The 55,611-nt window shown below is 71.2% G+C and carries 53 protein-coding genes (2 of these 53 running past the window's edge); 31 read left to right on the forward strand and 22 right to left on the reverse strand.

Going from position 1 to position 55,611, the window contains the following annotated elements; translation table 11 throughout:
* Window positions 1-53, forward strand: partial view of a DMT family transporter gene (locus ACFVRO_RS15425; RefSeq protein WP_386953833.1) — the 3' portion only. It extends 271 nt beyond the left edge of the window; only the last 53 of its 324 coding nucleotides appear in the window; its start codon lies beyond the left edge, outside the window; its stop codon occupies window positions 51-53.
* Between the two features lie 74 nt (window positions 54-127).
* A complete protein-coding gene (locus tag ACFVRO_RS15430) occupies window positions 128-508 on the forward strand; it encodes a DUF4259 domain-containing protein (protein WP_105676099.1) in 381 nt (126 codons plus the stop codon).
* Between the two features lie 7 nt (window positions 509-515).
* Here the strand turns inward: ACFVRO_RS15430 and ACFVRO_RS15435 are convergent, their stop codons facing one another.
* Complete coding sequence (locus ACFVRO_RS15435; RefSeq protein ID WP_386953836.1) at window positions 516-1,478, reverse strand: aldo/keto reductase; 963 nt, start codon at window positions 1,476-1,478, stop codon at window positions 516-518.
* 99 nt (window positions 1,479-1,577) lie between these two features.
* Here ACFVRO_RS15435 and ACFVRO_RS15440 point away from each other — a divergent pair, with 99 nt between their 5' ends.
* The 6 genes from ACFVRO_RS15440 (at window position 1,578) to ACFVRO_RS15465 (ending at window position 7,719) form a co-directional block, all read left to right on the forward strand.
* Complete coding sequence (locus tag ACFVRO_RS15440; RefSeq protein ID WP_386953839.1) at window positions 1,578-2,315, forward strand: SDR family NAD(P)-dependent oxidoreductase; 738 nt, start codon at window positions 1,578-1,580, stop codon at window positions 2,313-2,315.
* Between the two features lie 10 nt (window positions 2,316-2,325).
* Window positions 2,326-3,426, forward strand: a complete 1,101-nt coding sequence (locus ACFVRO_RS15445; RefSeq protein WP_386953841.1) for a zinc-binding dehydrogenase — start codon at window positions 2,326-2,328, stop codon at window positions 3,424-3,426.
* Between the two features lie 7 nt (window positions 3,427-3,433).
* The gene (locus tag ACFVRO_RS15450; RefSeq protein WP_386953843.1) at window positions 3,434-4,393 is read left to right on the forward strand and encodes an aldo/keto reductase; all 960 of its coding nucleotides are present in this window, start codon (window positions 3,434-3,436) and stop codon (window positions 4,391-4,393) included.
* A gap of 157 nt (window positions 4,394-4,550) precedes the next feature.
* The gene (locus tag ACFVRO_RS15455; RefSeq protein ID WP_386953846.1) at window positions 4,551-5,549 is read left to right on the forward strand and encodes an alpha/beta hydrolase; all 999 of its coding nucleotides are present in this window, start codon (window positions 4,551-4,553) and stop codon (window positions 5,547-5,549) included.
* The gene (locus ACFVRO_RS15460; RefSeq protein WP_386953848.1) at window positions 5,546-6,523 is read left to right on the forward strand and encodes an alpha/beta hydrolase; all 978 of its coding nucleotides are present in this window, start codon (window positions 5,546-5,548) and stop codon (window positions 6,521-6,523) included. The genes ACFVRO_RS15455 and ACFVRO_RS15460 overlap by 4 nt, the downstream gene beginning before the upstream one ends.
* Complete coding sequence (locus tag ACFVRO_RS15465) at window positions 6,520-7,719, forward strand: multidrug effflux MFS transporter (protein ID WP_386953850.1); 1,200 nt, start codon at window positions 6,520-6,522, stop codon at window positions 7,717-7,719. Before ACFVRO_RS15460 ends, ACFVRO_RS15465 begins: the two co-directional genes overlap by 4 nt.
* A 9-nt stretch (window positions 7,720-7,728) precedes the next feature.
* On the opposite strand, the gene ACFVRO_RS15470 is transcribed toward ACFVRO_RS15465, so the two are convergent.
* Window positions 7,729-8,394, reverse strand: coding sequence for an SDR family oxidoreductase (locus ACFVRO_RS15470; protein WP_344011696.1), 666 nt, complete (start codon window positions 8,392-8,394; stop codon window positions 7,729-7,731).
* Window positions 8,395-8,450: 56 nt separating this feature from the next.
* Window positions 8,451-8,987 carry a hypothetical protein gene (locus tag ACFVRO_RS15475; protein ID WP_386953852.1) on the reverse strand — a complete coding sequence of 179 codons (537 nt, stop codon included), beginning with the start codon at window positions 8,985-8,987 and terminating at the stop codon, window positions 8,451-8,453.
* A 66-nt stretch (window positions 8,988-9,053) separates the two neighbouring features.
* Here ACFVRO_RS15475 and ACFVRO_RS15480 point away from each other — a divergent pair, with 66 nt between their 5' ends.
* Together ACFVRO_RS15480 and ACFVRO_RS15485 are read left to right on the forward strand one after the other, a co-directional pair.
* Window positions 9,054-9,638, forward strand: a complete 585-nt coding sequence (locus tag ACFVRO_RS15480; protein WP_223586827.1) for a TetR/AcrR family transcriptional regulator — start codon at window positions 9,054-9,056, stop codon at window positions 9,636-9,638.
* 325 nt (window positions 9,639-9,963) lie between these two features.
* A complete protein-coding gene (locus ACFVRO_RS15485; protein ID WP_386953855.1) occupies window positions 9,964-11,940 on the forward strand; it encodes a primary-amine oxidase in 1,977 nt (658 codons plus the stop codon).
* 28 nt (window positions 11,941-11,968) lie between these two features.
* Here the strand turns inward: ACFVRO_RS15485 and murQ are convergent, their stop codons facing one another.
* Both murQ and ACFVRO_RS15495 read right to left on the reverse strand, forming a co-directional pair.
* On the reverse strand, window positions 11,969-12,901 hold the full coding sequence (murQ, locus tag ACFVRO_RS15490) for an N-acetylmuramic acid 6-phosphate etherase (protein ID WP_386953857.1): 933 nt from the start codon (window positions 12,899-12,901) through the stop codon (window positions 11,969-11,971).
* Window positions 12,891-13,790 carry an N-acetylglucosamine kinase gene (locus tag ACFVRO_RS15495; RefSeq protein ID WP_386953860.1) on the reverse strand — a complete coding sequence of 300 codons (900 nt, stop codon included), beginning with the start codon at window positions 13,788-13,790 and terminating at the stop codon, window positions 12,891-12,893. Before ACFVRO_RS15495 ends, murQ begins: the two co-directional genes overlap by 11 nt.
* Before the next feature lie 79 nt (window positions 13,791-13,869).
* On the opposite strand from ACFVRO_RS15495, the gene ACFVRO_RS15500 reads away from it, so the two are divergent.
* Together ACFVRO_RS15500 and ACFVRO_RS15505 are read left to right on the forward strand one after the other, a co-directional pair.
* Window positions 13,870-14,730 (forward strand): MurR/RpiR family transcriptional regulator, encoded by an 861-nt coding sequence (locus ACFVRO_RS15500; RefSeq protein ID WP_386953863.1) that lies wholly within the window; start codon window positions 13,870-13,872, stop codon window positions 14,728-14,730.
* A gap of 113 nt (window positions 14,731-14,843) precedes the next feature.
* Complete coding sequence (locus ACFVRO_RS15505) at window positions 14,844-16,244, forward strand: MFS transporter (RefSeq protein WP_386953866.1); 1,401 nt, start codon at window positions 14,844-14,846, stop codon at window positions 16,242-16,244.
* Between the two features lie 37 nt (window positions 16,245-16,281).
* Here ACFVRO_RS15505 and ACFVRO_RS15510 read toward each other — a convergent pair whose 3' ends face one another.
* On the reverse strand, window positions 16,282-17,400 hold the full coding sequence (locus ACFVRO_RS15510; protein ID WP_223586832.1) for a DUF998 domain-containing protein: 1,119 nt from the start codon (window positions 17,398-17,400) through the stop codon (window positions 16,282-16,284).
* A 114-nt stretch (window positions 17,401-17,514) separates the two neighbouring features.
* Here ACFVRO_RS15510 and ACFVRO_RS15515 point away from each other — a divergent pair, with 114 nt between their 5' ends.
* From ACFVRO_RS15515 to ACFVRO_RS15545, 7 genes are all read left to right on the forward strand, one after another.
* On the forward strand, window positions 17,515-18,471 hold the full coding sequence (locus ACFVRO_RS15515) for a helix-turn-helix domain-containing protein (RefSeq protein WP_105676999.1): 957 nt from the start codon (window positions 17,515-17,517) through the stop codon (window positions 18,469-18,471).
* A 284-nt stretch (window positions 18,472-18,755) separates the two neighbouring features.
* Window positions 18,756-19,544 carry a MoaF C-terminal domain-containing protein gene (locus ACFVRO_RS15520; protein WP_386953868.1) on the forward strand — a complete coding sequence of 263 codons (789 nt, stop codon included), beginning with the start codon at window positions 18,756-18,758 and terminating at the stop codon, window positions 19,542-19,544.
* A gap of 15 nt (window positions 19,545-19,559) precedes the next feature.
* Window positions 19,560-19,949, forward strand: coding sequence for a nuclear transport factor 2 family protein (locus tag ACFVRO_RS15525; RefSeq protein WP_344011710.1), 390 nt, complete (start codon window positions 19,560-19,562; stop codon window positions 19,947-19,949).
* A gap of 44 nt (window positions 19,950-19,993) precedes the next feature.
* Window positions 19,994-21,163, forward strand: a complete 1,170-nt coding sequence (locus ACFVRO_RS15530; protein WP_386953870.1) for an ABC transporter substrate-binding protein — start codon at window positions 19,994-19,996, stop codon at window positions 21,161-21,163.
* A gap of 70 nt (window positions 21,164-21,233) precedes the next feature.
* A complete protein-coding gene (locus tag ACFVRO_RS15535) occupies window positions 21,234-22,094 on the forward strand; it encodes a branched-chain amino acid ABC transporter permease (RefSeq protein ID WP_386953873.1) in 861 nt (286 codons plus the stop codon).
* Window positions 22,081-23,871: an ATP-binding cassette domain-containing protein gene (locus ACFVRO_RS15540; protein ID WP_386953876.1), complete on the forward strand. Its 1,791-nt coding sequence runs from the start codon at window positions 22,081-22,083 to the stop codon at window positions 23,869-23,871. The genes ACFVRO_RS15535 and ACFVRO_RS15540 overlap by 14 nt, the downstream gene beginning before the upstream one ends.
* Entirely contained in the window at window positions 23,868-24,560 is a 693-nt protein-coding gene (locus ACFVRO_RS15545; RefSeq protein WP_386953879.1) for an ABC transporter ATP-binding protein, read from the forward strand. Before ACFVRO_RS15540 ends, ACFVRO_RS15545 begins: the two co-directional genes overlap by 4 nt.
* A gap of 7 nt (window positions 24,561-24,567) precedes the next feature.
* Here the strand turns inward: ACFVRO_RS15545 and ACFVRO_RS15550 are convergent, their stop codons facing one another.
* Window positions 24,568-24,795, reverse strand: coding sequence for a hypothetical protein (locus ACFVRO_RS15550; RefSeq protein WP_386953882.1), 228 nt, complete (start codon window positions 24,793-24,795; stop codon window positions 24,568-24,570).
* Window positions 24,796-24,878: 83 nt separating this feature from the next.
* Between ACFVRO_RS15550 and ACFVRO_RS15555 the strand changes: the two genes are divergently transcribed.
* A complete protein-coding gene (locus tag ACFVRO_RS15555; RefSeq protein ID WP_386953884.1) occupies window positions 24,879-25,529 on the forward strand; it encodes an HAD-IA family hydrolase in 651 nt (216 codons plus the stop codon).
* A 399-nt stretch (window positions 25,530-25,928) separates the two neighbouring features.
* Here ACFVRO_RS15555 and ACFVRO_RS15560 read toward each other — a convergent pair whose 3' ends face one another.
* The 3 genes from ACFVRO_RS15560 to ACFVRO_RS15570 form a co-directional block, all read right to left on the reverse strand.
* Window positions 25,929-27,347 (reverse strand): DUF222 domain-containing protein, encoded by a 1,419-nt coding sequence (locus ACFVRO_RS15560; protein ID WP_386953886.1) that lies wholly within the window; start codon window positions 27,345-27,347, stop codon window positions 25,929-25,931.
* A 506-nt stretch (window positions 27,348-27,853) separates the two neighbouring features.
* Entirely contained in the window at window positions 27,854-28,669 is an 816-nt protein-coding gene (locus tag ACFVRO_RS15565) for an SDR family NAD(P)-dependent oxidoreductase (RefSeq protein ID WP_105677011.1), read from the reverse strand.
* A 32-nt stretch (window positions 28,670-28,701) separates the two neighbouring features.
* The gene (locus tag ACFVRO_RS15570) at window positions 28,702-29,436 is read right to left on the reverse strand and encodes an SDR family NAD(P)-dependent oxidoreductase (protein ID WP_386953888.1); all 735 of its coding nucleotides are present in this window, start codon (window positions 29,434-29,436) and stop codon (window positions 28,702-28,704) included.
* A gap of 243 nt (window positions 29,437-29,679) precedes the next feature.
* On the opposite strand from ACFVRO_RS15570, the gene ACFVRO_RS15575 reads away from it, so the two are divergent.
* Genes ACFVRO_RS15575 through ACFVRO_RS15600 form a run of 6 tightly spaced genes read left to right on the forward strand, consistent with a single transcriptional unit; the run spans window position 29,680 to window position 35,255 of the window.
* Window positions 29,680-31,128, forward strand: coding sequence for an APC family permease (locus ACFVRO_RS15575; protein ID WP_386953891.1), 1,449 nt, complete (start codon window positions 29,680-29,682; stop codon window positions 31,126-31,128).
* Window positions 31,129-31,153: 25 nt separating this feature from the next.
* A complete protein-coding gene (locus tag ACFVRO_RS15580; RefSeq protein WP_223586838.1) occupies window positions 31,154-31,993 on the forward strand; it encodes a molybdenum cofactor biosynthesis F family protein in 840 nt (279 codons plus the stop codon).
* A 1-nt stretch (window position 31,994) separates the two neighbouring features.
* The gene (locus tag ACFVRO_RS15585) at window positions 31,995-33,641 is read left to right on the forward strand and encodes an amidohydrolase (protein ID WP_386953894.1); all 1,647 of its coding nucleotides are present in this window, start codon (window positions 31,995-31,997) and stop codon (window positions 33,639-33,641) included.
* 23 nt (window positions 33,642-33,664) lie between these two features.
* Window positions 33,665-34,021, forward strand: coding sequence for a YidH family protein (locus ACFVRO_RS15590; RefSeq protein WP_386953897.1), 357 nt, complete (start codon window positions 33,665-33,667; stop codon window positions 34,019-34,021).
* Window positions 34,018-34,371: a DUF202 domain-containing protein gene (locus tag ACFVRO_RS15595; RefSeq protein ID WP_386953900.1), complete on the forward strand. Its 354-nt coding sequence runs from the start codon at window positions 34,018-34,020 to the stop codon at window positions 34,369-34,371. Before ACFVRO_RS15590 ends, ACFVRO_RS15595 begins: the two co-directional genes overlap by 4 nt.
* A gap of 8 nt (window positions 34,372-34,379) precedes the next feature.
* The gene (locus ACFVRO_RS15600; protein WP_386954494.1) at window positions 34,380-35,255 is read left to right on the forward strand and encodes a formylglycine-generating enzyme family protein; all 876 of its coding nucleotides are present in this window, start codon (window positions 34,380-34,382) and stop codon (window positions 35,253-35,255) included.
* 19 nt (window positions 35,256-35,274) lie between these two features.
* Here the strand turns inward: ACFVRO_RS15600 and ACFVRO_RS15605 are convergent, their stop codons facing one another.
* Genes ACFVRO_RS15605 through ACFVRO_RS15625 form a run of 5 tightly spaced genes read right to left on the reverse strand, consistent with a single transcriptional unit; the run spans window position 35,275 to window position 41,004 of the window.
* On the reverse strand, window positions 35,275-37,587 hold the full coding sequence (locus ACFVRO_RS15605) for an arylsulfatase (protein ID WP_386953902.1): 2,313 nt from the start codon (window positions 37,585-37,587) through the stop codon (window positions 35,275-35,277).
* Entirely contained in the window at window positions 37,588-38,376 is a 789-nt protein-coding gene (locus ACFVRO_RS15610) for an ABC transporter ATP-binding protein (RefSeq protein ID WP_386953904.1), read from the reverse strand. It abuts the gene before it with no gap.
* A complete protein-coding gene (locus tag ACFVRO_RS15615) occupies window positions 38,373-39,209 on the reverse strand; it encodes an ABC transporter permease (RefSeq protein ID WP_386953907.1) in 837 nt (278 codons plus the stop codon). The genes ACFVRO_RS15610 and ACFVRO_RS15615 overlap by 4 nt, the downstream gene beginning before the upstream one ends.
* Complete coding sequence (locus ACFVRO_RS15620) at window positions 39,206-39,988, reverse strand: ABC transporter permease subunit (protein ID WP_341939896.1); 783 nt, start codon at window positions 39,986-39,988, stop codon at window positions 39,206-39,208. Before ACFVRO_RS15620 ends, ACFVRO_RS15615 begins: the two co-directional genes overlap by 4 nt.
* Before the next feature lie 8 nt (window positions 39,989-39,996).
* Window positions 39,997-41,004 (reverse strand): ABC transporter substrate-binding protein, encoded by a 1,008-nt coding sequence (locus tag ACFVRO_RS15625; protein WP_386953909.1) that lies wholly within the window; start codon window positions 41,002-41,004, stop codon window positions 39,997-39,999.
* Window positions 41,005-41,154: 150 nt separating this feature from the next.
* Between ACFVRO_RS15625 and ACFVRO_RS15630 the strand changes: the two genes are divergently transcribed.
* Window positions 41,155-41,766: a TetR/AcrR family transcriptional regulator gene (locus ACFVRO_RS15630; protein ID WP_386953912.1), complete on the forward strand. Its 612-nt coding sequence runs from the start codon at window positions 41,155-41,157 to the stop codon at window positions 41,764-41,766.
* Between the two features lie 51 nt (window positions 41,767-41,817).
* Here the strand turns inward: ACFVRO_RS15630 and ACFVRO_RS15635 are convergent, their stop codons facing one another.
* The 3 genes from ACFVRO_RS15635 to ACFVRO_RS15645 all read right to left on the reverse strand — a co-directional run bounded on the left by ACFVRO_RS15635 (window position 41,818) and on the right by ACFVRO_RS15645 (window position 45,312).
* Window positions 41,818-43,281, reverse strand: coding sequence for a GMC family oxidoreductase (locus ACFVRO_RS15635; RefSeq protein WP_386953915.1), 1,464 nt, complete (start codon window positions 43,279-43,281; stop codon window positions 41,818-41,820).
* Between the two features lie 3 nt (window positions 43,282-43,284).
* Entirely contained in the window at window positions 43,285-44,724 is a 1,440-nt protein-coding gene (locus ACFVRO_RS15640; protein WP_386953918.1) for an aldehyde dehydrogenase family protein, read from the reverse strand.
* A 150-nt stretch (window positions 44,725-44,874) separates the two neighbouring features.
* Window positions 44,875-45,312: an Lrp/AsnC family transcriptional regulator gene (locus tag ACFVRO_RS15645; protein ID WP_105676682.1), complete on the reverse strand. Its 438-nt coding sequence runs from the start codon at window positions 45,310-45,312 to the stop codon at window positions 44,875-44,877.
* 151 nt (window positions 45,313-45,463) lie between these two features.
* Between ACFVRO_RS15645 and pdhA the strand changes: the two genes are divergently transcribed.
* From pdhA to ACFVRO_RS15660, 3 genes are read left to right on the forward strand one after another with little or no spacing between them, the layout of a single operon-like run.
* Window positions 45,464-46,567 carry a pyruvate dehydrogenase (acetyl-transferring) E1 component subunit alpha gene (gene pdhA / locus ACFVRO_RS15650; protein ID WP_386953921.1) on the forward strand — a complete coding sequence of 368 codons (1,104 nt, stop codon included), beginning with the start codon at window positions 45,464-45,466 and terminating at the stop codon, window positions 46,565-46,567.
* On the forward strand, window positions 46,564-47,592 hold the full coding sequence (locus ACFVRO_RS15655; protein WP_341939901.1) for a transketolase C-terminal domain-containing protein: 1,029 nt from the start codon (window positions 46,564-46,566) through the stop codon (window positions 47,590-47,592). The genes pdhA and ACFVRO_RS15655 overlap by 4 nt, the downstream gene beginning before the upstream one ends.
* The gene (locus ACFVRO_RS15660; protein WP_386953923.1) at window positions 47,589-49,043 is read left to right on the forward strand and encodes a dihydrolipoamide acetyltransferase family protein; all 1,455 of its coding nucleotides are present in this window, start codon (window positions 47,589-47,591) and stop codon (window positions 49,041-49,043) included. Before ACFVRO_RS15655 ends, ACFVRO_RS15660 begins: the two co-directional genes overlap by 4 nt.
* An 11-nt stretch (window positions 49,044-49,054) precedes the next feature.
* Here ACFVRO_RS15660 and ptsP read toward each other — a convergent pair whose 3' ends face one another.
* Genes ptsP through dhaK form a run of 3 tightly spaced genes read right to left on the reverse strand, consistent with a single transcriptional unit; the run spans window position 49,055 to window position 53,135 of the window.
* Window positions 49,055-51,502: a phosphoenolpyruvate--protein phosphotransferase gene (ptsP, locus tag ACFVRO_RS15665; protein WP_386953926.1), complete on the reverse strand. Its 2,448-nt coding sequence runs from the start codon at window positions 51,500-51,502 to the stop codon at window positions 49,055-49,057.
* Window positions 51,502-52,143 (reverse strand): dihydroxyacetone kinase subunit DhaL, encoded by a 642-nt coding sequence (gene dhaL / locus ACFVRO_RS15670; RefSeq protein ID WP_105676688.1) that lies wholly within the window; start codon window positions 52,141-52,143, stop codon window positions 51,502-51,504. Before dhaL ends, ptsP begins: the two co-directional genes overlap by 1 nt.
* Window positions 52,143-53,135, reverse strand: a complete 993-nt coding sequence (gene dhaK / locus ACFVRO_RS15675) for a dihydroxyacetone kinase subunit DhaK (protein ID WP_386953929.1) — start codon at window positions 53,133-53,135, stop codon at window positions 52,143-52,145. The genes dhaL and dhaK overlap by 1 nt, the downstream gene beginning before the upstream one ends.
* 149 nt (window positions 53,136-53,284) lie before the next feature.
* Between dhaK and ACFVRO_RS15680 the strand changes: the two genes are divergently transcribed.
* The gene (locus tag ACFVRO_RS15680; protein WP_386953932.1) at window positions 53,285-54,052 is read left to right on the forward strand and encodes an IclR family transcriptional regulator; all 768 of its coding nucleotides are present in this window, start codon (window positions 53,285-53,287) and stop codon (window positions 54,050-54,052) included.
* 158 nt (window positions 54,053-54,210) lie between these two features.
* Here ACFVRO_RS15680 and ACFVRO_RS15685 read toward each other — a convergent pair whose 3' ends face one another.
* Window positions 54,211-55,611 carry the 3' portion of a GMC family oxidoreductase gene (locus ACFVRO_RS15685; RefSeq protein WP_386953934.1) on the reverse strand. The gene runs 132 nt beyond the window's last position, so only the last 1,401 of its 1,533 coding nucleotides appear in the window; the start codon falls outside the window, past its right edge — the gene reads right to left on this strand; it ends in the stop codon at window positions 54,211-54,213.

The raw sequence follows: 55,611 nt of genomic DNA on the forward strand, positions 1-55,611 counted from the left end.
TCGCCCTGATCGCGATCGGCGTGGGGCTGATCGAGTTCGGCGGAGGACACTGACGTCTCGGAGGGCGAATCCGACGTTCTCCTGATTGAATGAACCTGATCGCAACCGGCAGGAGAGGAGCCACGACGTGGGCACGTGGGGACCAGGGAACTTCGAAGACGACACGGCCGCCGATGGACTGGGCGAGATCACCGACGACCTCATCGCGAAGATCTCGGAGCAGTTCGCCGATGAGGACGATGACACCGCACTGGAGCCGGACGAGTGGGGAGGGAGCATGGTGCCCGCCTGGCTGGAGCTCCTGACGGACCTGGGCTCCGCCGGACGCGTGGGGGCCACGTTCCCCGCCAGCACGACGATCGAGACCTGGCGCGACCGCTACCTGCGCGTCTGGGACGAGTACATCGACGAACTGGATCCCGACGAGGACTACCGGGTCGACAGGCTGCGCGTCCTCACCTCCACATTCGAGCGCGCACTCGCCCTCGCCCACAAGCGCGAAGCGTAGCCCCCTCTCACCAGGCCCCGTCTGCGCGCACCTCGCGATCGACCCAGCAGTCCGCGAGCGCCGCACGCACCTCGGGTCCGTGGTCGCGAGCGAGGGCGAGGGCCGCGTGGTTCTGCTCGAGCTGCTCGACGCGCGAGGCGCCGAAGAGCACGTTCGCGGTCGCGGGGTTCGACAGGCAGAACGCGATGCCGAGGGCGGCGGGGGTGACCCCGAAGTCCGCTGCGACCCGTGCGACCTCGGGATAGACGGCGGCGATCCGCTCGCGGATGCCGCCGACGTCGGCGCCGATCTTGCGCTGCGGGGTGCGACCGGTGGCGAGGATCCCGCCCTCGAACACGTCGGAGGCCTGCAGCGTGAGCGTGCCGTCGGCGAAGAGCGGCCCGTAGGCGTCGCCCTCGGCCATCGCCCGACGCGCGATGCCGTACTTGAGCTGCGCGAACACGGGCCCGGCGAGCCCCCGGGCCGCGGCGTCAGCGAGGGCCTGGCGCGTGTGCTCGATGCGCCAGTTGTTGATGCCCCATGAGCCGACGAGACCCTGATCGATGAGCTCGTTCACGTCGGCGACGAGGCGCGGGACGTCGGGGGCGTCCAGGTAGTCACCCACCACGAGGGTGTCGAAGCGGTCGAGACCCGCCCTGTCGAGCGACTCGGCGAGCTGCGCGCGGAAGCCCTGGTTCGGCCAGTCCCACAGCCACAGCTTTCCGCACAGCACGATGTCGGAGCGATCCACGCCGCTCTCCCGCAGCGCCCGTCCGAAGAGGACGTCGGTCGTCGAGTTCTCCGCGTGCGGACCCATGTTGTAGTACGCGACGTCGAAGAAGCCGGCGTCGAGCTCGACGGCTCGGCCGATCAGCTCGACCGCCTCGGCCTGCGGCATCCTGTCCCAGGTGTTCCACGATCCGAGGGCGAGCGGAGGCACCGGCGCTCCCCCGCGCTGCAGCGGCATGCGGGGATATGTCGGAATGGGCATGAAGGCTCCTTCGGCGTGCACGACTCGGGGTTGTGTTTTTCTATGTTTGTAGAATATAACGGAGACACCCCCGTCAGAGAAGCGTCAGTGAGGACGAGCATGACCGAATCCACCGCCCGCAGAGTCCTGGTCACCGGAGGTGCCTCCGGTCTCGGCCGCGGCATCGCCGCCGCCTTCCGCGCGGAGGGCGCCGACGTCTTCATCGGCGACGTGAACGCGGATGCCGCCTCCGCCGTCGCCGCGGAGATCGGAGCGACCGCGCTCGCCCTCGACATCGGCGACGAGGCGTCCGTGCGCGCCGCTGCCGAGAGGATCGGCACGACCGGGGGCCTCGACGTGCTCGTGAACAACGCCGGGATCGTGGCGGGAGGGGGCACGCTGCAGGAGGTTCCCGTCGACGTGGTCGACGCCGCCCTGCGCGTGAACGTCCGCGGGACGTTCCTCATGCTCCGGGTCTTCGGCGCGCTGCTCGCCGAGGCCGGCCACGGCACGATCGTGAACATCTCGTCGATCGGGGCACGCCAGCCCACCCCCGGTCTCGGACACTACGAGGCGACGAAGGCCGCGGTCGACGCCCTCACCCGCACGGCCGCGATCGAGCTGGCCCCGTCCGGGGTGCGCGTCAACGCGGTCGCCCCGGGCCCCGTGCTCACGCCGCTCACGGCCGCCTTCGCCTCCGACCCGCAGGCCCGCGAGGCCTGGGAGTCGCGCATCCCCCTCGGCACGATCGCCGAGGTCGACCAGATCACGCCGCTCGTGCTGTTCCTCGCGAGCGACGCCGCCAGCCACATCACCGGGGTCTCCGTCGCCGTCGACGGCGGACAGCTCCTGGTCTGAGAGGACACCCATGACGCTCCCCACCACGACCCGCGCCGCCGTGCTCACCGCACACGGCGAGCCGCTCACGCTGCAGGACCTGCCCCTCCCCCAGGACGTCGAGCCCGGGGCCGCCCTCGTGCGCATCTCCTGCACGACCCTGTGCGGCACCGACATCGAGATCTGGGAGGGTCGGATGACGTTCCCCGGCATGCTCCCGATGGTGCTCGGGCACGAGATGGTGGGCGAGATCGTCGCCACCGGACCCGACACGAAGGACGCTCTCGGGCGCCCCCTCTCCCCCGGCGACCGCATCGGCTGGTCGGAGTCGACGTGCGGCGAGTGCCACGGCTGCGTCGTGCTGCGCGAACCCGTCGCCTGCTCGCGTCGCGGCTACGGCTTCCTGCAGCGCGCCGACGTGCACCCGTTCGCCACGGCCGGCCTCTCCGAGTACGCCTACGTCACCCCGGGGGCTGCGAAACTGCTGCTGCCGGCATCCGTGAAGGACACCTGGGCGTCGATGGCCGGCTGCGCGGCGAAGACCGTGCTGCGGGCGTTCGAGCGCGCAGGGCGGATCCGCCCCGGCTCGACGGTCGTCGTGCAGGGCTCTGGTGCGCTGGGCATCTTCGCCACGGCGGTCGCGAAGATCGCCGGAGCGGGTCGCGTGATCACGGTGGGCGCCCCGGCGTCGCGCCTCGAGCTCGCGGCACGGTTCGGAGCGGATGCGGTGGTCGACTTCCGCGACGGTCCCGTGGTCGATCAGGTCCTCGAGCTCACCGAGGGTCGCGGGGCCGACGTCGTCTTCGACTTCGCCGGGGCCCCGAGCGTCGGACCGGACGGCGTCGGGATGGCCGCCCAGCGCGGCACCGTCGTGATCGTCGGATCCACCGGCCCCGCCGGCGACGGCTTCGCGCTCAGCACCGTCATGGGCAAGGAGCTGACTCTGGTCGGCTCGCTCAACGGCGACATCTCCGACTACTCCCGTGCGATCGGCTTCTTCGAGTCCTTCGCCGACCGCTACCCGTGGGACGACCTGTTCAGCCCACCGGTCGGCCTCGCCGAGGCCTCGGACAAGATCGCGCACATGCACCAGCTCGATGAGGTCAAGGCCGTCATCGACCCCAGACGGTGAGGACCCCATGACCACGACGCTCCCCCTCCGCGAGATCGGACGCAGCGGCATCCGCTCCTCCCTGTTCTCGCTCGGCTCCTGGCACACCTACGACCGCATGGACTTCGCGGATGCCGTCGGCATGCTGCGCGAGGCGGTGGATCGCGGCGTGAACCTCTTCGACGTCGGCGTGTACTCCGCGCCCGGCTCGCCCCCGGTGTTCACCGACGTGATCTTCGCCGGCATGGTCCGCGCGGCTGGCCTCCGCCGCGACGAGTGGCTGCTGTCGTCGAAGCTGTGGCTCGAGGCCTTCGGCGCCGACGGGTTCCGTCCGCAGCTCGAGAACGCGCTCATGCGGGTCGGGGTGGAGCACGCCGACCTCGTGATCCTCGGCGACCTCCGCCGCGACGACCTGGAGCTGCGCGACCTCGTGCTCGACCTGGCGCAGCTGACGGATGCCGGGCTCATCCGGGCCTGGGGTGTGAACAACTGGTCGGCGACGAGCATCCAGACCCTGATCGACATCGCGGCCTCCGAGGGGGTCGCCGGCCCCCGAATCGCGCAGCTGAAGTACAGCGTGTCACGGCGCTCGATCCCCGACGGCGAACCGTTCGCACGCCTGTGGGAGCAGGGTCTGACCCTGCAGGCGTCGGACTGCCTGGAGGGCGGCGTGCTCGCCGGGAAGGTCGACGGCGGTCGCCAGATCGGCCGCGACCCCGGCGACATCCGGGCGCGCATCATCGCCGACGTGCCCGCGTTCACCGAGGTCGCCTCGTCGCTCGGCGTCACGCCGGCGCAGCTGGGCATCGGGTTCACGCTCACCCACCCGGCGCTCACCACGACCCTGTTCGGCGCGTCGAGCGTCGAGCAGCTGCGCGCCAACCTCGACGCCGCCGATCTCGTCGAGCGCGTGGGCGCTGCCGAGCTGCGTCGCCTGGTCGAGCCGTTCTGGGCCGATCGCGGCGTCGTCGACCCCGAGGGCCCATAGCCGATGCCGTGCGCGCCTCACCGTGTGTCGTCTCGCTGCGCTCGCTCGACGACCGGGACAGCTCGCCCGACGACCGGGGCAGGAGCCCTCGGTCGTTGAGCGAGGAGCGCTAGCGACGAGACGAAACGCCCATCCCCAACGCCCCCAGGAGAACCGCATGACCACCACCGCCGCCGGACGCCCGACCGTCGCCCCCGTGCCCTTCGACCCCGAGGTGCAGGCCGTGCTCGACGAGCTCGCGAAGAACCCTCAGCCTCCGCTCACGCGCGAGACACTCCCCCGCGAGGGCGTCGACCGCATGTTCCCCGGCACCGACGCGGTGATCGCCGGGCGGGCGATCGTCTGGGAGGACAGGATCATCCCCGGACCCGCCGGGGCACCCGATGTCGAGATCACCGTCTTCCGCCCACGGGGCAGCGAGGGCGAGGTGCTGCCCGGATTCGTGAACATCCACGGCGGCGGCATGATCGTGGGGCATCGCTCGTGGGAGACCGCGCGCGTCGTCGACATCGTCGAGGAGCACAGGGTCGTCGCCGTCAACGTCGAGTACCGCCTGGCTCCCGAGGATCCGTTCCCCGCGGGCGTCGAGGACTGCTACGCCGCGTTCGTGTGGACCCACGAGAACGCGACGTCGCTCGGCATCGACCCCGCGCGCATCATCGTCGGCGGCGGCAGCGCCGGCGGCGGACTCACGGCCGCCGTGGCGCTCATGGCCCGCGACCGCGGCGGCCCCGTCATGGCGGGGCAGCTGCTGCTGTGCCCCATGATCGACAACACGAACACCACGGTGGCGAGCCGGCAGTACGACGGCATCGGCACGTGGCAGCGCGAGATGAACCTGCTCGCGTGGTCGTGCGTGCTCGGCGAAGAGCTCGCCTTCAGCACGGACGCCCCCGCCTACGCCGCTCCGTCCCGCGCCGCCGATCTCGCAGGCCTCCCTCCCGCGTTCATCGAGGTCGGCGAGGCCGAGGCCTTCCGCGACGAGGACACCGAGTACGCGCTGCGCATCTGGGCGACCGGCGGCCAGGCAGAGCTGCACGTGTGGGGCGGCGGGGCGCACGGCTTCGACATGTACATGCCGGATGCCGAGATCACCAGGGCGGCCCTGTCTGCCCGGTCATCGTGGCTCCGCCGCACGTGGGGGTCCGCCCGATGAGCATCCCCGTCCCCTACGACCCCGAGCTCGTCGCCGGGCTCGACGCGTTCGTCGACCTCGTCGAGATCATCCCGCTGCGCGCGGACACCATCCACGCGAACCGCGACCACTTCGTCACGATCATCCCGCCCATGAGCGTGCAGGCCGCCGGCCGCGCCGTCTCCTGGGACGACCGTGTCATCCCCGGCCCCGCCGGGGCCCCCGACGTCGAGATCACGGTCGTCCGGCCCGCTCGCCCCTCCTCCGGCCCCGCCCCCGCCGTGCTCTCCATCCACGGCGGGGGAATGGTGCTGGGCACCCGGTTCTTCGGCACCGGGGAGCTCATCGACCTCGCGGAGCGCCACGGCGTCGTCGGCGTCGCCGTCGAGTACCGACTGGCGCCCGAGCATCCGGGGCCGGCGCAGGCCGAGGACTGCTACGCCGCCCTGGAGTGGATGGCGGCGCACGCGGACGAGCTCGGCATCGACCCAGAGCGCATCATCGCGTCCGGCATGAGCGCCGGCGGTGGTCTCTCGGCGGCGGTGGCGCTCCTCTCGCGCGACCGCGGCGGGCCGCGCCTGGCCGGCCAGCTGCTCGGCTGCCCGATGCTCGACGACCGCAACGAGACCGTCTCCAGCCGTCAGTACGACGGCTTCGGCGCCTGGGACCGCAACAACAACGACACCGCGTGGGACGCGATCGCCGGCGCCGACCGGTTCGGCGACGACCTGTCCGCGTACGTCGCGCCGGCCAGAGCGCGCGACCTCTCCGGACTCGCTCCCGCGTTCATCGAGGTCGGCGCCGCGGAGACGTTCCGCGACGAGGCGGTGGACTACGCGCTGCGCATCTGGGCCACGGGCGGACAGGCCGAGCTGCACGTGTGGGCCGGCGGCTATCACGGCTTCGCCGGCTTCTCCCCCGACGCCGAGGTCTCGAAGGCCGCCGTCGCCGCGCGCGAGAGCTGGCTGCGCCGCGTGCTGCGCCTCGGCGCATGAGCGTTCCCCGCCCGCGCATGGGGGCGCTGCGCGCCATGCTCGTGCTCGGGATGCTCGAGGCCTTCGGCCCGCTGTCGATGGACCTCTATCTGCCGCAGCTGCCCCAGCTCGCGGCATCCCTCGGCACCTCGGAGGCGCTCGGCCAGGCGACCATGTCGGCGTGCATGATCGGGCTCGGGCTCGGTCAGCTGATCGCCGGTCCGCTGAGCGATCGCCTGGGGCGGCGCCTGCCGCTCATGGTCGGCGTCGCCGCGTTCGCCGTGCTCTCGGTGCTGTGCGCCGTCGCGCCGAGCATCGAGCTGCTGCTGCTCGCGCGGTTCCTGCAGGGTCTCGCCGGATCCGCGGGCATCGTGATCTGCCTCGCCGTCGCCCGCGACCAGTTCGAGGGCGTCGAGGTGTCGAGGATGCTGTCGCTGCTGTTCCTCGTCTCGGGCACGGCACCGGTCATCGCACCCATCGTCGGCGGCCAGCTCGCGCGGATCATGGACTGGCGCGGCATCTTCTGGGTGCTGGGAGGTGTCGGCGTCGCTCTGCTTCTCGTGGTCGTGCTGGCGCTCCCCGAGACCCTCGACCGCGGTGACCGGCACGGCGGCGGCGTGCGGGTGCTGGCAGGGCACGCGGGCGCCGTGGTGCGGGATCGGCTGTTCCTCGCCGTGCTGTGCGCGGGCGCCGCGGGCGGGGTCGCGTTCTTCACGTACCTGTCGATGTCGCCGTTCGTGCTGCAGGACCAGTTCGGGCTGAGCCCGCAGACCTTCAGCCTCGCTTTCGCCGCCGGAGCGCTCGCGAACATCCTCGGCAGTCAGGCCAGCCGTCTCGTGGTGCGGCGCTGGGGACCGCTGCGGGTGTACCTCGGGGGCATCACGGCCACCCTGATCGCGACGACGGCGTTCCTGGTGGTCGCGATCGGCGGCGCCGGGGTGATCGGCGTCGCCGCAGCGCTCATCGGCTTCATGCTGTGCGCGGGGATCGGCGGGCCGAACGGGCAGACCCTCGCGCTGGCCCACCACGGAGCGCGGGCGGGCACGGCCTCGGCTCTCCTGGGTGTGTCGATGTTCCTCTTCGGGCCCGTGGTCGCCCCGCTTGCGGCCGGCATCGGGGGCACGACCGCGCTCACCATGTCGCTCACGATGACGGCGGCCGCGACCGTGGCCGCGATCTCCGCCTGGGTGTTCGTGCGCCCGGCCGCGAGTGACTGAGCGTCGGCCTCAGAACTCGGCCGAGAAGGCCCCGTCGGACTTGAGCAGCTGACCGGAGATCCAGCGGCCCTCGTCCGACACGAGGAACTCCACGGTCGCGGCCACATCGGCGGGGCGTCCGAGCCTGCCCAGCGGAGTCATCCCGCCGAGGGCCGTGCGGGTCTCGTCGTCCATCCAGCCCGTGTCGATCGGACCGGGGTTGAGCACGTTCGCCGAGATGCCCTTCGGCCCCAGCTCGCGTGCGGCCGAGATCACGAGCCGATCGAGGGCCCCCTTCGAGGCCCCGTAGGGCAGGTTGCCGGTGACGTGATCGCTCGTGAGCGCGACGATCACTCCGCCGCCCTCCCCCGCCTGGCGGGCGAACGCGGCGATCATCAGCAGGCTCGCACGGGCGTTCACGGCGACGTGCAGGTCGAAGCTCTCGGCCGTCGTGTCGAGGATGCCGGACTCGACGTCGTGCGCGTGGCTGAGGATGAGGGCCGTGATCACGCCGTATCGACGGTTCACCTCGGCGATCAGCTGCTCGGGCCCCTCGGGCGTCGAGAGGTCGGCGGGCACGTCGGCATCGGTCAGGTCGCTCGTGACGACCGTCCAGCCGGCGGCGCGGAGACGGGGGACGATGCCGGCCGCGATGCTGTTCGCGCGGGCGGCGCCGGTGATGAGGGCGAGGGGCATCCGGCCACGCTACCGAATCCGCGCCGCGACCGGGAAGCGCGGGCGCCGTCGCCGGTTCAGAAGCCGAGGCACATGACGGCCACGCCCGCGGCCATCGCCCACGATTCGATCGTCAGCATCCTCGCCGCGCGCCCCTCGTGCACGGGCTCGACGAACCACTCGGCGACGACCGTCCACAGCACGACGCCGACGACGCCCACGATCCCGATGATCGAGAGGACCCCGTTCAGGCCGTGCCCTGCATGCCCCGAGGTCGCGACGGCGTCGCCCGATGAGCCGGCCGAGGCGCTCTGGAATGCGCAGACCGCCATGACGAGAGACACCAGGGCGCGGTGGCAGCAGGCCGCCGCGGCGGGCGTCCCCCGCACGCCGATCGTCCCGAGCATGGCCGAGAGCAGCAGCACGGCGCCGAGGAGGAGCCCCCGTGCCGCGTCGCCGCCGCCCGCCGCGACGACGAGCATCGCCGCCGCCATGACGAGGGCGGACTGCCGCCCCTGCCAGGGCACCGCGCGCCAGGCCGCGACGCAGGCGACCGCCGACACCAGCGCCGCCAGTGCCATCAGCCACGGTGCTGCGGGCAGAATGGGATCCACCCCCGCATTATATTGATCGGGCGCTCAAAATAGCCAGACCCACTTCGGATGCGGCAGGATGGGCAGGTGCCCCGCGTCGTCGACCATGATGAGCGCCGCCGGCAGATCGCCGAGGCGCTGCTCGCGGTGGCCGCCCGCGACGGGCACGAGAGCGTGTCGTCGCGCGCCGTCGCGAAGGAGCTCGGCGTCGCCACCGGCTCGCTGTGGCACTACTTCGACGGATTCGACGATGTCATCCGCGCCGCCGCCGCGGAGGTCACCCGCCGCACCGACGAGCGCATCGCCGCGGCCACGGCAGGTCTGCACGGGCTCGCACGACTGGAGGCGCTCATGGGCGAGGTGCTCCCCCTCGACGAGCGCACCCGCAGCGAGGCGCGCGTCGTCGTCGGATTCTGGGGACGCCTCGCGACGCTCGCGCCGACTCCGGATGCCGCCGCACCCACCCTCGCGACCTGGCAGAGCAGCATCCGCGACGCCCTCGACGAAGCGGTGGCGGCGGGCGAGCTCCGCACGGAGACGCCGACGGATGCCGTCATGGCGCTGCTGCGCTCGATCACCTACGGCCAGCAGGTCGTCGAGGTCACCGAGCCGCAGGATGCCGCGGCCCACGCCGCCGTGCTCGACGGCATCCTCTCCCCCTGGCGCGCCTGACACTCCACACGGCATCTGCGCCGGCGCCGCACACCCCCACCCGGAGCACATCCCCACCCCGCACCCTCACCTGCGCCGCACGCCCCGCCCGCGCAACACACCCCACATCCGCGCCGCGCACCCCCACCCGCGCCGCGCCCGCATTCAGACCCGCATTCACACCCGGCCCGGCAGGTGAGGGGCCACACGTCGTCGGATCCCCCGCCCGCGATGCGGCGATACGCGACCCTCACGCGCTCGAAAGGCTTGTGCGCGCGCCCTGAGCCGTCGTACCATCGTCGAAACCCGTTTATTGAGCAATCGCTCGAAATAGTGAGGTACGCCGATGTCCCACCAGCCCGTCACCATCGACAAGATCGCCGCGCCGCATCCCCTCGACCCGCTCACGGGCGCCGAGATCGCCGCCGCCAGGGCGGTGCTCGAGTCCGCAGGCCTCATGGGCGACACCGTCCGCGTGCCGATGCTCCTCCCCGACGAGCCGACCAAGGCCGAGCTCGCCGCGTGGACGCCGGGCGCCCCCATCGACCGTCGCGTCGATGCCACCCTGCTCGACACCGCCACGGGCGTCGCGACCGAGGTCGTCGTCTCGATCACGCGCGGCGAGGTCGTGAGCGCCGAGCGCGTGCCGAACGATGCGCCGCCCTACGGCCAGCCGCAGTACCTGTTCGAGGAGTACGAACGCGCGGAGGCGATCGCCAAGGCCTCCCCCGAGTGGCAGGCCGCGATGCGGCGGCGCGGCCTCGAAGACCACATGGCGCTCGCGTTCTGCGGTCCGCTCGCCCCCGGATACACGGGGCGCGCCGACGAGGTGGGTCGCCGTGTCATCCGCTCCCTCACCTTCCTGAAGTACGACGAGGACGACTCGCCGTGGGCGCACCCTGTCGAGGGGCTGATCGTGCACATCGACCTGACGGCGAACAGCGTGCTCCGCGTCGAGGACGTGGGCGATGTGCCGGTGCCCGCTGGCCACGGCAACTACTACCCCGAGGTGCAGGGCGAGGCCCGCACGACCCTCAAGCCCATCGAGATCACGCAGCCCGAGGGCCCGAGCTTCTCCGTGTCGGGCTCCCTGGTCGAGTGGGAGAACTGGGCCATGCGCGTGAGCTTCAACGCCCGCGAGGGTCTCGTGCTGCACGACGTGAGCTTCGACGGTCGCTCCGTGCTCAGCCGTGCGAGCGTGCCCGAGATGGTCGTCCCCTACGGCGACACCGCGCCCGGCCGCTTCTGGATCAGCTACTTCGACGCCGGCGAGTACCTCCTCGGCAAGAACGCCAACCACCTTGAGCTCGGATGCGACTGCCTCGGCGTCATCCGCTACCTCGACGGGTACGTCGCCGACGACCACGGGCACCCCGTGCGCATCCCCAACGTCGTCTGCATGCACGAGGAGGACTACGGCATCCTCTGGAAGCACACCGATCTGGCCGGTCGCGCCGACGTGCGCCGCTCGCGCCGCTTCGTGGTGTCGTACTTCTCCACGATCGGCAACTACGACTACGGCTTCTACTGGCACTTCTACCTTGACGGCTCGATCGAGGTCACGGCCAAGGCCACGGGCATCGTCTTCGTCGGCGCGGGAGAACCGGGCGTGCGGCAGAGGCACGCGACCGAGCTCGCCCCCGGCGTCTTCGCCCCTGTGCACCAGCACCTGTTCAGCGCGCGTCTCGACGTGGCGATCGACGGCGAGGACAACCGCCTCGTGGAGGTCGACGCGCAGCGCGTGCCCATGGGACCGGAGAACCCGTTCGGCAACGCCTTCAGCTGGTCGGAGACCCCGCTCGTCACCGAGAAGCAGGCGCAGCGTGAGGCCGACACCTCGGTCGCCCGGGTGTGGGAGATCCAGAGCGCCTCGCGCACGAACGCCGTGGGCCGCCCCACCGCGTACCACCTGATCCCCGAGCCGACCGCGCTGCTGATGGCCGATCCCGCATCCTCCGTGGCGGCCCGCGCGGCCTTCGCGACCAAGCATCTGTGGGCGACGAAGCACGAACCCGGCCAGATCTGGCCGGCCGGACGCTACCCGAACGCCCACCAGGGCGGTGCGGGCCTCCCCGAGTACACCGCAGACGACCGGTCGATCGACGGCGAGGACATCGTGCTGTGGCACACCTTCGGCCTCACGCACTTCCCGCGCCCGGAGGACTGGCCCATCATGCCCGTCGACTACGCCGGCTTCTGGTTCAAGCCCTACGGCTTCCTCGACCAGAACCCCGCGATGGACGTGCCGGAGTCGTCCCAGGCGCACGGAACGGCGGACGAAGGATGCTGCGGCGGAGGCGCCGCCTGCACCTGCGGCCACTGAGGGATCGCGCCTCGAGACGAGGCGCCCGTCAGCTCAGTGCGATGATCGCCTCACGCAGGATGCCGTCGGCGCTCTCCAGGGCGGATGCCGCGGCATCCGCCTGAGCGCCCGTCGCCAGCATGAGGAGTGCGAGCTTGACCGAGCCCGATGCGGCGGACAGCGCGACGGCGGCCTCCTCGGCCTCGACGCCGGCGAGCTGCATCACGGTGCGGATGGAGCGCGCGCGGAGCTTCTCGTTCGTGGCGAGGAGGTCGACCATGACCCCGCGATAGGTCTTGCCGAGCTTGATCATCGACAGGGTCGTGAGCATGTTCACGACGAGCTTCTGCGCGGTCCCCGACTTCAGACGCGTCGAGCCGGAGATGAACTCGGGGCCGGTCACGACCTCGATCGCGATGTCGGCCTCCGCACCGATCGCGGAGTGCGCGTTCGAGGCGATCGCGACCGTCAGCGCGCCGATGCCGCGGGCGAAGCGCAGTCCTCCGACCACGTACGGGGTGCGACCGGATGCCGAGATCCCGACGACCGTGTCGTCTGCGGTCAGGGCCAGGTCGCGCAGCGACAGCTCGGCGGCATCCTGATCGTCCTCGGCGTTCTCGACGGCGGAGCGGATCGCCGTCTCGCCTCCCGCGATCAGTCCGACGACCATCGACGGGTCGGTGCCGAACGTCGGCGGGCACTCGCTCGCGTCGAGCACGCCGACGCGCCCGGCCGTTCCCGCGCCGATGTAGATCAGACGCCCGCCGCGGCGGAATCGCGCGGTGATGCCGTCGACGGCTGCGGCGATCTCCTCGGCGCGATCGGCGACAGCCTCGGGGACTCTGCGGTCCTCCGCGCTCATCGCGCGCACGAGCTCGACGGAGCCGAGCAGGTCGAGGTCGCCACGCTCGGTCGTCGAGGCCTCGGTGTCGAGGCGCGAGAGCTCGTCGAGGAGCTCGGTCAGACGGTCGTCATTCGGCACGGTGCGCGAACCTTTCGTGGGGGAGGTCGGTGCGGAGCGCGAGCATCAGCGCTCCGTCGATGGCGTCGCCCGCGGAGGGGACGACGGTGCGGTCGGCGGAGTCGAGGGACGAGGCGAGCCGGGCGCGGAACCATCCGTGGTCGGTGAGGCCGCCGTGCAGGGCCACGTTCGCCGTGCGGGAGGCGGCCACGGTCGTGGCGGTGAGCAGTCTGACCGCCTCGTCGGCGATCGCGAGGGCGACGTCGTCGCCGCGCTCGGCGGAGTCCAGAACGAGCGGCGCCAGCTGTGCGAGCCGTCTGGCCAGGGGCTCATCGCGGCCGATCCACGACGGGACCGCCGACGCGGGGCCCACCACGGTCTCGACGGCGGCGGTCAGCACGGTCGCAGGACCAAGGCCCGAGGACGCGCGCACCACCGCGCGCAGAGCCTCCCGTCCCAACCAGGAGCCGCTGCCGAAGTCGCCGAGCTCAGGACCCCAGCCGTCGACGAGGCGCACGCCGTCGGCATCCGCTCCGAGTGCGGCGGCGCCCGTCCCCGCGATGAGCAGGGTGCCCTCGGCTCCGTCCAGAGCGCCCGCATGCGCGGTCACGACGTCGGAGGCGACGACGACCGGCGCCCCCGTCTGCCGCGCCAGTCGTCGAGCCAGGGCGGATGCCGCCTGCGGAGCCGCCCAGGCACCCGCAGCCCCCACTCCTAGGGGTCCGATCGGGCCCTCGAATCGCGCGAGCAGCGATACGATCGCATCGAAGGCAGCGTCCGCTCCGTGCGGCGCGGCCAGGCCCGGGGCGCCGACACCGTCGTGACGCACTCGCTCCCGATCGACGACGCGCACGACCCGGCACCGGGTCTTGCCGAGGTCGACGGCGAACGCGGGGGCGGGCGAAGTCATGAAAATAGTCTACGCATAGTCGCGAGGGCGTGAAACAATTGTTCAACGCGGAGAGGTCCGCCACGACCGAGAGGGCGGCATGAGCATCCAGACCACGATAGCCACGGCCACCGAGACGCTGCCACCCTCCCTCGCGCGCATCGCCCGCGCCGTGACGGACAACCCGTCGATCGTCGTAGACCTCACGATCAACGAGCTCGCCGCCGCGTGCGGCACCTCCGTCGCATCGGTCGTGCGCTTCTGCCGCGCCATCGGCGTCAGCGGCTACGCGGCGCTCCGCGTGTCGCTCGCGACGGAGCTCGGCAGGGAGTCCGCCCAGTTCAGCATGCCCACGGGCTTCGGCTCGGAGATCTCCGCCGGCGACACTCTGCGCGAGGCGACCGCGAAGATCGCCGCCCTCGAGCTGCTGGCGATCGAGGAGACCGTCGGCAACCTGGACTACGACGTGCTCGCGTCCGCGGTCGACGCGATCGACGATGCCGACAGGATCCTCCTCTTCGGCATCGGCGCCAGCCGCCTCGCCGCCGACGATCTGGGCCACAAGCTGCTGCGCATCGGCCGATCGGCGATCGTGCTCTCGGACTCGCACGAGGCGAGCGCCGCCGCCGCGCTCAGCGCCACGAAGTCGGTCGCGATCGGCTTCTCGAACTCGGGCACCACGCTGGAGACCGTGCGCTTCCTGCAGACCGCCCGCGACAACGGCACCGCCACGATCGGCATCACCGGCGCCCCCGACTCCCCTCTCGCCCACGGGGCGGATCACACCCTCTTCACGCACGCCAGGGAGTCGCGCTTCCGCGCCGGCGCCATGGTCAGCCGCATCGCGCAGCTCGCCCTCGTCGACGCGGTGTTCGTCGGCGTCGCGCAGCGGCGACACGCGCACTCCGTGCACGCCCTGCAGCGCACGGCCGACGCCACCCGCGAGCTGCGCGCCGAGTGACTCCGCCCCCTCGGACGACGCTTTCGCATGCCGTCGGGAATACCCCAGGGGGGTATTCCATTGAGTCCTTTCAGAGGATGCCGGCCGTCGGCGTCCCGATCGAGAGGAACCCCGTGTCCACGACACAGAACGCCGGAGCCGCCACGCTCCCGAGAGCCCCCCGCAGCGGACTGGGACTGGCGCTCATCGCCGCCGCCCAGTTCGTCGTCATCATGGACACGTCGATCATCGGCGTCGCGCTCAGCGACATCGCCCGCGACGTCGGATTCGCGCAGGAGGCCCTGTCATGGGTCTTCAACGCCTATGTGATCGCCTTCGGCGGACTGCTGCTGCTCGGCGGGAGGCTCTCCGACCTCTTCGGGGCGCGACGCATGTTCACCATCGGGTGGGCGGTGCTGCTCGCGGGCTCCCTCGCCGCCGGCCTCGCCGGAGACGCCGGTGTCGAGATCGCCGCCCGCGCCGTGCAGGGCGCCGGGGCCGCGCTGATCGCGCCCGCCGCGCTGACGCTGCTCATGACGCTGTTCGGCGGGACGCCACAGCTCCCCCGCGCATTCGCCGTCTACGGCGCGGCCGCCCCGATCGGCGGCACGGCCGGAGTCTTCCTCGGCGGACTGCTCACCGAGTACCTCGGCTGGCCCTGGGTCTTCTACATCACCGTGCCGATCGCGATCGCGATCCTCGCTCTCACACCGATCGCGTTCCCTCGCGGCGTGCGAGCGACCGGTCGCGTCGACCTCCTCGGCGCGATCGCGGGCACGGCGGGCCTCGCCCTGGTCGTGTACGGCGTCGTGCGGGCGCCGGAGATCGGGTGGCTGAGCATCGAGGCCACCGGATCGCTGGGCGCCGGCATCCTGCTCCTCGGGCTGTTCGTCGCACGGCAGGCCCGCGCCGCCGAGCCGCTGCTGCGCCTCGGGATGCTCCGCCTGCCCCAGCTGGCCGGCGCCAACATCGCCCAGCTCCTGCTGGGCGCCTCCTGGATCCCGATGTGGTTCTTCCTGAACCTGTACCTGCAGAACGTGCTCGGCGCATCGGCGTTCGCCGCGGGCGCGGCGCTCGTGCCGATGACGGTGCTGATCGTGATCGGCATGACTCTGGTCGCCCCTCGCCTGTCGGCGCGGCTGAGCACGCGGACCATGGTGGCATCCGGCTTCGTCCTGCTGGGCGTCGGCGTCGGCTGGCTGGCGCTCGCTCCCGCCGACGGCGTGTACGCGGCCCATGTGCTGCCCGCGTCCCTGGTCGCCGCATCCGGCATGGCGCTCGCTTTCGTTCCGTCGTTGAGCACGGCGATCGCGAGCGCGCCGCCGGAGGAGGCGGGGGTCGCGTCCGGCCTCGTCAACACGAGCTACCAGATCGGCTCCGCGGTCGGGCTCGCCGTGCTCACCGCGGTGAGCGCCGGCGCGAGCGTCGACGGCGGGGATGCCGCCGGCTACAGCGCGGCGTTCGTCGGCGCGGCCGTGATCGCCGGGGTCGGGCTCCTCGCCGCCGTCCTCGGCCTCCGCGCACGCCGCGGCTGAGTCAACGCGACGACGAACCGGGCGGCCCCGGCCTCGGTCACCCCTCTGCGGTGACCGGGACCGGGTCGCCCGCCGTGCTGCCGACGACGGACCCCGCGGTCCGCAGGAACACGATGATCCAGCTGAAGATCAGGACGGCGGCGATCAGCTCGACGGCCGTGAGGTTGTAGTAGCCGACGGCGAAGAACGCCCCGAGCACGGCGATCACGAGCACGTACGCCCACCCGAACAGCACGAAGACGCGAGGGATTGTCCGCAGGAACCAGGGCAGGCCCACCACGACCACGGCGAAGACGACGGCCATGCCGGTCGCGACGGTATTGTGCAGCAGGAAGAACTCGTCGACGGGGAAGATCCCGACGCAGGCGAGGAAGACGCCCATGAGGATCAGCCCGCCGCGCACCAGGAAGCGCCCCCGCCGATCCTTCTCGTCGTCGACCGGCAGCCCGGCCGTCGCGTAGCGGGAGATCGTGGTGATCATGACGCCGGCGATGATCAGCGTCGCGTTGAACGCGATCGACGCGCTGTTGGTGCTCATGCCCAGGGCGGAGAGGTTGTCGCGCCACCAGTTCTCGTCGCTCGAGGCGAGCATCGCGGCGAACGCCCCGACCACCAGGAACACCGCCAGCACCAGCGAGAGCACCATCGGGGTGAGGGCCACCGCGCTGAGGAAGCTCACGTAGGCGGTGAGCGCGAACGCGACGCTGACGAGGATCGCGCCGGGGAAGGCGAACACGGGCGCGCCGATGAAGCTGAGCTCGAGCAGTTTCGCGATGCCGAGCCAGCCCAGATACGCGATCGCCGCGTGCGCGAAGGCGATCGCCGCGAGGTCGTACCAGCGCAGCCGGTCCCCCGGCACGCTGAAGCCGTCGCGCACGGCATCCTCCGCGATCTCGACCGGACGCACGGCGACCCGTCCGAGGACGAAAGCGAGCACGGCGGTGAGAGCCCCGCCGTACGCGGCGAAGCCGCCGATCGAGCCGGATCCGCTGATCGCGAGCTCGTGCCCGAAGAACACCGGGAAGGCGATGACGAACCCCAGCACGAGGAACAGCGTCCCGACGATCAGCGCCGTCGCCTCGAACACGGAATCGGATGTGTCCGGCCCCCGCAGCTGTCGCAGCACCCGCATGGCCTGCTCGCCGATCCTCTTCATGCTCCGCCCTCCGCTCCACATCCTAGAAGCCGCGCGGGGCGGGCGCAGTCGGTGATAACATCACGGAACGGATCGTATACAACGTCGTCGTTCCACCACCCGAGGTGATCTTTCATGAACGGTGCACCCACGGCTTCCGCCGAATCGGTGTCGACTCTCGTCGCGCGCAACATCAGCGAGTTCCGCGCCGCGGTGTCGGAGTCCTTCGTCCCCCTGCAGGTCTCCAGCAGCGGAGCAGACCATTTCCGCGGCATGATCCGCGCCGCCTCCGTCGACGAGGTGCACGTGACGGACCTGCGCGCGACGTCGCACGTGGTCGAGCGCACCCCCGAGCTCATCGCCCGCGGAGATCGCTCCTACTTCAAGCTGAGCCTGATGCTCGCCGGCACCGGCCTGCTCATCCAGGACGACCGGGAGGCCGTGCTGCGCCCCGGCGACCTCGCCGTGTACGACACCGACCGCCCGTACTCCCTCGTGTTCGACGAGGACTTCCGCACCATGGTCGTGATGTTCCCGAAGCATCTGATCAGCCTGCCGCCGGAGATGATCGGACAGCTGACGGCCGTGCGCATCTCCGGACAGGAGGGGCTCGGCGGCATGGTCGTGCCCTACCTGACCCAGCTCGCCGGCAATCTCGATCAGCTCGCGGGGACCACCGGCGCCCGCCTCGCGCACAGCGCTCTCGACCTCGTGTCCACCGTCTTCACCCGCGAGCTCGGTCTCGACGAGGTCTCCGCCGATCCGCACCGCGCGCTCGTGCAGCGCATCCGCTCCTACATCGACCGCAACCTCGCCTCGACCGACCTCGGGCCCGCCTCGATCGCATCGGCGCACTACATCTCGACCAGGCACCTGCACGGGCTCTTCCAGGAGCAGGGCGTCACGGTGTCGACCTGGATCCGCACGCGACGCCTCGAGCAGTGCCGCAGGGATCTGCTCGACCCCATGCTCGCCGACCGTCCGGTCGCGGCGATCGCCGCGCGCTGGGGGTTCGTCGACGCCGCGCACTTCAGCCGCGCGTTCAAGACGGCCTTCGGCATCTCGCCCAGCGAGTACCGCGCCGCGCACTGACGGCTCGCCGACGGCCGCTGCGCGGCGACCGGCATCCTCTCGCCGCCCAGCGCGCGCCCGTCGCCGTCGTCGTGGCGCGCCGCTGCTCGCCTCGTCGAACGGGTGAGAGCCGTCGCCCAGCATCCTGCACTTGCCCCGGAGGGCACGCCGGTTGACTCTCGGCGCGCGATGGTCGCGCGCGCCTTGAGCGGATGAGGCGCCCGGATCGAGCATGAGGCAAGCGCACCGCGAAGCTGCGGTGCCCGGAGCGAGGATGCTCCGCCGTGTGCGACGTCAGGACCTCCATGACCGACATCTCCACCGACCCGGCGCTCGACGAGTGGCGCACCTACGACGAGTTCGCCGCAGGCATCGACACCTTCCGCCTGCCGAACGTGTCCCTCGCGGGAACCGCGGTGGCGCTCACCCTCGACGACGGCTCGGCCTTCTCGCTCGTGTTCGATTCCGTGGCCGTGACGTGGACCGGGTTCGACGCCACGGGGACCGACCCGTACGACGCGGTCGCGGTGCGCGACGACGTCGTGTTCGTCAACATCCCGCTGGAGAGCCGCGAGCGCGAGGCGATCACCGTCGTCTACTCGACCTCGACCCGCAGGGCGACGGTCGTCCGCTCCCGCATCGCCGCCGAGGCTCTCCCGGGCGAGCCGCAGGTCGGCCAGGAGTTCTGGGCCGCGACCGTCGACGGCGGCGAGCCGACGGGCGAGGCTCCCGGTCCGAGCCGTGACCTCATCGGCAAGCGCAACGTCTACCGGTACAGCCCGCACCACCTGTACGAGCACGTCTACGTCTCCAGCCAGCGCTACGCCTGGCAGTGTCTGGAGGGCGTGCAGCGCGGCCACGGAGACATGGACCTCTCGACCGTCTGGAAGTTCGCCGATGGACTGTACCTGTTCTGCTTCCGCGAGTTCCGCATCGCCGTCGCCAGCGTCTGGCTGCACGATCTCGGATACCAGCTCATGACCACCGGCATCTTCCTCGGCCTCAACGGAGACGGGGATGCCGAGCACTCCCGCGGCGGCGGCCACATCTACCCCCTCGGCTCCGTCGCCTATCCCGACGCCCAGCCCGTCTGATCGAGGAGCGCGCACATGAGCAACGCAGACATCATCCGCGAGCACTACGCCGCGAGCGACCGCGGCGATCTCGACGGGATGCTCGCGCCCCTCGCCGACGACGTGCAGTGGACCGAGGCGGCGGGGTTCCCCTACGCCGGCACGTACATCGGCCCCGACGCGGTCGCCGCCGGCGTCTTCCAGCGGATCCAGGAGGAGTGGGACGACTACACGGTCGCGATCGACGAGGTCGTCGACGGCGGCGACGTGGTCGTCGGCATCGGCACCTACTCCGGCACCTACACGCTGACCGGGCGCTTCTTCGCCGCCCGGGTCGCCCACGTGTGGCGGCTGACCGACGGCAGGGTCACCGCCTTCGAGCAGTTCACCGACACCGAACTGGTCAATCGCGCCCTGCGCGGCTGACCCGTCGGCACAGCAACACCCGAAATCGAGAGGCAAGGAAGCACATGAACAAGCGAGTAGCAGGCACTGCGGCCCTTATCGCCGTGGCAGCCCTCATCCTGTCCGGCTGCGCCGACGACGGCGGATCGGGCGGAGGCGGGGGCGGTTCGATCGTCGTCGGCTCCGTCAACACGATCAGCGGACCGGCGACCTTCCCCGAGGCCTCGCAGGCGGCGGCCGCCGTCTTCGACGCCTTCAACGAGGCCGGGGGCCTGAACGGCCAGAAGATCGACTACAAGGCGCTCGACGACAAGGGCGACCCCGCCACGGCCACCGCCTCGGCCCGCGAGCTCGTCGGCAGCGACGGCGCCGTCGCGCTGGTCGGCTCGGCGAGCCTCATCGAGTGCGAGATCAACGCCAAGTACTACGAGCAGGAGAGCATCCTCTCCATCCCCGGCATCGGCGTCGACACGGGATGCTTCGACAGCAAGAACATCTCCCCCGCCAACGTCGGCCCGTTCAACGACATGACCCTGACGCTGCAGTACGGCTCCGAGGTCCTGGGGCTCGACGACATCTGCGTCCTGCTCGAGATCGCCGGCTCCACGCGCCCGACCTACCAGGCCGCGATCGACAAGTGGACCGAGATCACCGGCAAGAAGCCGAAGTACGTCGACGACACCGTGCCGTACGGAGCATCCGATTACACGCCCTACATCGTGAAGGCGCGCGAGCAGGGCTGCAAGGCCCTCGCGATCAACCCGGTCGAGCCCGACGCGATCGGCCAGGTCAAGGCCGCGAACGCGCAGGGCTGGGATGACGTGACCTGGCTCTACCTGACGAGCGTCTACAGCGAGAACTTCGCGAAGGCGGTCGACAACGCCGGCGCCGGCATCTACGTGCCCGCCGAGTTCTACCCGTTCACGGACGACAACGACATCAACAAGGACTGGCGAGCGCTGATGGAGAAGAACGACATCCCGCTCACGTCGTTCAGCCAGGGCGGCTACCTCGCGGCGACGTACTTCATCGAGGTGCTGAAGTCGATCAAGGGCGACATCACGCGGGAGAGCGTCAGCAAGGCGCTGCAGGACATGAAGGCGATCGACAACCCGATGGTGGGCACGCCCTACGCGTTCGGCACGCAGAACACCGCCGGCTGGCCGATCATCCTGAAGTCCGGCACCAACGCCTGGGAGAAGGTCGCCGACGACTGGCTGCGCATCGGCGAGTAGTCGTACCGCCCGCCGCCGCAGCACTCGCGGCGGCGGGCGCCCCTCCCCCTCAGATCAGAAAGGACGCCTCATGCTGCAAGGCGCCATCGCCGGTCTCGCCGCCGGCGGACTCTACGCCGTCCTCGGCGTGTGCCTGACGCTGATGAGCCGCCTCGTGCGGGTCGTCAACTTCGCCCAGGCCGCGACCGGGATGTTCGGCGCGTTCACGGCCGTGTGGTTCGTGAGCAGCCTCGGGCTGCCGATCTGGCTCGGCTCCGTGCTCGGCATCCTCGTCGCGGGGCTCCTCGCCGCGGCGATCGGCTGGATCGCCGCGACCTGGCTCTCCGAGGCCTCGACGACGACCCGCTCGGCGATGACCGTCGGCCCGCTGCTCATGCTGATCTCGCTGTCGTTCATCCTGTTCGGCAACAAGCCGCAGCCCTTCACTCCGATCATCGCGGGCCCCGCCTTCTCCTTCGGGGGCGTCGTCGTCAGCCAGGTCACCGTCGCCACCGTGCTGATGGCCATCGTCACCGCCGTGGTCGTGCGGATCATCCTCCGCCGCACCAGGGTCGGCACGCAGCTGCGGGCGCTGTCTGAGCGGCCGACCACGGCCGAGCTGCTCGGCATCCGCTCGCGTCCGCTGTCGATCTCGGTGTGGTTCGTGACCGGGGTGATCAGCGCGATCGCGATCATCATCGTCGCTCCGACCCAGTCCAGCGACGCCACCGGCCTGTCGATGCTCATCGTCCCCGCGGCCGCCGCGGCGCTCCTCGGCGGCTTCCGGCGGCTCGACCTGGCCGTCGTCGGCGGCATCGTGCTCGGCGTGCTCGGCGGTCTCGTCGCGCAGATCGACGAGGTCGCGCTGGTGCGCAACTTCCTCCCGTTCCTGTTCATCGTGGTCCTGCTCCTGTGGACCCAGCGCAAGGAGGTGTGGGATGCCGCTCGCTGACCGCTCGCCCCTGTCCGACAACCGCGTGGTCAAGGCCGTCTGGCCGTTCGCGATCGCCGCCGTCGCCGTGGGAGTGGGCGCGATCCTCAGCGCCGCCCTTCCCGGCTACTTCGTGTTCCTCGCGATCAGCGCCGTCGTCGCCGCCATCGCGATCCTCGGCCTCGGCATCGTCACCGGCTCCGCCGGGATGATCGCCCTGTGCCAGCTGACCTTCGCCGCTGTGGGCGCGTGGATCGTCTCGCTGCTGAACGTGATGCAGGCCCCCGGAGGCTTCATCGTCTGGCTCGCGCTCGGCGGCGTCGCCGCAGGGCTCGTCGGCGTCCTCGTGGGACTTCCCGCTCTGCGCCTGCGCGGCGTCAACCTCGCCGTCGTCACCCTCGGTTTCGCGGCAGCCGCCGACGTCACGCTCGTGCAGATCCAGTTCCCCGGCTCGGTGGACGGCACGTCGATCGAGCGACCGGCGCTGTTCTCCAACGACCGGCAGTTCTTCTTCCTGTCGATCGTGGTTCTCGCGGTCTGCGCGCTCGGGGTGTTCTTCCTGCAGCGCGGACGCTGGGGCTCGTCGTGGAAGGCCGTCGCCTTCTCCGAGCGCGGAACCGCCGCGGCCGGGCAGAGCGTGCAGGTCGCCAAGCTCACCGCCTTCGCCGTCTCCGCCGCCCTCGGCGGCATCGCGGGTGGTCTGCTCGCCGGACAGGTGCAGCTGCCGTTCGCATCGAGCTTCACGCCCCTGCAGTCGCTGGCCCTGTACGTCCTGGCGATCATGTCGGGCGCTCACCTCATCGACATGGCCATCCTCGGCGGCATCCTCTGGGTGCTCGTGCCCGAGCTGCTCAAGCGCTGGGGCATCGACCAGAACTGGGGCTTCGTCGTCTTCGGCGTGCTCGGCGTGCAGGCGCTGACCGGAGGGACGAACCTCGGTCAGACCGTGCGCGACGTGTTCTGGCGCCGCGCCGACCGCAGGACCGCGAGCGCGGCGCTGACAGCGCTGCCCCCGGATGCTCCCGCCGACGCCGCGGCCATCACGACGACCACCACCGCGACCGTGGACGAGGCCGCGCTCGACGGCGCCCCCGTGCTCACCGTGGAGGGGCTCACCGTGCAGTTCGGCGCCCTGAAGGCGCTCGACGACGTGTCGTTCCAGGTGCCCGCCGCATCGATCATGGGGCTCATCGGGCCGAACGGCGCGGGCAAGTCGACGTTCGTCGATGCGATCAGCGGGTTCCTGCCGAAGCACGGCGGCCGCGTGCTGCTGGGCGACCGCGACCTCGCCGGGCTCTCCCCCACGCGGCGGGCCCGGCTGGGGCTGCGGCGCACGTTCCAGCAGGACCGTGTGCCGCCCGCGCTCACCGTGGGCGCCTACGTGCGGTTCGTCGCGCGGCGGCGGCTCGCGGCATCCGACATCGACGAGGTCCTCGAGTTCTTCGGGTGCCCGCCCGCCCGCGCCCGCCTGTCGAGCGTCGACGTCGGCACCCGGCGGCTGGTGGAGGTCGCGGCGAACGTGATCTCGCGTCCTCGGCTGCTGATCCTCGACGAGCCGGCCGCCGGGCTGTCGCACGAGGAGCACCTGGCTCTCGCCGCCCGCCTGAGGGAGCTGCCGTCGCGCTACGGCGTGGCGCTGATCATCATCGAGCACGACCTCGACCTCGTGCGCTCGGTGTGCCCGATGCTCACGGTGCTCGACTTCGGCAAGGTGCTGGCGAGCGGCCCCCAGGCCGAGGTGCTGGCGAACCCCGACGTCGTCAAGGCGTACATGGGAGAGACGGAGCTGCTGTCATGAGCGAACTCGTCCTGGACGGTGTGACCGTCAGCCGCGGCGCCGGGCCGGTGATCTCCGACGTGACGCTCACCGTGCGCGGCGGAGAGGTGCTGGCGCTCGTGGGACCGAACGGCGCGGGCAAGACGAGCCTGATCGAGTCGGTGTCAGGCGTGACCCCGCACTCCGTCGGGTCGCTGACGCTCGACGGCGACCCGATCGACAAGCTGTCGCGGGTCGCGAGGGCGCGGCGCGGGATCGTGCACATCGAGCAGGGACGGGCCGTGTTCCCCTCGCTCACCGTGCGGGAGAACATCTCGCTCACCGCGCGGACCCCGGCGGAGCTGGATGCCGCGCTCGAGCAGTTCCCCGAACTGGAGAAGCGCATCGACTCCCCCACGGCCCTGCTGTCCGGCGGCGAGCAGCAGATGGTCGTGCTCGCGCGCGCGTTCGCCGCGAAACCGCGCATCCTGCTCATCGACGAGATGTCGTTGGGGCTCGCGCCCGTCGTGTTCATGCGGCTCATGCCGATCGTGAAGTCGATCGCCGAGTCCGGGGTCGGCGTGCTGCTCGTGGAGCAGTTCACGCAGCTCGCACTCGGGCTGGCTCGTGAGGCCGTGGTCGTCGCGGGCGGTCAGGTCTCGTTCCAGGGGACGTCTGAGCAGCTCAAGGGCGACCCCGAACTGCTGCATCGCGCCTACCTCGGCGGCTGACCGGCCGTCATTCGGGGGCGTCCTGAGGGGCGCTCCCGAAGACGCCTCCGGCGAGGAGGGCGACTCCGCCGGCCAGGATCAGCAGAGCGGTGCCGTGCGTGATCCACCCCAGCACCGTGTCCATGCCGACGAGCGCGTGGATCGCCTCGTGGTTGCGCACCGCGAACCATGCGAGCGCGAGCCCGACGAGCAGCACACCCCCGGCGATCAGCATCCCCCTGCGCGTTCTCCGCATCCTGCCCCCTCGGTCTTCCCGTCGACGCTACCCGACCCGTCCGCGCCCAGGAAGGACGGACGCGGCGGCACTAGCCTGGGAGCATGACCGAGATCGTCCACGTCCGCGCCGCCCTCCTCGACATGGACGGGACCCTCGTCGACTCGACCGCGGTGGTCGAGCGGCTCTGGCTCGCCTGGGCTGCGCCCCACGGCATCGACCCCGCCACGGTGCTCAGCGTCGTGCACGGCCGTCAGGGGCACCAGAGCATGGCGATCATGCTCCCCGAGCGCGACCACGAGATCAACCTCCAGGAGAACCGGGAGATGCTCGCCAACGAAGCGAGCGACGTCGACGGCGTCGTGGCGATCGAGGGAGCCGACGTCCTCCTCGCCGACCTCCTCCCGTTCCCGCACGCGATCGTGACGTCGGCCGACGTGCGACTGATGAACGCCCGCATGGGCGAGGCGGGACTCACCGTGCCCGCGCTCACCGTCACGGCGGAGAACGTGTCGAAGTCGAAGCCCGACCCCGAGGGCTTCCTGCTCGGCGCTGAGCTCCTTGGCATCGATCCGGCCGACTGCGTCGTCTTCGAGGACTCGGGGGCAGGCATCCAGGCCGCCCACGCCGCGGGCATGCGCGTGATCGGCGTCGGCGCCCACGCGACCTCCCACTCCCCCGAGTATCACGTCGCCGACCTCACCCAGGTGGCCGTGGTCGCCGTCGACGGCGGGTTCGAACTGCACGTCGGCTGAGGTCAGGCGACGCGCGAGGTCTGCGTCGACTGGGCGCTGCGTCGGCCGAGGCCTGCGTCGACTGGGCGCTGCGTCGACTGGGCGCTACGGCGGCTGGGCGCTACAGCGGCTGGGCGCCGCGTCGGCTGATCCCTGCTCGGGCGCAGGCGCCGGGCGCGGGCGCATTGACACGTGCGGGCGGGCGGATGCGTGGACCGGCGCGAGTGCCCCGCGGACCCCTCATACCGCGGTCGTGCGATCCATGAGGCGTTTCGTCTCGCTGCGCTCGCTCAACGAACGTCCGGGAGTTCGGCTCCCGCCAACCTGCGACCGCCAACCTGTCCCCGCCAACCTGCACCCGGCGTCGCCGAACAGACGGCGTCGCCGATCAGACAACGTCACCGAACAGACACCGCCTGCTCAGGCGACCGCGGTGAGAGCGCGTCTCGGTCGGCGCTGCTCACGCCACTCGCGACTCGGATCCCACCATCCGGGACCCCTGATCTGCGGGACCCCCTCCGACATCCGGATCTCCCATCCGGAGCGGTCCAGGGTCCGGTGATGATGCCAGCACAGGGGCACCCCGTTGTCGGTGTGGGTCGGGCCGCCGCGCGCGTGCTCGGTGACGTGGTGGATCTCGCACCACGACGCGGGGACGTGGCATCCGGGGATCAGGCACTCGCCGTCGCGGAGCACGATCGCGCGGCGCTGAGTCGCCGTGAAGACGCGGTCTGTCGTACTGATCCCGACGATGCGGCCCTCGTCGAAGAGCACGCGCTGCACGGCCCCTGAGCACGCGGTGTGGACCGCCACGGATGCCGGAACAGGCGCCTCGACGCCGGGCATGGTCGCCCATCCGCCGCTCTCGCGTTCAGAGATCTGCGCAGCGTCGACGTGCACCACGAGGGTGGGTGCCGCGCCGCCGAGCGAGGGCATGTCGTCGTGTCGAGCCGCGATGCCGAGCGCGGCGGCCAGCGCATCGTGCTGCTTCTGCGCCCGCGTGCGCGGGTCGGCGTCGCCCCGCTGCTCCGCGTCAGGTCGCGCATCGCCTGTCAGCTCCTCTGAGGGTCGGAACATCACGCCGAGATCGGCGGGGCCCTCGACCTTCGGGTTGAGCTGGGCGTCGAAGATCAGCTGCAGCTGCGCATAGACCTCGGGCAGGAGAGCGCCGCGGATCGGATAGGCGCCGTCGCGCAGCCGCCCGATGACCACGGAGCGCCGCTGCGACGCGCGCGCCTCGATCGGCGCCGAGCCGTCGGGGTCGAGGTACAGCGCGATCAACTGAGAGTACTGCCGCAGGTCGTCGGGCGTGGCGGGCGGAACCGCAGTCGTACGGCCGTCGTCTTCCCTGACGATGCCCCGTGCCTGATCTGCCAGCTCGGCATCGGCGCGCAGGCGGTCGGCTGCGCCGATGCGATCCCCGGCCTGCTCCATCGGACCGGTCGCCGCGAGGAGTCCGGCGACGCCCACCTCCCCGTCGAGCATCGCCTCACGAAGCGCAGGCCACCGCGCAGGCAGGCGCTCCCCGGTGAGCAGGCTCAGCTCTCGACGCAGGGCGGATGCCGCCTTCACCATGCGCGCCGCAGTCGCGGCATCGACGCGGAGCACCCGCTGCAGGAGCTCGTTCAGCGACCGGCATCCGAACGCATCCGGCAGCTCTCGGGCGTCGGCATCGGCGGCCGTCTCGACGACGATCGCCTCGAGCCGCCGCAGTGCCTCTCCAGCGCCTCTGAGCACGTCCATCCGCTCGGTCGCGGACAGCCCCGCGAGCATGTCAGCGCCCAGCATCAGATCGAGGTCGGTAACGACCCGATCGAGGATGCCGGCGGTGCTGCTCATGACTCCATCCAACCGAGGGCCACCGACATTCGAGGCCGGTTTTCTGCTGTTCAGGGCAATATTCCGGAACAGAGCAGCCGTCTCGCGAAAGTCGTCAGGCTACCGCGCCGATGCGCGTCCCTCCGCAGCGCCACGCGGTCCCATGGGACAGGCGACGTCATCCTTGCCATGCCACCCTTCCCGCAACATCGGCGTCGGCGACACCCCGCACCACCCCGCACCACCCCGCACAGAGTTGTCACCTCACGCCGCATCCCCCGCCTCATTCCGACACGAGGCGCGAGATCATCCCCACCACCACGCGCAGAGTTGAGCCGTCACGCCGCATCCCCCGCCCCATTTCCGACACGAGGCGCGATCTGCAGCCGGCCCCTCCCGCGCACCCGAGCACCCGAGAACCGAAGAACCCAAGCGCCCAAGCACCCGAGCACCCGAGCACCCGAGCACCCGACCCCACCCGCGCACCCCAACACCCCAGCACCGCGCACCCGGGCGCCTCCCCTCGTCTACATCCCGGCGTGGTCGAAGGCGATCGTCGGCACGTCCACCACGTGCGAGCCGCCGTCGGCGACGATGACGGCGCCCGTGATGTACGACGACTCGCCCGATCCGAGGAAGCGCACGACCGAGGCGATCTCGGCCGGACGCGCGGGGCGACGCAGCGGCACGTCAGCGGTCACCGTGGCGTAGGCCTCCTCGCGCGACCCGAGGCCGGCGTGCGTGGCGAACTCGTCCATCTCGTCGTCGGCCATCGGCGTCTGCACCCATCCGGGGCACACCGCGTTCACACGAACGCCGTGCTTGCCGTAGTCGCGCGCGAGCGTGCGGGTGAGGCCGATGAGCGCGTGCTTGCCGACCGTGTACCCGGCCACCGACGGCCCCGCGAAGAGCCCGGCAAGAGACGACACGATCACGATCTGCCCCTTCGACTCCAGCAGCGCGGGCAGCGCCTCGCGCGCCATGACGAACGCGGTCGTGAGGTTGGCGCGGATGGCGGCGTCCCACCCCGCGTCATCCGTGTCGCCGACCGGTGAGAAGCCGTGGCCTCCGGCGTTCGCGACCAGCACGTCGATGCGGCCGAACGTCGCCAGCACCTCGGCCACTGCGGCCTTGGCGGACTCCGTGTCCGCGGCATCCGCGATGATCGCGTGCGCGCCGACCGCCTTCTCCACCGCCTGCAGCGGCTCGGCCCTGCGTCCGACGACGACGACGTGCGCCCCTTCGGCCGCGTACCGCTCGGCGATGGCCGCTCCGATGCCCGTGCCGCCTCCGGTGATGACGACGACGCGTCCGGAGACCGTCGATCCGACTACGAGTCCCATGTGCTGCTCCTGTCTGTCTGGCGCGTGCGCGCTCAAGCGGGGAATCCCGACCGGGCGGTGTACCCGAAGTCGCTGAGAAGGGTGGTGCCGTTGACCGCGCGGCTGCGGGGCGACAGCAGGTACGTGACGTGCGCGGCCACTTCGTCGGCCGTCTGCACGGGGAACGCCGCCTCGTCGAGAGCCGTGTCGCCCAGGTCGCCACGGCTCATGGGGGTGTCGACGACCGAGGGGGCGACGGTGTTCACGCGGATGCCGGTGTCGGCGAGATCGACCGACAGCGCCCTGCCGAACTGCACCAGCGCGGCCTTCGACGCGCAGTACGGCGCCATGCCGGGAGAGGCGACGAAGGCGGAGTCGCTGGAGATCAGGACGACGGATGCCGCGGCCGATGCGCGCAGCAGGGGCAGCGCCGCGCGGAGCACGAGGAAGGGCCCTGTGACGTTGACGGAGAGCACGGCGTTCCACTCCGCGAGGGAGACGTCCTCGATGCCGGCGCCGACGGGGCCGGAGATCCCCGCACAGCACACGACCGCGTCCAGCCTGTCGACCCGGGCGAGAGCCGAGGCGACCTGCGCCTCGTCCGTCACGTCCGCCACGAGGAGCAGGGCGCCGGGGCATCCGCTGGCCGTCCGGGCGAGGGCTGCCCCGTCGCGATCGAGGAGCGCGACGCGCACGCCCTCGGCGGCGAGCGCGAGCGCGACGGCCCTGCCGATGCCGCTCCCCGCCCCGGTGACGAGGGCGGTCGTACCGCTCAGATGCAGGTCCATGTCGCCTCTCCTGACCCCGCCGGCGCATCTGTCGACGCGGAGGACGGCGGCGTCCTGACAGTCATCCTGCTCTGCGGCGTCCTCGACGTCGAAGCACCCCGACGCGGCTGTGCACGCTGACACCATCGTCTTTCGCTCAGGGTCAAGCGCGGGCGACGGGGGCGGAGCAGACTCGCTCTATCGACGATTCCCCTCGTCGTCGATGCCGTGCGCGCACGGCCGTCACCGAGCAAAGGAGCCGCCGTGGCAGATCCGATCGCACCATCCGCAGAGCACACCTCTCTCCGCCCGGGAGCCCTGGGCGTCGCCGGCATCGTCTTCCTCGTGCTCGCCGCCGTCGCACCTCTCACGGGCATCGTCGTCGTCGCCTCGCTCGCCATCGCGCTGGGCAACGGCGGCGGCACGCCCATGTCGTTCTTCATCGTCGCGGCGATCCTGCTGCTCTTCGCGGTGGGCTACGCGCAGATGTCGAAGCAGCTCGTCAACGCCGGCGGCTTCTACGCCTTCGTGGTGAAGGGCCTCGGCCGCACCGGCGGACTGATCGCCGGGCTGATCGCGACGCTCGGCTACAACTTCTTCGTCGTGGGCACGATCGGCACCAGCGGCTTCTTCATGCAGACGATCATCCGCGACCTCACCGGACTCGACGTGCACTGGCTGGTCTGGGGGCTCGCCTCGATCGTGGTGTGCTTCGTGCTCGCCAGGGTCGGCGTCGACTTCAGCTCCAAGATCCTCGGCGTGTGCCTGGTGCTGGAGACGCTGATGCTCGTCGTGTTCGACATCTCCGTGCTCGTGCAGACCGGCTACGACGTCGCGGCGTTCAGCCCGGAGTGGGTGCTCTCGGGCTCTCTGCCGATCGGCCTGCTGCTCGCCGCCACCGGGTTCCTCGGGTTCGAGGCCACGGCGCTGTTCAGCGAGGAGGCGAAGCAGCCGCTGCGGACGATCCCGCGCGCGACGTACACGGCGATCATCGCGATCGGCATCATCCTCGGCGTGACCACCTGGGCCGTCGTCAGCGCCACCGGCGTCGCGCAGGCGCAGGCCACCGCGGTGGAGCACCTGCCGACCGGCGACCTCATCTTCACGCTGTCACAGCAGTACCTCGGCGGCCCGCTCACCACGGTCATGATGATCCTGTTGCTCGTGAGCCTCTTCGCCGCGATGCTCGCCTTCCACAACTCCGCCACGCGCTACCTCTACTCTCTCGGTCGCGCGCGCATCCTGCCGCAGGCGCTCTCCCGCACCCGCGCCAACGGCGCCCCGCAGCTCGCCGGCATCGTGCAGGCGTCGTTCGCCGCGATCGTCGCCGTGATCTTCGCGATCGCCGGAGCCGACCCGATCGTCACGCTCGTGCCCGCGATGCTCGGCTTCGGCACGCTCAGCGTGCTGATCCTGCAGGGTCTCGCGGCGATCTCGATCGTCGTGTACTTCCGCCGCAAGGGCGACCCGCGGTGGTGGAGCACGTTCATCGCGCCGGGCATCGGCTTCCTCGGCATCGCGGCGATCTCGATCCTCGCGATCGTGAACTTCGACATCGTCGCCGGCTCCCAGGAGCTCGCGATCCGCCTGATGCCGCTGCTGCTCGTGCTCGCCGTGATCGGCGGCATCGTCTACGGCGCGTACCTGAAGAAGTCCCGGCCGGCCGTGTACGACGGCCTCGCCACCGACCTCGAGCGCGTCAGCGCCCGCTGACCCGCCCCATCCGACAGGAGAAGAAATGACGACCCTGAACCCCGCAGACACCTCGACCTGGCTGCCCCTCGAGGGCCTCGCCCCCGGCTTCGACGCGAACAAGGCCCCGCACACGACCGCCCTCAGCGGCCGCGAGATCACCGTCGTCGACGGGCGCGGCACCCGCATCGTGCACCGCTTCGCCGACACCACGGTCACCTGGGACTACCAGCCAGGTGCCGATGACAGCACCGCCGCGGCATCCGACACCGACGACTACGAGGCCGTCGAGGTCGACGAGGACCTGTTCTACGTGCAGTTCCACCACAACTACCTGCCGAACGAGGCCGTCTCCCTCGTGCTCGATCTTCGGCACGGGCGTGCGCTCGCGGTGATCTCGCTCATCCTCCCCGCGCCCGAGAAGGGGAAGACGCGCGTGCAGCACGTCTTCGCCCCGAGCATCATCGAGGGCGCGGAGGTCACCGGAGCAGAGGCCGCTCCCACCACGTCCCTCATCGGCCGCCGCGTCGAGTGGGTCTACAGCACCGAGCACGCCTACGAGCACGTGTACCTGTCCGAGCGCTGGTACTCGTGGCAGTGCCTCGCCGGCCCCGAGCGCGGCCTCGCCGACACCGACGAGAACACCGTGTGGGAGGTGCGCCCCGGCATCTACATCTTCGCGTGGCGCGAGAAGGTCATCCCCTGCGCATCCGTGACGATCGCCGACCACCGCGACGTGAACGCCATCCGCTCGCACGGGGTGCTGTTCGGGCTCGACGAGACGGGCGAGATCCCCACGCATTTCACGTTCGGCGCGCACGGCCGCCTCATCTCGACCACTCACCACAGCGCCGGCCTGGAGCCCGCGGAGTTCGGAAGGATCTGAGATGACGGATGCCGCAGACCTCATCGTCACCGGATCGGTGATCCGCACCGCCGACCGCTCGCAGCCGTTCGCGGAGGCGTTCGCGGTGCGGGACGGCCGGATCTCGGCCGTCGGCGCGCTGTCTGCGGTGTCCGCCCATCGCGGGCCCGAGACGAGGATGCTCGACGTCGGCGACGCCGCGGTCTACCCCGGCTTCGTCGACGTCCACAACCACCACGCCCTCGCCGGCCGCACCGAGCTCTTCGAGCTCTCGCTGCCTCCGTCGCTCACCCTCGACGAGATCCTGGAGAAGGTCGCCGAGAAGGCCGCGACGCTCCCGGAGGACGCGTGGATCATCGGCGGGGTCGTCGCGACGACCCTGCTCCCGACGCTCGCGAACACCGCCTCCCGCCTGCGGCTCGACGAGGCCGCGGGCGGGCGGCCCGTCGTGATCGTCGAGGACTCCCGGCACAACCGCTGGGCGAACACGCGCGCCCTGGAGCTCGCCGGCATCACGGCCGACGGCATCCCCTCGGGCGGCGTGACGATCCTCGATCCCGACGACGGCACCCCGACCGGCGTGCTGCTGGAAGCGGCGGGCATCCCCGTGCAGGAGGCGTACGACCGCAGCGGCGGCCTGACCGCGGAGCAGCACGTCGCCGCCTCTCGGCGCGGGGTCGAGCTGCTCAACTCCTTCGGCATCACGACCTTCCAGGATGCGGGGGTCTCGACCGACATCCTCTCGGCGCTCGCGATGCTGGACCGCGACGGCGACCTGAACGCCTGGGTCGTGTCGTCGCTGCTCATCAACGACGAGATCTTCGGCTTCGACCCGATCGGACAGGCGCTCGTCGAGCGCGGCGAGGAGTTCCGCACGACGCACCACCGGCCGGACTTCGTGAAGATCTTCCTCGACGGGGTGCCGCCGGCGAGGACGGCGTCGTTCCTCGAACCGTATGTGGCGGATGCCGCGCACGGCGCGCACTACCACGGCGAGACGACGATGACCTTCGAGGAGCTCCACGGCTGGCTCCGCACTGTCGCGGAGCGCGGGCTCGGCGCCAAGGTGCACTGCACGGGCGACGGATCGGCCCGGCTCGTGCTCGACGTCGCCGAGCGGATCCGCGCCGACGGCTTCACGACGCCGATCCAGATCGCGCACGGGCAGTTCCTGGCGGATGCCGACATCCCCCGTCTGCACGCGCTGGGCGTGTCGGCCGACATCTCCCCGTTCATCTGGTTCCCCGGCGTCATCACGCAGGCGCTGGCCGAGGTGCTCGGCGACCGTGCTGAGCACTCCCAGCCGAACCGGGCGCTGCTCGACGCGGGCGCCCTGGTCGCGGGCGGGTCGGACTGGCCGGTGTGCGAATCCCCCAACACACTGGAGGGACTGCAGGGTCTGGTCACCCGGGCCGATCCGTTGCACCGTGCGCCCGGCGTGCTGTGGCCGGAGCAGGCGATCTCCGCAGAGGAAGCCCTGGAGGTCTTCACGATCAACGCCGCCACGGCCATGGGCCTCGGCGACGAGACCGGGTCGATCGCGGTGGGCAAGTCCGCCGACTTCGTCGTCCTGGAGCGGGATGCGATCGCGGGAGACGCGGAGCGCATCATCGACACGCGCGTGCTCTCCACGTGGTTCTCCGGCCGAGAGGTGTTCGCGGCCGGCTGACCATGCATCGATACGATGAGCCCATGCGCCGCTTCCCCCGCTCCGTCTACTCCGTCGGCGACGAGCCGGATCCGCGGTTCTCCCTGGCGAACGAGCGGACCTTCCTGGCCTGGACGCGCACCGGACTCGCGCTGATCGCCGGCGGCGTCGCCCTCGAAGTGCTCGGCCTCGACCTGCACCCGGGATTGCGGCTCGCCGCGTCGCTGCTGCTGATCGTGACGGGCACCGCGGTCGCTCCCCTCGCCTGGTGGGAGTGGATGCGCGCCGAGCGCGCCCTGCGCCTGTCCCGGCCGCTCCCCGGAGCCTTCTCTGCCCTGCTGCTCGCCGTCGTGGTCATCGTCGTCGGGCTGCTGGTCACGGCCGGTGTGCTGTGGCGATGACGGCGTACCGCCCGTTCGACCCGGGGCTGCAGCTCGAGCGCACCGAGCTCGCGTGGCGGCGCACGGCGCTCTCGATCGCGATCGGCTCGCTGCTGTCGCTGCGCGTCCTGCCGATGGCCCTGCCCCCGGAAGCCACGTTCTGGGGCTTCGCTCCGGGTATCGTCGGGCTGCTCTCCGCATGCGCCCTCTGGTTCGCTGCCCACCGACGCCAGCGCAGGCTGGGCGCATTCCTCTCGGGCGCGACCGGCGTCTCCCCGCCCGGCGGCGCCATGCTCGGTCTCCTCACCGTGCTCGGTGCGGGTTTCGGAGCCGTCGCGCTGGTCTTCTCCGTGCTGTCGGCGCTGCGATGAGCCACGGGATGGTGCGCGTCCCCGCAGGGCTCCTCCGGATGGGCTCTGACGATCACTACCCGGAGGAGGGGCCCGTCGTCGAGCGCGAGGTGGCAGCCTTCGACATCGACGAGCATCCGGTCACCAACGCCGAGTACGCCCGCTTCGTCGCCGAGACGGGGTACGTGACCGTCGCGGAGCGCCCGCTCGATCCTGCCGACTTCCCCGGAGCCGACCCCGCGACGCTCGTCCCCGGCGGGCTCGTCTTCACCCCCACCGCCGGCCCCGTCGACCTCGGCGACTGGCGCCAGTGGTGGCGCTGGCAGCCCGGAGCGCACTGGCGGGCGCCGCAGGGTCCGTCATCGGACGTGGGCGAGATCCTCGATCACCCGGTCGTCCAGATCGCCTTCGCGGATGCTCTGGCCTACGCGGAGTGGGCGGGCAAGCGTCTGCCGACGGAGGCCGAGTGGGAGTGGGCCGCCCGCGGCGGACTCGTGGGGGCGCGCTACGCGTGGGGCGACGAGCTGCGGCCCTCCGGCATCCTCATGGCCAACACCTGGCAGGGCGAGTTCCCCTACCGGAGCACCGGAGCCCTCGGCTGGTCGGGCACCTCGCCCGTCGGCGCGTTCCCCGCCAACGGGTACGGTCTGAGCGACATGATCGGCAATGTGTGGGAGTGGACGGCGGATGCCTGGACACCGCGCCACGGCATGACCCCGACGGTTCAGCCCGGCGACCGCGTCACCCTTCTCGACTCGGCGGCACGGGGACCTGCACGGCGCGTCACCAAGGGCGGCTCGCACCTCTGCGCCCCCGAGTACTGCCTCCGCTACCGTCCGGCCGCCCGCTCCTCGCAGACCGAGGACTCGGCGACCACGCACCTCGGATTCCGCTGCGCGCTCTGACCGCGCCGCACGTGCGCGCTCAGTCGGCGATCGCCTGCACCGCTTCGCCCACGGCCCGCAGCACGGTCCCGTCGTAGGAGGAGCGCTGACCGGGCACGTACCGCACCGATCGCAGCTCGCCCCCGCCGAACGGATAGGTGCGATGCGCCTCGTGCAGCTCCCAGTCGACGGGACCGCCGTAGTCGTAGCCGACGCTGATGCCGGTGAACGGGGCCATCCCGAGCAGCATGGGCACGTCCTCGACGACCGCGACCTCGACGCCGTCGACGTCGACGCCCAGGCGCCAGCGCAGATGGGGTCGCTCGTCGACCCGGACGAGCACACGATGCGCGCCCTCCCCCAGGCGATCGCCGCGTGAGCGGTGCATGGCGCCGTACGCGTTGTACACGAGGAGCGGCCGTCCGTCGTCGACGGCGAGGAGATAGCCGCCGCCCTGGTCACCGTGCGCCACGATGACGCCAGCCGCCTCCGCACGGGTCTCGATCTCGATCTCGATCGTGAAGGAGCGCAGCACCGTGAGCTTCGCCGAGCGGAAGCGCTCCAGCGGAGGCCGGAACGGCACGAGCGTCATCGGCGCCGACAGCGGCTCCTCCGTGTCTGGCCGGAGCCGGAAGAGGGAGCCGTCGTCGTCGAGCGGGAACACGGTGTTGCGCCAGGCCTCCGCGTGCCAGCGCTCCGCCATCCGCGCCACGCGCTCCGGATGCTCCGCCGACAGGTCGACCGTCTCGGTGGGGTCGGTGGAGAGGTGGTACAGCTCCCACTCGCCCCCCTCGGCGCCCTCGGCCTTCGTCGGCGCCGTCGCCGACAGTGCCTTCCACTCGCCCTCCACCAGCGCGCGGCGTCCGACGCACTCGAAGTACTGCGCCTCGCGCCCGTCGGCGTCGGGATCGGCGAGCACGTCCGCGATGCTGCCGCCGTCCATGTCCTGCGCGGCCCGACCACCGCGCTCGGAGAGCGGGGTCACGCCGGCGAGGTCGAGCAGCGTGGGAGCGAGATCGGAGACGAACACGAACTGGTCGCGCAGCCCGCCCTCCATGGGGGCATCCGGCCACGAGATGATGAGAGGAGCGTGCACCCCGCCCTCGTAGGTCGTCGACTTGAACGAGCGGAACGGGGTGTTCGATACGCGGGCCCACCCCGTGGGGTACTGCCCGAAGAGCCTCGGCCCTCCGATCTCCTCGACGTCGCGGGGCACATCGGTCACCCAGCCCTCCGGCATCCCCCCGTGCGTGCCGAACTGCGCGAAGTAGCTGCGCGTGCCGCTCGGCCCGCCTTCGGCCGTCCCTCCGTTGTCGCTCGCGAGGATGACGATCGTGTTGTCGCGCTCTCCGCTGCGCTCCAGCCGTTCGAGGAGCCGCCCGACGCTCTGATCGATCTCGTCGACGGCCGCCGCGTACACCTCCATGTGCCGTGCGAACAGGCGGCGCTCGTCCTCGCCCAGCGCATCCCAGGAGGGGATCCGGTCGCCGTCCGCGATGGCGTCCTCCGGGAGACGGGCGTGCGACGGCACGATTCCCCGTTCGCGCTGACGGGCGAAGCGCTGCTCGCGAAGGGCGCTCCAGCCCGCCTCGTAGCGGCCGCGGTACTTCTCGATGTCGGCGTCCTTCGCCTGGATGGGCCCGTGCACCGAGGTGTGCGCGTAGTAGAGGAAGAACGGCTTCTCCTGGTCGTTCACCCGGAGGTCGTCGATCATCCCGATCGCGCGATCGGTGAGCTCATCGGTGAGGAAGAACCCGTCGGGGAAATCACGGATGCCGACGACGGAGTTGTCCTGCACGAGGCGGTGCGGATGGTGCAGCGAGGTGAAGCCGTCCATGCTGCCGAAGTACCGATCGAACCCTCGCTGCAGCGGCCAGCTGGCGCGATCCGCGCCGTCGTGCAGGCGCGATTCGAGCGTGAGATGCCACTTCCCGACCATGAAGGTCGCGTAACCGCCCGCACGCAGCGACTCCGCCAGCGTCGGGGCGTCGGCGGGCAGCTCGCAGCTGAACCCCGGATAGCCGGGGTCGATGTGGGCGACGAAGCCGAAGCCGGCGCGGTGGGGGTTGAGGCCCGTGAGCAGGGCGGCCCTGGCCGGCGAGCACATCGGCGCCGTGCGGTAGTTCGTGAAGACCCAGCCGTCGTCGGCGAGAACGTCGATGTGCGGCGTCTCGATCTCGCTCCCGAACGGGCCGAGGTCGCTGAACCCGAGGTCGTCGATGAGCATCACGATGATGTTCGGGGCCTTCTTCCGCGCCCGTCGCGGCGAGGGCCACCACGGTGCGGAGTCCGAGGTGAATTCGGCGACCCGCCCCTCGAACGCCTCGTATCCGCGTGCCGTCCGACCCGTCATCTAGCCGACCCTCCTGATCAGTTCGAAGATCTCCGTCCGCAGCTCCGCGAAGGCGGGCAGTGCGCGCGTGCGGAGCTGATCGCGGGGGCCGCCGAAGTCGATCTCGATGATCTCGGTCACCTTCGCCGGTCGCTCACCGAGCACGACGACGCGGTCGGAGAGGTACACCGCCTCGTCGATGTCATGGGTGACGACGACGATCGTCATGCCGAACTGCTCGCGGATGCGCAGGCACAGGTCCTCCAGCTCGAAGCGCGTCTGCGCGTCGACGGAGGCGAAGGGCTCGTCCATCACGAGGACCTCGGGGCGATACGCGATGGCCCTGGCGATGGCGACGCGCTGCTGCATCCCGCCGGAGAGCTGCCACGGGTACTTCGACTCGGCTCCGGCCAGACCGACCGCGGCGAGCGCTGCGGACACCCGCTCCTCACGCTCGGCGACGGGCAGCCGCAGGTGCTTCAGCGGCAGCCGCACGTTCTTCTCCACCGTGAGCCACGGCATGAGCGACCGCGTGTACTCCTGGAACACCAGGGCCATCTCCTCCGGCGGCCCGTCGATGGGCCGGCCGTCGATGGCCGCTGTTCCCGCGGTGATGCTCTGCAGCCCGGTGAGGCATTTCAGCAGCGTCGTCTTGCCGATGCCGGACGGGCCGACGATGCAGCACACCTCTCCGACGCGCACGTCGAAGGTGAGGTCGGCGATCACGGGGACCGGGCCGTTCTTCGTCTGATAGGACTTGGCGAGGCCGGCGACGCTGAGGCGGACGGGGGCCTGTTCTGCGATGGTCATGAGTTCTTCTCCTGCTGCTGCGAGGCGATGTACCAGCGCAGCACGCGGCGCCGGAAGAGGGTGAAGACGGCCGTGGCGGCGTAGCCGATGATGCCGAGCACGAGGATGCCCGCCCACATGTCGGGGATGGCGAACGACTGCTGCGCGAGCAGCGTGGCCGCTCCGAGTCCGGTCGACGACCCGAGCATCTCGCTGGCGATCATCACGACGAACGCCGTGATGAGGCTGACCTGCATGCCGGAGAGGATGCGCGGCCCCGCGGCGGGCAGCACGACCTGGAAGAGGCGTTCGACCGGAGTGAGCCGGTAGACCCTGGTGACCATCTCCATCGTCGGCTCCCCCGCCCTGATGCCGTCGATCGTCGAGATGAGGATGGGGAACACCGCGGCCAGCGTGATCGACAGCACACGGGTCTCGTTGCCGAAGCCGATCAGCGACACGAAGATCGGCACGAGAGCCACCGGAGGGATGGCGCGGAAGAAGTGGATGGCGGGCTCGGCGAACCAGCTCAGCGGCCGCACGAGTCCGAGCGCGCAGCCGAGGATCACGCCGATGAGCGTGGCGAGCACGAACGAGAGCGCGAGGTTGCCGACCGAGGAGGCGACGCTGCCGAGGAACGCCGGCGTCTGCAGCAGCTGACCCAGGCGGGTGAGGATGGTCTGCAGCGGAGGGAAGAAGGTGTTCGTCGACCCGGCGGAGGCGAGCCACCAGGCGGCGAGCAGCACGACGGGCACCGCGATCTCGGCGCCGATGAGGATCCACCGCGGCGACCCGCTCTGCGACCTGCTGCGGCGCACGCGGGCCCTGGTCTGGATGGAGGTGGTCAGGGTCATCGGTGGTCCTGCTTCCGGTACTGCGGGTGCCAGTGCAGCAGCATCCGCTCCCCCTGCTGGCTCAGACCCTGGATGATCAGGCCGAGCACGCCGAGGATGACGACGTAGGCGAACAGCTGCGGCTGATTGCCGGAGATCTGCGACAGCAGCAGGCTCTGTCCGAGCCCGGGGCCACCGCCGAGGAGTCCGGCGACCACGGCGACGACGAGCGAGGTGGGTGCGGCGACACGCACCGCGGTGCCGATGTAGGGCAGGGCGCTGGGAAGCACCACCCGGCCCAGGATCTCGGCCGACCCCATGCCGTACGACCGCGCCGTCGCCCTCGCCACCGGGTCGGTGTCGAAGACGCCGGCCGCCGACTGCACCGCGATCGCCGTCACGCACCCGAAGAACACCAGGAACACGCCCATCCCGGAGGTCGGACCGAGCACGAGGACGACGATGGGCAGGATCACGATGGGCGGGATGGGCTTGAGGAACTCCAGCGGGACGCGGGTGGCGTGCAGCGCGAGCGGCGACGTGCCGATCGCGACGCCCAGGAGGACTCCCACCGCGACGGCGAGGACGAGTCCGAGCAGGGCCATGGCGAGCGTCGCGCCGATGGCCTCCCAGAGCTGCGCGGTGCCGAGCATGCGCACCGCCTCGCCGATCGCCTCGGTCGCGGTAGGCAGCGGCGACGAGGACAGCGGTCCGACGGTCGCCGCCAGCTGCCACGCCCCGAGACCGCACACGACGCCGAGTGCGCCGACGAGAGCGCCGGCCACGGAGGAGGTGCGCATGCCCGCGGTCACTTCGCGCTGACGATCACGCCGTCGAGCGGAACGGGCTGCGCCAGGAAGCCGAGCGCCACGAGCTTGTCGTTGACGCGCTCCAGCTCTTCGGGGAGCACGGCGAGCGGCCAGTACGGCACCTTCACCTCGTCGAGGGAGAGCGTGGATCCGGTGTACTCCAGACCCGCCGTGATCGCCTCCTCCGGGTGCTCGTTCGCATAGGCGTTGGTCTTGGCCAGCGCCCGCTGGAACGCCGCGATCACGTCCTTCTTGTTCTCGACCGTGGAGGCGCCGGCGGTCCAGAGGCCCGTCGCGCCCTCTTCGAAGAACCGGACGGACGGCGAGGAGAGCCGGACGGCGCCGATCGCATCGGCCTCGGCCGTGAAGGGGTTCACGAGGCCCGCGGCGTCGACCGTCCCGCTCTTGAGCGCGGCCACGGCGGAGGTGAAGTCGAGCACCACCCAGTTCACGGCGGCGGGGTCGATCCCCTCGTCCTTGAGAGCGTCGGCGATCACCACCTCGAGCTGCGCCTTGCGGGCGGGGATCGCGATGGTGGCGCCTGCGAGATCGGCCACTGAGGTGATGCCGCTGTCCGCGCTGGCGTACAGGCCGGTGTCGTCGAGGGCGTCGGGGTCTTCGGAGTCCGCCGCGCCGTCAACGTAGCCGTCGGCCGCGCCGATGACCGTGAGCGGGACGCCGCTGGAGAGCGCGTTCAGCAGGGGGATGCTGGGCGAGTACGCGATGTCGACCTGGCCGCTCTGCGCAGCCGCGAGGCCGGCGGGAGGGTTCGCGACGATGGAGGTCTCGATCTCGAGCCCCTCGTCCTCGAAGAAGCCCTGCGCGATCCCTGTGAGCAGTGCGCCGTCGGACGTGAGGCCGATCGTGGCGACCTTGACCGTGGTCATCCCGCCTCCCCCGCCCTGAGAAGGCTCGGCAGCCGGAGACGACGAGCAGGCGGCGAGGGCGAGCACCCCGACCGCGGCCAGGACACCGCCGGCGCGACGGGTGAGTCGATGGACGTTCATTGCAACTCCTCTTCGAGTTAGTCACCAGTTGGTGATTAAAAAGATCGTACTCTTGCCTTGTATTCGATTGGTTACGATTGCATCACATTCGTCACCAGGTGGTGACTAAAAAGGTCAAAACTAGAATCGTGAGAACGAGGGGGGCCTTCCATGCCGAAGATCGTCGACCATGACGAACGCCGCGACCACATCGCCGACGCCGCGGTGCAGGTCATCATCCGCGTCGGGTTCGAGAAGCTGACGATGCGCGAGATCGCGACGGAGGCCGGTTACGCGCACGGCGCCATCGCGCGGTACTTCCCGAACAAGCAGAGCCTGCTCACCGCGGCGTTCCTGCGCCTCTACACCCAGGCGAACGATCGGATCCACGCGGGCATCGAGGGGATCCGCGGCCTCGCCGCTCTGGAGCGGGTGTGCCGGGAGATCCTTCCGTACAGCCCCAACGGCCCGCTGTACGCGCGCGTCGTCATCTCCTTCTGGGATCACGCCTCCCAGGACGACGAGGTCACCCGCATCCATCGCGTGAACAACCTGCACTGGCGTGAGCTGTTCCGGCGATTCCTCACCGAGGCGCGCGAAGACGGCGAGCTCGCCGACCACGTCGACATCGAGACCGCGGTCAGCGAGGTCGCCTCGCGCAACGCCGGATGGCAGATGATCGCCGTGCTCATGCCCGACTCGGCGGGCGACGGGCGTCTCAACGACGCTCTCGAGGCTCTCCTCGCGACGTTCCGCCGTCCGAAGGCCCGCGCCACGCGCTGACACCGTCATCCCCGCGCCGCCCGCTGACACCGCCATCATCGCCTCCGGCGCTCACGCCCCGAGCAGGAACCGCGCTCCGCGCTCCGCGATCATCGCCGCAGGCGCGTTCGTGTTGCCCGTCGGCACCGTGGGCATGACCGAGGCGTCGATCACACTCAGCCCCGCGATCCCCCTGACCCGCAGCTGCGGGTCGACCACGGCGCCCGCATCGCTGCCCATGCGGCAGGTGCCGACCTGGTGGTGGTAGGTGATGGCGGTGCGGCGCACCCAGTCCTCGACGTCGGCATCGGCCACCTCGGGTCCGGGGTAGACCTCGGTCGCTCCCCACTCCCCCGCGAGGGCGGGCTGCGCGCCGATGCGGCGTCCCTGGCGCACGGACGCCGCGAGAGAGGCCACATCGCGCTCGTCGGCGAGGGCCGCCAGATCGATCAGCGGCTCGTCCGAGAGGCCGGGGCCCGAGAGCGTGATCGCACCGCGGCTGTGCGGGGTGACGAGACCGGCCATGAGCGTGAAGCCGTCGTCGCCCCGCGGCTCGAGGTCGCCCCACATCGGCACCGAGAAGTGGATCGGCTGAGTGTCGGGCTCGGCGAGGTCGGGCCGGCTGCGCCAGAACAGGTGGGTCTGCGTCACCGAGACGCCGGGCTGCGGCGGTCCGATGCGTCGCGACGTGGTGAAGATCACCGGAGACAGGAGGTGGTCGTGCAGGTTCTTCCCGACCTCGGGCGAGTCCTGCACGACCGGGATGCCGAATGCGGCCAGCTCCTCCGCCGGCCCGATACCGGACCTCAGCAGGATCACCGGAGACCCGAGGGCGCCCGCCGAGAGGATGACCTCGTCGGCCCGCAGCTCCTCGGCATCCGCCCCCTCCCCGAGCCGGACCCCCAGCGCCCGACCGTCTTCGACGATGACCGAGTGCACCTCACGGCCGGTGATGACCGTGAGGCGGTCGGCGATCGGCTGCGCATAGGCCATCCACGTGTTCACGCGGCGCCCGTCACGCATCGTGACCTGCTCCTGCGAGACGCCGTCGAGGGTGCCGGCGTTGTAGTCCGGGTTGTGCGGCAGGCCCTCCTGCACGGCGGCCTCGATGATCGACGCCTGGATCGGCGACAGCGGGTAGTCGTCGGTCACGGGGAGCAGGTCGTTCTCGATGGCCTCGTAGACCGGCTCCACGTCGGACCAGCCCCAGCCGGTCGCCCCGTCGCGCTCCCATCCGTCGTAGTCGGATGCCGCGCCTCGCACCCAGATCATGGCGTTCAGCGCGTGCGATCCGCCCGTGACCTTGCCCCGAGGTAGATGCAGGCGGCGCCCGGCCGCGTGCTCCTGCGGAACCGTGAAGAAGTCCCAGTCCTCGGCGGAGTGCCACAGCTCGCCCGCACGGGACGGGTCGTGGATCGCCGGGTTGGTGTCGTAGCCGCCCGCCTCGATCAGGGTCACGGCGACGCCCGCATCGGCCAGCCGTCGGGCGATGATGGCGCCCGATGTGCCGGCGCCGACGACGATCGCGGTCCGCACGCCTCAGCCCTTCCGTCCGGGGCCGGAGACGACCTGCGTCACCGCGACCGACTTGAGACCCTCGACGCCGAACTCGAGGCCGTAGCCCGAGCTCTTCACCCCGCCGAACGGCACCATCGGGTGCAGCCCGCCGTGCGAGTTGATCCACACCGTGCCGGACTGCATGCGCGTCGCCGCCTCGCGGGCGGCATCAGGGTCGCTCGACCACACGGACGCGCCGAGGCCCACGTCGACCGCGTTCGCCCAGGCGAACGCCTCGTCGACGTCGGAGTAGCGGATGATCGGCAGGGCCGGTCCGAACTGCTCCTCCTGCACGAGAGCGGCGTCGTTCGAGATGTCGGCGATGATGGTCGGCCGGTAGAACAGCTCGCCCAGCTCGGGGGCGGCCTCGCCGCCCGTGACGACCCGCGCCCCCGACGCCTTCGCGTCGTCGACGAGCCGCGAGACGATGTCGAACTGCGCCCTGTTCTGCAACGGCCCGAGGACGTTGTCCTCGTCGAGGCCGTTGCCCATCGGGACCGACGCCGCGATCTCGCCGAGCGCGTTCACGACGTCGTCGTACACCGAGTCGTGCACGTACAGGCGCTTCATCGCCGCACAGGTCTGGCCGGTGTTGATGAATGCTCCCCAGAAGAGGTCCTGCGCGATGGCCGCGGCATCCGTCCCCGGCAGCACGATGCCGGCGTCGTTGCCGCCCAGCTCCAGCGTGAGGCGGGCGAGGTTGCCGGCCGAGCTCTCGATGATGCGGCGCCCCGTGGCCGTCGAGCCCGTGAACATGATCTTGGCGACGTCGGGATGCGAGGCGAGACGCGAGCCGACCTCGCGGTCGCCGGAGACGCCGATGAGGACGTCGGCCGGAAGGACCTCGTTCATGACCGAGAGCATCGCGAGCACGCTCAGCGTAGTGTACTCGCTGGGCTTCGCGACGACCGTGTTGCCCATGCGCAGCGACGGCCCGATCTGCCAGATGGTGATCATGAGCGGCCAGTTCCATGGGCCGATCGCCCCGACCACCCCGGCCGCCTTGTACACGAGCTCCGCGTGCAGGTTCTCGTCGTCGACGAGAACCTGCGACTCCAGCACCGTGGCGGCGTTCGTGCGCAGCCACGCCGAGCACGCTCCGAGCTCGAACCGGGCGTTCGGACCGTTCAGCGGCTTGCCCTGCTCGCGCGAGAGGATGTAGGCGAGAGCCTCCGCGTTCGCGTCGATCGCATCGGCCGCGGCGAGCAGCAGCTCGATCCGCTTCTCGTGGCCGAGCGCCTCCCAGGCGGGCTGTGCCGCCCTGGCACGTGCGATCGCGTCGTCGAGGACGACGACCGAGTCGACGGGAGCCCGTCCGATGATCTCGCGCGTCGCGGCGTCCGGGATCTCTCGGCCTGCGCCCTCCGGCGCCTGGATGCGGTCGAGCAGCGCGGCGGCTGCGGATGCGGCGGATTCGGACATCAGGACTCTCCTTCGAGCGGGGGCTTCGACCGGTGGACAGCCCCGGTCCCCTTCATTGTCGGATGCCGCGGCCCGCCGGACTTGTCGCGGAGCGCGCCGGTGATGTCCGAGTGCGAAGGGATCGCGAAGGCGGACACCCTCCCATGACTCTCAGGCCCTGGTGAAGTCCTCGAAGATCAGCGTGGTCCGCGTCGAGCGGATCGACGGGATCGCCTGGATGTCCTCCAGCACGATGCGGCGGAGGTCTCGCGCATCACTCGCGCGCACCAGAAGGATCACGTCGAAGTCCCCGCCGACCAGCGCCATGTGCTCGATCTCGGGGATCGCGCGCAGCCGAGCGCTCACGTCCTGCCAGGTGGCCTGCTCGATCGCGAGCATGACGTACGCGCTGGCGTGGTGACCGAGCAGCACGGGGTCGGTCCGCACGGCGTACCCCGTGATGACGCCGGCCTCGGTGAGCCTCTTGATGCGGGCGTGAGCGCCGGCGCGGGAGATGTGCACGGCATCCGCGATCGCCGTCATCGAGGCGCGGGCGTCCTGACGCAGCTCCCGGAGGATCGCGTGATCGGTGTCGTCGAGCGTGATCATGGCACCCCTTCGTTCTGTCGATGAATTCTGACACTTCGATGCCTGAATCAACAATCCTCATCCATTCGTCCAGGATTCGCGGATAGATCTTGGACGAGTGCGCGGAGCAACGCATGCTGGACCCATCGAGTTCGGCAAGGAGGGCGGACGGATGCACGACACGGACATGCTCCCGCGTGAAGAAGCGGTGCAGCTGATCGACCAGGACGGCGCTGTCGTCGCCGACGACCACTATGCGCTGCCGGACGCCGCCAGCCTGCTGCGCGCGTACCGCGGTCTCGTCGAGGGCCGCCGGATCAACGACCAGGCCAGCGCGCTCGTCCGGCAGGGGCGACTCGCGGTGTACCCGTCGTCGCACGGGCAGGAGGCCTGCCAGATCGGGGTCGCGCTCGCCCTCGCCGAGACGGACTGGCTGTTCCCGACCTACCGCGACTCCGTCGCCGTGATCGCGCGCGGTGTCAGCGCCGCCGACGCCCTGGTGCTGCTCAAGGGCGACTGGCACTCCGGCTATGACGTGAAGACCCATCGGGTCGCCCCGCAGGCGACCCCGCTCGCCACGCAGCTCCTGCACGCCGTCGGCTTCGCCTATGCGGCGAAGCAGCGGGGCGAGGACACCGTCGTCGTCGCCCTATGCGGCGACGGCGCCACGAGCGAGGGCGACTTCCACGAGGCCATGAACTTCGCCGCGGTCTTCCATGTGCCCGTCGTGTTCTTCGTCCAGAACAACGGGTTCGCGATCTCGGTGCCGCTCTCGCGCCAGACCGCCGCCCCCTCCCTCGCGCACAAGGCCATCGGCTACGGCATGCCGGGGCAGCGCGTCGACGGCAACGACGTCGCCGCGGTCCTCGCGGTGCTCGGAGATGCAGCGGACCGGGCGCGCACCGGCGGAGGACCGACTCTCGTCGAGGCCCACACGTATCGGATGCAGGCGCACACCAACGCCGACGACGACACCCGCTACCGCGAGCGCGCAGAGGTGCAGGCCTGGGTAGCCAGGGATCCGCTCACGCGCCTCCGCGCGCACCTGACGGCCTCGGGCGTTCTCGACGAGGCGCTCGACGCCGAGTACGCGGCCGGGGCCGAGACGATCGCCCAGGCCATGCGCGACGCGCTGAACACGGATGCCGAGCTCGACCCCGAAGACCTCTTCCGCTTCGTGACCGCGACCCGCTCACCGCAGCTCGAGGAGCAGTGGCAGCTGCTCCGCGGAGAGATCGATCGGACCCCCGCCGAGACCTCAGGAGGCGCACGATGACCATCGCCGAGCACGACGTCCGGACAGAGGCGTCGACACCCGCCGTGGCCACGATGAGCATGGCGGCCGCACTCAACCTCGCCCTCGCCGATGCGATCCAGGCGGATCCGGAGGTCGTCGTCTTCGGGGAGGACGTCGGCGCCCTCGGAGGCGTGTTCCGCATCACCGACGGCCTCACGGCCCGGTTCGGCGAGGACCGATGCTTCGACACACCGCTCGCGGAGTCGGGCATCGTCGGCACGGCGGTCGGCATGGCGATGAACGGCATGCGCCCCGTGGTCGAGCTGCAGTTCGACGCCTTCGCGCTTCCTGCGTTCGAGCAGGTCGTCAGCCACGTCGCCAAGCTCGGCAACCGCACGCGGGGCGGGGTGCGGATGCCGCTGGTCATCCGCATCCCGTTCGGCGGCGGCATCGGCGGGGTCGAGCACCACTGCGACTCGTCGGAGGCGTACTACGCGCACACCCCCGGCCTCACGGTCGTCAGCCCGTCGACTCCGCAGGACGCGTACTCGCTGCTGCGCGCCGCGATCGCCTCCCCCGATCCCGTGATCTTCCTCGAGCCGAAGAAGCTCTACTGGGCCAAGGGCGAGGTCGACACCTCGGTCACCGCCGAGATCGGCACCGCACGCGTCGCCCGCGACGGCACGGATGTGACCCTGCTCGCCTACGGGTCCTCGGTGCCGCTGGCGCTGGAGGTCGCCGAGGTCGCCGCCGCCGAGGGGCGCAGCGTGCAGGTCGTCGACGTGCGCTCGCTGTCGCCCTTCGACGACGAGACGGTCACCGCCGCCGTGCGCTCGACGGGCCGCGCGGTCGTGATCGCCGAGGCTCCGGGCTACGTGAGCGTCGCGTCGGAGATCCAGGCGCGGGTGTTCGAGCGCTGCTTCGAGTACCTGGAGGCCCCCGTGCGCAGGGTCACCGGTTTCGACACCCCGTACGCGCCGCCCAAGCTGGAGCACTGGTACCTGCCCGACGTCGACCGCGTTCTCGACGCGATCGACTCGCTGCACTGGGAGGACGAGAAGTGAGCGCCCTCACCGCGCGCGTCTTCCGCCTCCCCGATCTCGGCGAGGGACTCACCGAGGCCGGTCTCGTGCAGTGGCTCGTGGCCGTGGGCGACACGATCACGACGGATCAGCCCATCGCGGAGGTCGAGACGGCGAAGAGCGTCGTCGAGCTGCCGTCCCCGTTCGCCGGCGTGGTCATCGCGCTGCACGGCTCCCCCGGCGACACGATCGATGTCGGAGCACCCGTGCTCGAGGTCGCGGATGCCGCGGCATCCGATGACCACGAGGCCTACCGCACCGAGGAGCGCGCGGGTTCCGGCAACGTCCTCATCGGCTACGGCACCTCGGAGCGCGGTGCCACGGGGCGGCGCCGGCGCCCCGCCGCGCGCCCGGATGCTCCGACCGTGACTCCGGATCTCTCGTCTGCCGCTCCGGACACCCCGGTCACGACTCCTGAAATCGGAGACCCGCGCATTTCTCGGACGATTCCGCCGACGGCATCCGAGAATCAGACGATCATCCGAAATTCGGATGCAGAGGCGGCCGCCCGGCGACCGGTCGCCGTGCGCTCGCCCCTCGTCCGCCGACTCGCGCGAGACCTCGGCCTCGACGTGCGCCTCATCGCGCCGACCGGGGCGGACGGAGCGATCACCAGGGCCGACGTGCTCCGCGCCGCCGTCGATCACGCCGTGGACGGCGTGACGGCTGCGGCATCCGCTCCCGTGGAGGGCGCTCGGGCGGAGTCCGCTCTCGAGAGCGACGCACGGATCGACGGCCTGGCCGTGCGCTCCCGCACCCGCATGTCACCCCTGCGCAAGGCCGCGAATGCGACGCTGAGCCGCAGCAGGGCCGAGATCCCCGAGGCGACCGTGTGGGTCGACGTCGACGCCAGCGCGCTCTGGAACGCCCGCGCCGAGATGGCGCCAGAGGGCGGACGCGCGCCCTCGATCACCGCGCTGATCGCCCGCTTCGTGCTGATCGCGCTGGAGGACCATCCGCTGCTCGCCTCGCGTCTCTCCCCCGACGCGTCGGAGGTCATCGAGTTCGAGGGAGTGAACCTCGGCATCGCCGCCGACACCCCCCGTGGCCTCATGGTCCCCGTCATCCCGCGCGCCGACGCCCTCAGCGCCGCCGACCTCGACGCCGCTCTCCGCGAGCTCGCCGGCAGCGCCCGCGGCGGAACGATGCCGCCGGAGCGCCTGCGGGGCTCGACCTTCACCCTGAACAACTACGGCGGCTTCGGCGTCGACGGGTCCGCCGCGATCATCAACCACCCCGACGTGGCGATCCTCGGCCTCGGTCGCATCCTGGAGCGCCCGTGGGTGGTGGAGGGCGAGATCGTCGTCCGACGCATCGCCCAGCTGTCGCTCGTCTTCGACCACCGCGTCTGCGACGGCGGGTACGCCGCCTCGTTCCTGCGACGCGTGGTCGAGCTCATCGAGCATCCCCTCCGCGCCTTCGGGAGGGTGTGACCGGCAGGACGTCAGGACCCGAGCGCCTCGGATGCCGCGGCTCTGGCCTCCTCCGCCGTCCGCGCCGCGAGCACGGCCTCGGCAGCGGCGCGGCATTCCTCATCCGTGACACCGGCGAGGGACGCCCCGACCCGTCCGAGGGCGCGAGGCGTCATCGACAGGCTCGTCGCTCCGAGTCCGACGAGCACCGGCGCGAGCGCAGGGTCTCCCCCCGCCTCTCCGCAGACGCCGACAGGCTTGCCAGCCGCCCGCCCCGCGGCGCCGACGGCGCCGATCAGGCGGAGCACCGCGGGCTGCCACGGGTCGTTGAGGTCGCCGAGATCGCTGAGGAGGCGGTCGGCGGCGAGCGTGTACTGGGCGAGGTCGTTCGTGCCGATGCTGACGAAGTCGACGACCTCCAGCATCTCCGCGGCCAGCAGCGCGGCCGACGGCGTCTCGATCATGATGCCGACGCGCGTGAGCCCCGCTGCACGCGCCCGCTCGGCGAACTCCCGCGCCTCATCGACCGTGGCCACCATGGGCGCCATGACCTCGACCAGCGCGTCCTCCGAGGCGGCCGCGGCGGCGAGGGCGCGCAGCTGATCGTCGAGCAGAGCCGGCGAACGGCGGGCGATGCGGAGCCCGCGCACACCGAGCGCGGGGTTCTCCTCGTCGTCGGCGTTCGCGAACGGCAGCGGCTTGTCGCTGCCCGCGTCGAGCGTGCGCACCACGACCTTGCGCCCGGGGAACGCCGCGAGGACGCCCCGATAGGCCTCGATCTGCTCCTCGATCGACGGAGCCTCCGTGCGGTCCAGGAAGCAGAACTCGGTGCGGAAGAGACCGATGCCCTCCGCGCCAGCCGCTGCGGCTGCCACGGCATCCGCCGCTCCGCCGACGTTGGCGAGCAGCGCCACCTCGTGGCCGTCCGCCAGCCTGCCGACGCCGTCGAACGGCACGATGACGGCGGCGGCGATCGCCGCGTCGATGCTGGCGCGTGACGGCTCCACCTCGACCGTGCCTCGGTCCCCGTCGACGAGGACGGTCGCTCCCGAGGCGATCCCCTTCGCCCCCGCGACGCCCACGACGGCCGGCAGTCCGAGGGAACGCGCGATGATCGCCGTGTGCGAGGTCGGTCCGCCCTGCTCCGTGACGAGGGCGACGCAGCGCCCTCCGTCCAGTGCTGCGGTGTCTGCGGGGGCGAGATCGGTCGCCACGAGCACGAACGGCTCGTCCCGCTGGGGCACCCCCGGCATCTCCACCTCGAGGATCTCGGCGATGATCCGGTCGCGGACGTCGCGGATGTCGGCGGCCCGCTCGGCCATCCGACCGCCGAGAGCGGCCAGCCCCTTCTCGTGCGCGGATGCGGTCTCCCAGACCGCGCGCGCGGCGGTGCGTCCCTTCGTCCGCACGAGCGCGGACGCCTCGGAGACGAGCTCGGGATCGGAGGCCAGAAGCCGAGAGGCGTCGAGGATGTCGCGAGCCTCGCCCGACGCCTCCGCCGTGCGGCCGCGCAGTTCGTCGGCGACCGCGACCGCTGCCCACTCGATCGACGAGACCTCCGCATCGCGGTCTGCCTCGTCGATCACGATGTCGCTCGCGGGTTCCGGCAGCGGCGGCGCGAGACGCACGACGACCGCAGCGGCGGCCCCCGCGCTCACGCCACGGCCCCGCAGCACCGCGCCGGCCGCGACGGGCGCGGGGGGCGCCTCGACGGGAGCGGAAGCCGGCGCCGCCGCCTCGACGCCCTCGCCGAAACCGTCGTGGAAGAGGGCGGCGAGACGCGTGAGCGCCTCCTCGGCGGCGTCTCCGGAGGCCGACAGCTCGATCTCATCGCCCTGACGTGCGCCGAGGATCAGCAGGCGCGACAGGCTGGCCGCTGCCGCCTCCGGCCCATCGGGCAGGAGGCGCAGCCGCACCTCGGCTCCCGTCGAGGCTTTGGCGATGAGCGCGGCGGGGCGTGCGTGGATGCCGAGCGGATTGCGCACCCGCACGGTGCGAGTGATCCGCTCCCCCTGCGCCTCTCCGCGCTCGTCCGCGGGTTCCCGCTCGGGCTCGGCCGCGTGCTCCCCCAGCTGCCCGGTCTTCGCCCCCAGAGCAGCGGAGGCCTCGTCGGCGACGACGTCCAGCGACGCCCCGGCCGCCGCCGACACGACGGCGGCGAGGAGCCCCTCGACGAACGGCGCGGGAACGAGCCGCACGGGAACCTCGCTGGTCCGGAACTCCAGGGCGAGCTCGGCGCTCATCACCGCAGACCCCAGATCCATCAGCACGAGCACGCCGTCGCAGTCGGATGCGAGCTCGTCGATGGCCGCGGCCACCGCGGTCGCGTCTGTTCCGAGGATCGGTGTGCCCTCGGCATCCGTCCCCGCCCCTGCCGCGACGCGCACCTGCACGCCGCCGCCCTGCACCATCTGGAGGGCGAGCTCGAGTGCCGCCTCCCCGAGCCGAGCGCTGTGGGAGACGGCGACGATGCCGATCATCAGGAGGCGGCCGCGATCGCGGCGTCCAGCGTCTCGAACAGCAGAGCGGTGGACGCGGCGCCGGGGTCGAGGTGACCGGCGCTGCGCTCCCCGAGGTAGCTGGCGCGACCCTTGCGCGCCACGAGCGGGAGCGTCGCGTCCCGACCCGTCGCCGCCGCGACCGCGGCCGCGTGGGCCGCCTCGCTCACGGAGGCGCCGCCCGCGAGGGCCCCGTCGAACGCGTCGACGGCCGGAGACATCGCGTCGAACATGGTCTTGTCCCCCGCTTCGGGCTTGCCCCGGGCGACGATGCCGTCGAGACCTGCGCGCAGAGCGCCGGCGAGCGACGCGCCGTCGAGGGAGTCGACCGCCCCCGCGCTCATCCCCATGCGCAGGAAGAACGTGCCGTAGAGGGGTCCGCTGGCGCCGCCCACCGAGCTGACCAGGGTCATCCCCACCGTCTTGAGCAGCTCATCCGCCGTGGCCGGCGCGCCTCCGCTGAGCTTCTCGACGACGGCGCCCATGCCCCGCGACATGTTCGCGCCGTGGTCGGCGTCGCCGATGGCCGAGTCGAGCTCGGTGAGCCAGTCCTTCTTCTCGGCGACGGCCGCGCTGAACCGCGCGATCCAGTCCTGCAGCGCCGCGACTCCCACGTTCCCCATCAGGCGCCCCACCGCAGACCGGGGGTGACGACCGGCGCATCCCACAGCCGCAAGATCTCGTCGTCGGCCGTGAGCACGGTGACCGAGCATCCGGCCATGTCGAGCGAGGTGATGTAGTTGCCGACGAGGTTGCGCACGATCTGCACGCCGGCCTTCTCCAGCAGCGCAGCCACCTCGGCGTACATCAGGTACAGCTCGATCTGCGGGGTGGCGCCCATGCCGTTGAGCATCACGATCACGGGTCCAGTGAAATCGAGGTCGGCGAGGATCGGCTCCACCAGCTGCCGGGCGATGTCGGATGCCGGGGCGAGGGGCTCGCGGTGGCGACCGGGCTCGCCGTGGATGCCGATGCCGATCTCCATCTGGTCCTCGGGGAGGTCGAAGGTCGGCTTGCCGGCGGCCGGCACCGTGCAGCTGGTGAGCGCCATGCCCATCGACCGGCCCTGGGCGTTGACGCGCTGGGCGAGTGCGACGACGGAGGCGAGGTCCTGCCCCTCCTCCGCGGCGGCGCCGACGATCTTCTCGAGCAGCACGGTGAGTCCGACACCGCGTCGACCGGCGGTGTACAGCGAGTCCTGCACGGCGACGTCGTCGTCGACGACGACCGTGCCGACCTCGATGCCCTCCATCTCGGCGAGCTCGGCGGCCATCTCGAAGTTCAGCACGTCTCCGGTGTAGTTCTTGACGATGTGCAGCACCCCGGCGCCGCGGTCGACGGCCTTCGTCGCGGCCTGCACCCGGTCGGGGGTCGGCGAGGTGAAGACCTCACCGGCCACGGCGGCGTCGAGCATCCCGATGCCGACGAATCCGCCGTGCAGCGGCTCGTGTCCTGAGCCTCCACCGGACACCACGGCGACCTTGCCCTGCGCCTTGGGCGTCGCGCGCGTGATGACGCTGGTGTCGAGGTCCACCGACAGCTCGGGGTGCGCCGCGGCGACTCCCCTGAGCGACTCGATGAGCACGTCCGCAGGGTTGTTGATGAGCTTCTTCATCGTCCGATCTCCCTTGATCACTGCCTGGCTGAAAGTCGTCGAAATCCGAAAGGAATTCGTTAATGTCGAATATGCTCGGAGTCGGACGGGATGTCAAGACCCCGTCGAGTCGCCGATTCGAGGAAGAATCGTCTGAGAGGGAGGGCCGCATGATCCAGGCCATCGACCGCGCCGCGAAGGTGCTTGAGCTGCTGCAGGGCGCCCGGCATCTGGGCATCACCGACCTCGCCCTCGCGCTGGACCTCCCCCCGTCGACCGTGCACGGCATCGTCAAGTCGCTCAGGGAGCACGGCCTCGTCGCCAAGGAGCGCGGCGGGCAGCGCTACATGCTCGGCCCCACGCTGCTGCGGCTGAGCAACGTCTACCTCGACACCCTCGACGTCCGTGCCCGCGCGATGCGCTGGACGCAGGATCTCGCCCGCCGCACCAGCCTGTCCGTGCGGCTCGGCGCTCCGCACTTCACCGACGTGCTGGTGATCCACCACAACCTGCGCCCGGACGACAGCCAGCAGATGCTCGAGACCGGGGTGGCGATCCCGGCGCATGCGTCCGCGATGGGCAAGGTGCTGCTCGCCTACGATCAGGGGTTCCAGCGCGACGTGTTCGCGCAGCCGCTGCGCAGTCTGACCGGCGACACGGTGACCGACGTCGCGAGGCTCACGCTCGAGCTGCCGGCGATCGTCGAACGGGGAAGCGCCTCGGAGACCGACGAGGCCGTGCTCGGCGAGACGTCGATCGCAGCGCCCGTGGCCGATGCGCGGGGCGACATCGTCGCGGCGCTCGCGGTCGTGATGCCGACCGCGCAGGCCCCGGCATCCGACGCGGTGCTCGCGGCCCTGCGGGAGACGGCCCGCAACATCTCCCGCGAACTCGGCTCGACCACGTGGCCCCCGCGAGTCGCGCCGGCCGAGGACTGAACAGTCCGGGCCTCGACGCGCACTCCTCCGAGGAGGCGATCGCCCACCACCCCGCACGAGGCGTCGAGATGGCCGCCCACACGCCATGCCCGGGTGGACGCGCGCGGCGCATCCACCCGGGCACTCGACGTGTCCCGCGGGCTCGGGTTCTCGCGTGACTACTCCGCGAGCAGGAAGCCCGCCGCCCGCTCACCGATCATGATCGAGGGCGCGTTGGTGTTGGCGCTCGGCACGAAGGGCATGACCGAGGCATCGGCCACGCGGAGTCCCGCCACTCCGCGAACCCGCAGCTGCGGGTCGACGACAGCGAGCTCGTCGCTCCCCATCCGGCAGGTGCCTGCCTGGTGGTGATAGGTGCCGACCGTGCGGCGGGCGAAGTCGCGCAGCTGATCACGGGTGGTCACGTCGTCGCCGGGGGCGAACTCCGCTGCGCGGAACGGTGCGAACGCGTCCTGGGCGCCGACCCGGCGCACGAGCTCGATCGCGTCCACCATCGCCTCCAGATCACGGTCGTCGGCGAAGACGTTCGGGTCGACGAGGGGAGCATCGGATGCCGCCACAGATGCCAGGCGCAGCGTGCCGCGCGAGTACGGGCGCACGATGCCCGCGACGATCGTGTACCCCTGCTCCGGCACGGCTCCGCCGTCGGTCGGATACGGCACGTGGATGAACAGCGGCTGCAGATCGGGGGCCGCATCGTCGGCCGCGACGGAGGAACGGGCGTAGAACTGGCTCTCCAGGATGTTCCACTGCGGCGGGGCGACCGGGTCCTTCGCCTCGTACAGCACGCTCACCAGAAGGTGGTCATGCAGGTTCTCGCCGACACCGGGCAGATCGGCCACGACATCGATGCCGAAGGCGCCGAGGTCATCCTTCGGGCCCACGCCCGAGCGCAGCAGCACCGCGGGTGAGCCGATCGCCCCGCCGGACAGCACGACCTCGCGGGTCGCGCGCGCCACTCGCGTCACGCCGTCGACCGAGTACTCGACGCCGACGGCCCTGCCGTCTTCGATCACGACCCGGTCGACGAGCGCATCCGTGGTCACGGCGAGCCGTGCGTCGCCGAGGATGGGGGCGACGAACGACTGCCAGGCCGACGCGCGTCTGCCGTCCTTCGTCGTCGTGTGGTTGAAGCCCGCGCCGTCGAGCGTCTCGCGGTTGAAGTCGTCGGTCGCAGGGATGCCTTCGGCCACCGCCGCATCCACGAACGCCGATGCCAGGGGGTGCCGCTTGTCCACGGGTACCCGTTCGACGTGCAGCGGTCCGCCTGCGCCGTGGAACTCGTCGGCGCCGTCGGCGTGATCCTCGGACGCGGTGAAGAAGGGGAAGACCTCGTCCCACGACCAGCCGGTCGCGCCCTGCGCAGCCCAGCCGTCGTAGTCGCTGCGGTCGCCGCGCATGTAGATCATGCCGTTCAGCGAGCTGGAGCCGCCGAGCGTCCTGCCGCGCGGCCAGTAGAGGACCCGCCCGCCCAGATGCTCCTGCGGAGTGGTCATGACCGCCCAGTCGCTGGGCGACATCAGCAGGCCCGGCCAGCCCTGCGGCGAGTGGATGTTCGG

This window comes from Microbacterium sp. NPDC057944 (assembly GCF_042887445.1).
Classification (GTDB): Bacteria; Actinomycetota; Actinomycetes; order Actinomycetales; family Microbacteriaceae; genus Microbacterium; species Microbacterium natoriense.

Excerpts from the sequence above, each read along its gene's own strand:
- ACFVRO_RS15435 (WP_386953836.1), bottom strand. The coding sequence starts at position 1,478 with ATGCCCATTCCGACATATCCCCGCATGCCGCTGCAGCGCGGGGGAGCG.
- ACFVRO_RS15440 (WP_386953839.1), top strand. The coding sequence starts at position 1,578 with ATGACCGAATCCACCGCCCGCAGAGTCCTGGTCACCGGAGGTGCCTCC.
- ACFVRO_RS15445 (WP_386953841.1), top strand. The coding sequence starts at position 2,326 with ATGACGCTCCCCACCACGACCCGCGCCGCCGTGCTCACCGCACACGGC.
- ACFVRO_RS15450 (WP_386953843.1), top strand. The coding sequence starts at position 3,434 with ATGACCACGACGCTCCCCCTCCGCGAGATCGGACGCAGCGGCATCCGC.
- ACFVRO_RS15455 (WP_386953846.1), top strand. The coding sequence starts at position 4,551 with ATGACCACCACCGCCGCCGGACGCCCGACCGTCGCCCCCGTGCCCTTC.
- ACFVRO_RS15460 (WP_386953848.1), top strand. The coding sequence starts at position 5,546 with ATGAGCATCCCCGTCCCCTACGACCCCGAGCTCGTCGCCGGGCTCGAC.
- ACFVRO_RS15465 (WP_386953850.1), top strand. The coding sequence starts at position 6,520 with ATGAGCGTTCCCCGCCCGCGCATGGGGGCGCTGCGCGCCATGCTCGTG.
- ACFVRO_RS15470 (WP_344011696.1), bottom strand. The coding sequence starts at position 8,394 with ATGCCCCTCGCCCTCATCACCGGCGCCGCCCGCGCGAACAGCATCGCG.
- ACFVRO_RS15485 (WP_386953855.1), top strand. The coding sequence starts at position 9,964 with ATGTCCCACCAGCCCGTCACCATCGACAAGATCGCCGCGCCGCATCCC.
- ACFVRO_RS15495 (WP_386953860.1), bottom strand. The coding sequence starts at position 13,790 with ATGACTTCGCCCGCCCCCGCGTTCGCCGTCGACCTCGGCAAGACCCGG.
- ACFVRO_RS15500 (WP_386953863.1), top strand. The coding sequence starts at position 13,870 with ATGAGCATCCAGACCACGATAGCCACGGCCACCGAGACGCTGCCACCC.
- ACFVRO_RS15510 (WP_223586832.1), bottom strand. The coding sequence starts at position 17,400 with ATGAAGAGGATCGGCGAGCAGGCCATGCGGGTGCTGCGACAGCTGCGG.
- ACFVRO_RS15515 (WP_105676999.1), top strand. The coding sequence starts at position 17,515 with ATGAACGGTGCACCCACGGCTTCCGCCGAATCGGTGTCGACTCTCGTC.
- ACFVRO_RS15520 (WP_386953868.1), top strand. The coding sequence starts at position 18,756 with ATGACCGACATCTCCACCGACCCGGCGCTCGACGAGTGGCGCACCTAC.
- ACFVRO_RS15525 (WP_344011710.1), top strand. The coding sequence starts at position 19,560 with ATGAGCAACGCAGACATCATCCGCGAGCACTACGCCGCGAGCGACCGC.
- ACFVRO_RS15530 (WP_386953870.1), top strand. The coding sequence starts at position 19,994 with ATGAACAAGCGAGTAGCAGGCACTGCGGCCCTTATCGCCGTGGCAGCC.
- ACFVRO_RS15535 (WP_386953873.1), top strand. The coding sequence starts at position 21,234 with ATGCTGCAAGGCGCCATCGCCGGTCTCGCCGCCGGCGGACTCTACGCC.
- ACFVRO_RS15540 (WP_386953876.1), top strand. The coding sequence starts at position 22,081 with ATGCCGCTCGCTGACCGCTCGCCCCTGTCCGACAACCGCGTGGTCAAG.
- ACFVRO_RS15545 (WP_386953879.1), top strand. The coding sequence starts at position 23,868 with ATGAGCGAACTCGTCCTGGACGGTGTGACCGTCAGCCGCGGCGCCGGG.
- ACFVRO_RS15550 (WP_386953882.1), bottom strand. The coding sequence starts at position 24,795 with ATGCGGAGAACGCGCAGGGGGATGCTGATCGCCGGGGGTGTGCTGCTC.
- ACFVRO_RS15555 (WP_386953884.1), top strand. The coding sequence starts at position 24,879 with ATGACCGAGATCGTCCACGTCCGCGCCGCCCTCCTCGACATGGACGGG.
- ACFVRO_RS15560 (WP_386953886.1), bottom strand. The coding sequence starts at position 27,347 with ATGAGCAGCACCGCCGGCATCCTCGATCGGGTCGTTACCGACCTCGAT.
- ACFVRO_RS15565 (WP_105677011.1), bottom strand. The coding sequence starts at position 28,669 with ATGGGACTCGTAGTCGGATCGACGGTCTCCGGACGCGTCGTCGTCATC.
- ACFVRO_RS15570 (WP_386953888.1), bottom strand. The coding sequence starts at position 29,436 with ATGGACCTGCATCTGAGCGGTACGACCGCCCTCGTCACCGGGGCGGGG.
- ACFVRO_RS15580 (WP_223586838.1), top strand. The coding sequence starts at position 31,154 with ATGACGACCCTGAACCCCGCAGACACCTCGACCTGGCTGCCCCTCGAG.
- ACFVRO_RS15585 (WP_386953894.1), top strand. The coding sequence starts at position 31,995 with ATGACGGATGCCGCAGACCTCATCGTCACCGGATCGGTGATCCGCACC.
- ACFVRO_RS15590 (WP_386953897.1), top strand. The coding sequence starts at position 33,665 with ATGCGCCGCTTCCCCCGCTCCGTCTACTCCGTCGGCGACGAGCCGGAT.
- ACFVRO_RS15595 (WP_386953900.1), top strand. The coding sequence starts at position 34,018 with ATGACGGCGTACCGCCCGTTCGACCCGGGGCTGCAGCTCGAGCGCACC.
- ACFVRO_RS15600 (WP_386954494.1), top strand. The coding sequence starts at position 34,380 with ATGGTGCGCGTCCCCGCAGGGCTCCTCCGGATGGGCTCTGACGATCAC.
- ACFVRO_RS15605 (WP_386953902.1), bottom strand. The coding sequence starts at position 37,587 with ATGACGGGTCGGACGGCACGCGGATACGAGGCGTTCGAGGGGCGGGTC.
- ACFVRO_RS15610 (WP_386953904.1), bottom strand. The coding sequence starts at position 38,376 with ATGACCATCGCAGAACAGGCCCCCGTCCGCCTCAGCGTCGCCGGCCTC.
- ACFVRO_RS15615 (WP_386953907.1), bottom strand. The coding sequence starts at position 39,209 with ATGACCCTGACCACCTCCATCCAGACCAGGGCCCGCGTGCGCCGCAGC.
- ACFVRO_RS15620 (WP_341939896.1), bottom strand. The coding sequence starts at position 39,988 with ATGCGCACCTCCTCCGTGGCCGGCGCTCTCGTCGGCGCACTCGGCGTC.
- ACFVRO_RS15625 (WP_386953909.1), bottom strand. The coding sequence starts at position 41,004 with ATGAACGTCCATCGACTCACCCGTCGCGCCGGCGGTGTCCTGGCCGCG.
- ACFVRO_RS15630 (WP_386953912.1), top strand. The coding sequence starts at position 41,155 with ATGCCGAAGATCGTCGACCATGACGAACGCCGCGACCACATCGCCGAC.
- ACFVRO_RS15640 (WP_386953918.1), bottom strand. The coding sequence starts at position 44,724 with ATGTCCGAATCCGCCGCATCCGCAGCCGCCGCGCTGCTCGACCGCATC.
- ACFVRO_RS15645 (WP_105676682.1), bottom strand. The coding sequence starts at position 45,312 with ATGATCACGCTCGACGACACCGATCACGCGATCCTCCGGGAGCTGCGT.
- pdhA (WP_386953921.1), top strand. The coding sequence starts at position 45,464 with ATGCACGACACGGACATGCTCCCGCGTGAAGAAGCGGTGCAGCTGATC.
- ACFVRO_RS15655 (WP_341939901.1), top strand. The coding sequence starts at position 46,564 with ATGACCATCGCCGAGCACGACGTCCGGACAGAGGCGTCGACACCCGCC.
- ptsP (WP_386953926.1), bottom strand. The coding sequence starts at position 51,502 with ATGATCGGCATCGTCGCCGTCTCCCACAGCGCTCGGCTCGGGGAGGCG.
- dhaL (WP_105676688.1), bottom strand. The coding sequence starts at position 52,143 with ATGGGGAACGTGGGAGTCGCGGCGCTGCAGGACTGGATCGCGCGGTTC.
- dhaK (WP_386953929.1), bottom strand. The coding sequence starts at position 53,135 with ATGAAGAAGCTCATCAACAACCCTGCGGACGTGCTCATCGAGTCGCTC.
- ACFVRO_RS15680 (WP_386953932.1), top strand. The coding sequence starts at position 53,285 with ATGATCCAGGCCATCGACCGCGCCGCGAAGGTGCTTGAGCTGCTGCAG.